This is a genomic window from Pantoea sp. CFCC18177 (assembly GCF_059412425.1).
Window position 1 is genome coordinate 57,178 of record NZ_JBNBPL010000008.1, and the last position, 57,671, is coordinate 114,848.

Annotated in this window: 52 protein-coding genes (2 of these 52 only partly in view); 35 read left to right on the plus strand and 17 right to left on the minus strand. The window is 52.7% G+C overall.

Annotation, left to right across the window (positions count from 1 at the left end; genetic code table 11):
* A protein-coding gene (locus ACPUC8_RS10315) for a Fic family protein (protein WP_494926164.1) crosses the window boundary here: on the plus strand, positions 1–809 show its 3' portion. Its footprint begins 715 nt before the window's first position; only the last 809 of its 1,524 coding nucleotides appear in the window; its start codon lies off the left edge, out of view; it ends in the stop codon at positions 807–809.
* 87 nt (positions 810–896) lie between these two features.
* Here the strand turns inward: ACPUC8_RS10315 and ACPUC8_RS10320 are convergent, their stop codons facing one another.
* Both ACPUC8_RS10320 and ACPUC8_RS10325 read right to left on the minus strand, forming a co-directional pair.
* The gene (locus ACPUC8_RS10320) at positions 897–1,997 is read right to left on the minus strand and encodes a GGDEF domain-containing protein (protein WP_494926165.1); all 1,101 of its coding nucleotides are present in this window, start codon (positions 1,995–1,997) and stop codon (positions 897–899) included.
* 311 nt (positions 1,998–2,308) lie between these two features.
* Complete coding sequence (locus ACPUC8_RS10325) at positions 2,309–2,575, minus strand: YdgH/BhsA/McbA-like domain containing protein (protein ID WP_494926166.1); 267 nt, start codon at positions 2,573–2,575, stop codon at positions 2,309–2,311.
* A gap of 520 nt (positions 2,576–3,095) precedes the next feature.
* On the opposite strand from ACPUC8_RS10325, the gene ACPUC8_RS10330 reads away from it, so the two are divergent.
* The 13 genes from ACPUC8_RS10330 to ACPUC8_RS10390 all read left to right on the plus strand — a co-directional run bounded on the left by ACPUC8_RS10330 (position 3,096) and on the right by ACPUC8_RS10390 (position 16,901).
* Positions 3,096–3,389 (plus strand): YicS family protein, encoded by a 294-nt coding sequence (locus ACPUC8_RS10330; RefSeq protein WP_494926167.1) that lies wholly within the window; start codon positions 3,096–3,098, stop codon positions 3,387–3,389.
* A gap of 14 nt (positions 3,390–3,403) precedes the next feature.
* The gene (locus tag ACPUC8_RS10335; RefSeq protein WP_494926168.1) at positions 3,404–4,597 is read left to right on the plus strand and encodes an OmpP1/FadL family transporter; all 1,194 of its coding nucleotides are present in this window, start codon (positions 3,404–3,406) and stop codon (positions 4,595–4,597) included.
* Between the two features lie 104 nt (positions 4,598–4,701).
* Complete coding sequence (locus ACPUC8_RS10340; RefSeq protein ID WP_494926169.1) at positions 4,702–6,279, plus strand: arylsulfatase; 1,578 nt, start codon at positions 4,702–4,704, stop codon at positions 6,277–6,279.
* A gap of 50 nt (positions 6,280–6,329) precedes the next feature.
* Entirely contained in the window at positions 6,330–7,619 is a 1,290-nt protein-coding gene (locus ACPUC8_RS10345; RefSeq protein ID WP_494926170.1) for an anaerobic sulfatase maturase, read from the plus strand.
* Positions 7,619–8,617 carry an AAA family ATPase gene (locus ACPUC8_RS10350; RefSeq protein ID WP_494926171.1) on the plus strand — a complete coding sequence of 333 codons (999 nt, stop codon included), beginning with the start codon at positions 7,619–7,621 and terminating at the stop codon, positions 8,615–8,617. The genes ACPUC8_RS10345 and ACPUC8_RS10350 overlap by 1 nt, the downstream gene beginning before the upstream one ends.
* A complete protein-coding gene (locus ACPUC8_RS10355) occupies positions 8,617–9,522 on the plus strand; it encodes a DUF58 domain-containing protein (protein ID WP_494926172.1) in 906 nt (301 codons plus the stop codon). The genes ACPUC8_RS10350 and ACPUC8_RS10355 overlap by 1 nt, the downstream gene beginning before the upstream one ends.
* Complete coding sequence (locus tag ACPUC8_RS10360; RefSeq protein ID WP_494926173.1) at positions 9,522–9,962, plus strand: DUF4381 domain-containing protein; 441 nt, start codon at positions 9,522–9,524, stop codon at positions 9,960–9,962. The genes ACPUC8_RS10355 and ACPUC8_RS10360 overlap by 1 nt, the downstream gene beginning before the upstream one ends.
* Entirely contained in the window at positions 9,955–10,932 is a 978-nt protein-coding gene (locus ACPUC8_RS10365) for a VWA domain-containing protein (protein ID WP_494926174.1), read from the plus strand. The genes ACPUC8_RS10360 and ACPUC8_RS10365 overlap by 8 nt, the downstream gene beginning before the upstream one ends.
* Positions 10,929–12,455, plus strand: coding sequence for a VWA domain-containing protein (locus ACPUC8_RS10370; protein ID WP_494926175.1), 1,527 nt, complete (start codon positions 10,929–10,931; stop codon positions 12,453–12,455). The genes ACPUC8_RS10365 and ACPUC8_RS10370 overlap by 4 nt, the downstream gene beginning before the upstream one ends.
* Positions 12,452–13,468: an oxygen tolerance domain protein gene (locus ACPUC8_RS10375; protein ID WP_494926176.1), complete on the plus strand. Its 1,017-nt coding sequence runs from the start codon at positions 12,452–12,454 to the stop codon at positions 13,466–13,468. The genes ACPUC8_RS10370 and ACPUC8_RS10375 overlap by 4 nt, the downstream gene beginning before the upstream one ends.
* Positions 13,465–14,463 carry an HAD family hydrolase gene (locus ACPUC8_RS10380; RefSeq protein WP_494926177.1) on the plus strand — a complete coding sequence of 333 codons (999 nt, stop codon included), beginning with the start codon at positions 13,465–13,467 and terminating at the stop codon, positions 14,461–14,463. The genes ACPUC8_RS10375 and ACPUC8_RS10380 overlap by 4 nt, the downstream gene beginning before the upstream one ends.
* A gap of 20 nt (positions 14,464–14,483) precedes the next feature.
* Complete coding sequence (locus ACPUC8_RS10385) at positions 14,484–16,091, plus strand: mechanosensitive ion channel family protein (RefSeq protein WP_494926178.1); 1,608 nt, start codon at positions 14,484–14,486, stop codon at positions 16,089–16,091.
* A gap of 411 nt (positions 16,092–16,502) precedes the next feature.
* Entirely contained in the window at positions 16,503–16,901 is a 399-nt protein-coding gene (locus tag ACPUC8_RS10390; protein ID WP_494926179.1) for an H-NS family histone-like protein, read from the plus strand.
* A 200-nt stretch (positions 16,902–17,101) separates the two neighbouring features.
* On the opposite strand, the gene ACPUC8_RS10395 is transcribed toward ACPUC8_RS10390, so the two are convergent.
* Positions 17,102–18,559: a sugar porter family MFS transporter gene (locus ACPUC8_RS10395; RefSeq protein ID WP_494926180.1), complete on the minus strand. Its 1,458-nt coding sequence runs from the start codon at positions 18,557–18,559 to the stop codon at positions 17,102–17,104.
* A gap of 384 nt (positions 18,560–18,943) precedes the next feature.
* Entirely contained in the window at positions 18,944–19,654 is a 711-nt protein-coding gene (locus ACPUC8_RS10400; RefSeq protein WP_494926181.1) for an AEC family transporter, read from the minus strand.
* 625 nt (positions 19,655–20,279) lie between these two features.
* On the opposite strand from ACPUC8_RS10400, the gene ACPUC8_RS10405 reads away from it, so the two are divergent.
* Positions 20,280–20,483, plus strand: a complete 204-nt coding sequence (locus ACPUC8_RS10405; protein ID WP_039337017.1) for a hypothetical protein — start codon at positions 20,280–20,282, stop codon at positions 20,481–20,483.
* A gap of 96 nt (positions 20,484–20,579) precedes the next feature.
* Here ACPUC8_RS10405 and ACPUC8_RS10410 read toward each other — a convergent pair whose 3' ends face one another.
* Complete coding sequence (locus ACPUC8_RS10410) at positions 20,580–20,963, minus strand: VOC family protein (protein WP_494926182.1); 384 nt, start codon at positions 20,961–20,963, stop codon at positions 20,580–20,582.
* Positions 20,960–22,123: an MFS transporter gene (locus ACPUC8_RS10415; protein WP_494926183.1), complete on the minus strand. Its 1,164-nt coding sequence runs from the start codon at positions 22,121–22,123 to the stop codon at positions 20,960–20,962. The genes ACPUC8_RS10410 and ACPUC8_RS10415 overlap by 4 nt, the downstream gene beginning before the upstream one ends.
* Positions 22,124–22,259: 136 nt before the next feature.
* Here ACPUC8_RS10415 and ACPUC8_RS10420 point away from each other — a divergent pair, with 136 nt between their 5' ends.
* Positions 22,260–23,030, plus strand: a complete 771-nt coding sequence (locus ACPUC8_RS10420) for a DeoR/GlpR family DNA-binding transcription regulator (RefSeq protein ID WP_494926312.1) — start codon at positions 22,260–22,262, stop codon at positions 23,028–23,030.
* Positions 23,031–23,073: 43 nt separating this feature from the next.
* Here the strand turns inward: ACPUC8_RS10420 and ACPUC8_RS10425 are convergent, their stop codons facing one another.
* Positions 23,074–23,964: a DMT family transporter gene (locus tag ACPUC8_RS10425; RefSeq protein WP_494926184.1), complete on the minus strand. Its 891-nt coding sequence runs from the start codon at positions 23,962–23,964 to the stop codon at positions 23,074–23,076.
* A gap of 102 nt (positions 23,965–24,066) precedes the next feature.
* Here ACPUC8_RS10425 and ACPUC8_RS10430 point away from each other — a divergent pair, with 102 nt between their 5' ends.
* From ACPUC8_RS10430 to ACPUC8_RS10440, 3 genes are all read left to right on the plus strand, one after another.
* Positions 24,067–25,401 (plus strand): aminotransferase-like domain-containing protein, encoded by a 1,335-nt coding sequence (locus ACPUC8_RS10430; protein ID WP_494926185.1) that lies wholly within the window; start codon positions 24,067–24,069, stop codon positions 25,399–25,401.
* 266 nt (positions 25,402–25,667) lie between these two features.
* On the plus strand, positions 25,668–25,856 hold the full coding sequence (locus ACPUC8_RS10435; protein ID WP_039337008.1) for a hypothetical protein: 189 nt from the start codon (positions 25,668–25,670) through the stop codon (positions 25,854–25,856).
* Positions 25,857–25,964: 108 nt separating this feature from the next.
* Positions 25,965–26,576, plus strand: coding sequence for a TetR/AcrR family transcriptional regulator (locus ACPUC8_RS10440; protein ID WP_494926186.1), 612 nt, complete (start codon positions 25,965–25,967; stop codon positions 26,574–26,576).
* Positions 26,577–26,584: 8 nt separating this feature from the next.
* Here ACPUC8_RS10440 and ACPUC8_RS10445 read toward each other — a convergent pair whose 3' ends face one another.
* Positions 26,585–26,872: a hypothetical protein gene (locus ACPUC8_RS10445; protein ID WP_494926187.1), complete on the minus strand. Its 288-nt coding sequence runs from the start codon at positions 26,870–26,872 to the stop codon at positions 26,585–26,587.
* A gap of 154 nt (positions 26,873–27,026) precedes the next feature.
* Between ACPUC8_RS10445 and ACPUC8_RS10450 the strand changes: the two genes are divergently transcribed.
* Complete coding sequence (locus tag ACPUC8_RS10450) at positions 27,027–27,692, plus strand: DUF3313 domain-containing protein (RefSeq protein WP_494926188.1); 666 nt, start codon at positions 27,027–27,029, stop codon at positions 27,690–27,692.
* A 210-nt stretch (positions 27,693–27,902) separates the two neighbouring features.
* Positions 27,903–28,358, plus strand: coding sequence for an NUDIX hydrolase (locus ACPUC8_RS10455; RefSeq protein ID WP_494926189.1), 456 nt, complete (start codon positions 27,903–27,905; stop codon positions 28,356–28,358).
* A 1,133-nt stretch (positions 28,359–29,491) separates the two neighbouring features.
* On the opposite strand, the gene ACPUC8_RS10460 is transcribed toward ACPUC8_RS10455, so the two are convergent.
* The 3 genes from ACPUC8_RS10460 to ACPUC8_RS10470 form a co-directional block, all read right to left on the minus strand.
* Positions 29,492–30,544, minus strand: coding sequence for a RepB family plasmid replication initiator protein (locus tag ACPUC8_RS10460; RefSeq protein WP_039337002.1), 1,053 nt, complete (start codon positions 30,542–30,544; stop codon positions 29,492–29,494).
* 941 nt (positions 30,545–31,485) lie between these two features.
* Positions 31,486–32,424, minus strand: a complete 939-nt coding sequence (locus tag ACPUC8_RS10465) for a ParB family protein (RefSeq protein ID WP_494926313.1) — start codon at positions 32,422–32,424, stop codon at positions 31,486–31,488.
* 35 nt (positions 32,425–32,459) lie between these two features.
* The gene (locus tag ACPUC8_RS10470; RefSeq protein WP_494926190.1) at positions 32,460–33,662 is read right to left on the minus strand and encodes an AAA family ATPase; all 1,203 of its coding nucleotides are present in this window, start codon (positions 33,660–33,662) and stop codon (positions 32,460–32,462) included.
* A gap of 2,189 nt (positions 33,663–35,851) precedes the next feature.
* Here ACPUC8_RS10470 and ACPUC8_RS10475 point away from each other — a divergent pair.
* The 10 genes from ACPUC8_RS10475 to ACPUC8_RS10520 all read left to right on the plus strand — a co-directional run bounded on the left by ACPUC8_RS10475 (position 35,852) and on the right by ACPUC8_RS10520 (position 47,266).
* Complete coding sequence (locus ACPUC8_RS10475) at positions 35,852–37,279, plus strand: M24 family metallopeptidase (RefSeq protein WP_494926191.1); 1,428 nt, start codon at positions 35,852–35,854, stop codon at positions 37,277–37,279.
* 80 nt (positions 37,280–37,359) lie between these two features.
* Positions 37,360–38,211, plus strand: a complete 852-nt coding sequence (locus ACPUC8_RS10480) for an aldo/keto reductase (protein ID WP_494926192.1) — start codon at positions 37,360–37,362, stop codon at positions 38,209–38,211.
* 26 nt (positions 38,212–38,237) lie between these two features.
* Positions 38,238–39,227 carry an aldo/keto reductase gene (locus ACPUC8_RS10485; RefSeq protein ID WP_494926193.1) on the plus strand — a complete coding sequence of 330 codons (990 nt, stop codon included), beginning with the start codon at positions 38,238–38,240 and terminating at the stop codon, positions 39,225–39,227.
* A gap of 227 nt (positions 39,228–39,454) precedes the next feature.
* A complete protein-coding gene (locus ACPUC8_RS10490) occupies positions 39,455–39,913 on the plus strand; it encodes a (2Fe-2S)-binding protein (protein ID WP_494926194.1) in 459 nt (152 codons plus the stop codon).
* Positions 39,910–42,147 (plus strand): xanthine dehydrogenase family protein molybdopterin-binding subunit, encoded by a 2,238-nt coding sequence (locus tag ACPUC8_RS10495; RefSeq protein WP_494926195.1) that lies wholly within the window; start codon positions 39,910–39,912, stop codon positions 42,145–42,147. Before ACPUC8_RS10490 ends, ACPUC8_RS10495 begins: the two co-directional genes overlap by 4 nt.
* Positions 42,148–42,172: 25 nt before the next feature.
* The gene (locus ACPUC8_RS10500; RefSeq protein ID WP_494926196.1) at positions 42,173–43,489 is read left to right on the plus strand and encodes a c-type cytochrome; all 1,317 of its coding nucleotides are present in this window, start codon (positions 42,173–42,175) and stop codon (positions 43,487–43,489) included.
* 13 nt (positions 43,490–43,502) lie between these two features.
* A complete protein-coding gene (locus ACPUC8_RS10505; RefSeq protein ID WP_494926197.1) occupies positions 43,503–44,510 on the plus strand; it encodes an XdhC family protein in 1,008 nt (335 codons plus the stop codon).
* Positions 44,507–45,076, plus strand: a complete 570-nt coding sequence (locus tag ACPUC8_RS10510; protein WP_494926198.1) for a nucleotidyltransferase family protein — start codon at positions 44,507–44,509, stop codon at positions 45,074–45,076. The genes ACPUC8_RS10505 and ACPUC8_RS10510 overlap by 4 nt, the downstream gene beginning before the upstream one ends.
* A gap of 321 nt (positions 45,077–45,397) precedes the next feature.
* Positions 45,398–46,324: a substrate-binding domain-containing protein gene (locus tag ACPUC8_RS10515; protein ID WP_494926199.1), complete on the plus strand. Its 927-nt coding sequence runs from the start codon at positions 45,398–45,400 to the stop codon at positions 46,322–46,324.
* Positions 46,325–46,393: 69 nt separating this feature from the next.
* Positions 46,394–47,266 (plus strand): AraC family transcriptional regulator, encoded by an 873-nt coding sequence (locus ACPUC8_RS10520; RefSeq protein WP_494926200.1) that lies wholly within the window; start codon positions 46,394–46,396, stop codon positions 47,264–47,266.
* 45 nt (positions 47,267–47,311) lie between these two features.
* Here the strand turns inward: ACPUC8_RS10520 and ACPUC8_RS10525 are convergent, their stop codons facing one another.
* On the minus strand, positions 47,312–48,271 hold the full coding sequence (locus tag ACPUC8_RS10525; protein ID WP_494926201.1) for a sugar phosphate isomerase/epimerase family protein: 960 nt from the start codon (positions 48,269–48,271) through the stop codon (positions 47,312–47,314).
* A 10-nt stretch (positions 48,272–48,281) separates the two neighbouring features.
* Positions 48,282–49,277 carry an inositol 2-dehydrogenase gene (gene iolG / locus ACPUC8_RS10530; protein ID WP_494926202.1) on the minus strand — a complete coding sequence of 332 codons (996 nt, stop codon included), beginning with the start codon at positions 49,275–49,277 and terminating at the stop codon, positions 48,282–48,284.
* Between the two features lie 644 nt (positions 49,278–49,921).
* On the opposite strand from iolG, the gene ACPUC8_RS10535 reads away from it, so the two are divergent.
* Both ACPUC8_RS10535 and ACPUC8_RS10540 read left to right on the plus strand, forming a co-directional pair.
* A complete protein-coding gene (locus ACPUC8_RS10535; RefSeq protein WP_494926203.1) occupies positions 49,922–51,355 on the plus strand; it encodes a sugar porter family MFS transporter in 1,434 nt (477 codons plus the stop codon).
* Positions 51,356–51,398: 43 nt separating this feature from the next.
* Positions 51,399–51,821, plus strand: a complete 423-nt coding sequence (locus ACPUC8_RS10540) for a PTS mannitol transporter subunit IIA (RefSeq protein ID WP_494926204.1) — start codon at positions 51,399–51,401, stop codon at positions 51,819–51,821.
* A gap of 357 nt (positions 51,822–52,178) precedes the next feature.
* On the opposite strand, the gene ACPUC8_RS10545 is transcribed toward ACPUC8_RS10540, so the two are convergent.
* Genes ACPUC8_RS10545 through ACPUC8_RS10555 form a run of 3 tightly spaced genes read right to left on the minus strand, consistent with a single transcriptional unit; the run spans position 52,179 to position 54,890 of the window.
* Positions 52,179–53,090, minus strand: coding sequence for a MurR/RpiR family transcriptional regulator (locus tag ACPUC8_RS10545; RefSeq protein WP_494926205.1), 912 nt, complete (start codon positions 53,088–53,090; stop codon positions 52,179–52,181).
* Between the two features lie 28 nt (positions 53,091–53,118).
* Entirely contained in the window at positions 53,119–54,033 is a 915-nt protein-coding gene (locus ACPUC8_RS10550; protein WP_494926206.1) for a PstS family phosphate ABC transporter substrate-binding protein, read from the minus strand.
* Complete coding sequence (locus ACPUC8_RS10555; RefSeq protein WP_494926207.1) at positions 54,033–54,890, minus strand: PstS family phosphate ABC transporter substrate-binding protein; 858 nt, start codon at positions 54,888–54,890, stop codon at positions 54,033–54,035. The genes ACPUC8_RS10550 and ACPUC8_RS10555 overlap by 1 nt, the downstream gene beginning before the upstream one ends.
* Positions 54,891–55,114: 224 nt before the next feature.
* Here ACPUC8_RS10555 and ACPUC8_RS10560 point away from each other — a divergent pair, with 224 nt between their 5' ends.
* Positions 55,115–55,345 carry a hypothetical protein gene (locus ACPUC8_RS10560; RefSeq protein WP_494926208.1) on the plus strand — a complete coding sequence of 77 codons (231 nt, stop codon included), beginning with the start codon at positions 55,115–55,117 and terminating at the stop codon, positions 55,343–55,345.
* Positions 55,346–55,395: 50 nt separating this feature from the next.
* On the plus strand, positions 55,396–57,588 hold the full coding sequence (locus tag ACPUC8_RS10565) for a TonB-dependent siderophore receptor (RefSeq protein ID WP_494926209.1): 2,193 nt from the start codon (positions 55,396–55,398) through the stop codon (positions 57,586–57,588).
* A gap of 40 nt (positions 57,589–57,628) precedes the next feature.
* Here the strand turns inward: ACPUC8_RS10565 and ACPUC8_RS10570 are convergent, their stop codons facing one another.
* A protein-coding gene (locus tag ACPUC8_RS10570) for a methyl-accepting chemotaxis protein (protein WP_494926210.1) crosses the window boundary here: on the minus strand, positions 57,629–57,671 show its final stretch. It continues 1,565 nt past the right edge of the window; the window shows 43 of its 1,608 coding nt (coding positions 1,566–1,608); its start codon lies beyond the right edge, outside the window; it ends in the stop codon at positions 57,629–57,631.

Here is a 57,671-nt window from a genome sequence, read left to right on the forward strand (position 1 = left end):
TGCATATCTTGCAGAAAGGGATACTCGGACATGATGCGCTGGGACTGGGGTTACGCCGCTCGCCGGTGTTTGTTGGCCAGGCAACCATGCGCGAGGATATTGTGCACTATGTCGCACCTCAGTTTGAGGACTTGCCTGCTTTCATGCAGGGGCTGCGTAACTTTGAGCAGGCTACACGCGGCGCAGAACCGCTGGCACGTGCCGGGGTGATTGCGTTTGGCTTTGTCTATATTCACCCGATGCGCGATGGCAATGGCCGTATTCATCGCTTCTTGATTAATGACGCTTTAATCCGCGATGGCGCACTACCCGAAGGGGTGATATTGCCGGTTTCGGCCACCATCACCAGCTCTCTGGATTTCCGCGTTGGCTACGATCGCACGCTGGAAGTGTTCTCTAAACGGCTGATGCGACGCTACGCCACCTCCTGCCGTTTTGGTGAGATCGTGACCTATGACGACGGCACGCCAAGTAACTTCCACTTCGCTGATTATGTCGACGCCCGCTTTGCCTGGCGCTATCCAGATTTAACCGCACACGTGCTCTATACCGCTAAGGTGATTGAGCACACCGTTAAAGTCGAAATGGCGGATGAGGCTCGGGTGTTAGTGATATTCCAGCGGTCGCAAGAGCAGCTGAAAGAAGTGCTGGAGATGCCGGACCAGGACGCGAACCGCATTATCCGCTCGCTGAAAGAGAACGGTTGGCAGATATCCGGCAAGCTAAAGAAAGCCTATCCGCAGCTTGAAGATAGCCAGCGGGCAGAAAGAATTGTGGAGGCGGTGCGGTCGGCTTTTGAAGAAATCTAGAAATGCATGCAAATTCTTTGTAGGGGCGCCATTGATGGCGCCCAAAAAAGCGTTTAAATGGTACGTCATATATTAAGGCTAACTCGGTTAAGCCATGGATATCCGGTCCCGGCCCTGATTTTTCGACTGGTAAAGCTGTTGATCGGCCAGCGTAATCAGGTTCTCCAGTGCCATCCCCTCTTGCCAACAGGCTGCGCCCTGGCTAACCGTCACCCAAGGTGCAGTGTCTGACGCTTCATGCGGAATAGAACTGGCCGCAAGGCTTTCCCGGATACGTCCTGCCACCGAAATAACCGCTTCGCGACTGGCACTGAATAACAGTACCGCGAACTCTTCCCCACCAAAACGCACCGCCAAATCACTCTCATTTCTCACGGAACGCGCAATGCAGCGTGCAACGTTAACCAGACACTCATCGCCTTTGATATGACCATAATGGTCATTGAAGCGTTTGAAGTGGTCAACATCAATCATGATCAAATAGACCTCTGAATGGTCAGCTTTTTTGGCAATGCGCGCGTAAAAATATTCTCGCAGATAACGTTTGTTAGCCAGTCCGGTTAAGGGGTCCTGATCGGCCAGTTTGGTCAGTTTTTTGATCAGGTAGACATTCTGTTGTTCACTGGCTTCCGCTTTGCGGAACCACTCCATCATCACGTTACGGCATGAGATCACCACGCCAACCGCCAGCGTATAGGAAAACAGTGGAAAGAGAGTGTGAACATCAGGGGAGCGCAGAATGTCAATATAGACAGCGATCACCACCGGCACGATAAAGGTAGCGATTAATGTTTTGGAGAGATGGAAGGCCACCACCGCAGGGAAAAGTATCACCAGAGAGATCAACATCGTGAACTCAAGACTGGCGTAGACATTGAACAAATTGTGCAGAACCAGACCCCAAACCACACTGTAGGCAAAGGTAAATATACATAGAACAGTACGCGAGAGGTAAAACTGATGTCGGATAAGTTGACTGGTTAGTAAGAGATTCCAACCTGAAAACAACAGGATAACCAGGCTAAAAAATAGCGACTGGAAAGAAAGGGGGGGATCAGGCAGATCACGGACGTAATAACGCACGACAAGGTAGAGTGAATAAATAATGTTCAGCCATAGAAACCAGATGCAGCCTGTCCGTGTCAGTATCACCTCTTTATTGGCGTTTTCTGCATCAATGACCAGCATTTCAATATCCTTACTCAAAAAAAGTCAAGAGAGTGATTGATTCATAGTACTTAATTATCCGCTAGCCCAGAGTTGAAGTGATGCTATAAGATTAATCCTAATGGTTTATATTTGCTTGCGCCAGATAATAAAATTAATCTCCACCAATTCGCTACATATTAAGGTTAATAACGATGTGAACATTGTTAAATGACAAAAAAATCCATATCTCTATTTTTTGATATGATGAAATCATGCCGCAAGAACAAATTTAAGATGTGATTATTTTACGAGACTGGAAAGTGGCACCCTTGCATCAGGGTGCCCGTACTTTATTTGTAAACTGTTGCAGTACCGCGAATTTTTTTACCTTCATTACCGGATGTTATCACGAAATACTTGCCTCCCATCTCATCTGCTTTTTGTGAAATTTCTTTCAGAGCATCAGAAGGTGCGGAGTACTCATTGGTCGTGCTGACCTCGCCAACTTTTTGATACTGCTTAGCTTCTTGCTTGGTAATCTCTTTTGCAGCAAAAGCGGATACACAAGTCAAAGAGGTCACTATTACGGCTATCATACCCATCGTCAATTTTTTCATTATCGTTACCCTATGAATTTTGGAGATGTTTCAGATAATTTCCGACTGCATTAGAAGAATTAGCAGGATGACAAGAAAAAGCAAATAAGTTTTGCGGTTATATTTTTGCCCCCTCCTAAAGGCTAGCCTCATACGAAGTGGAATGAGGAAAATCCTAAAGCAGCTAAATAATCAGTTCCAAAAATTTTTTTAAAATTTCATCAAAAGTATCATCCAGGATGCGTGTTTTTAAGTTTTTATATTCCCCATGTCAATTCTGATCAACCACTTAGCGATGGAATACGACCTGGAAACGTGATATTGCAAAAATTTGACTGCAATCAAAATTTTGCAATATCGCGAAAATAACCCAAGCGATATCTTGTTAAGTGTAAGGTTTTTACTAAGGTATTAATCGAAATGTTTTTTAAGAATCGACACCATTTCACCATTCTGGCTTTACCGATTTGAGTTGTGAGCGAATGCCGTTTACATACGGTCAATGACACAGGTATATCTGTTGCCACAAGAGGATGGTGTTATGCGCATTAAATGGGCGTTGTTAGCCACACTAATTCTATTTGCCGATAAGACTTTAGCTGCTTCCGCCTTTGATAATCTGTCATTTGCGCTTAAGCAACAGCAAATCATCACCAGCTTGCGTGAACACTGCAATATCGATGAAAACGTCTCTGACGACAAAATCCGCACGGTGTTTCTCAACAGCCAAACCAATAATGAATTGATCCTCGCTGCGGCCAAAGCCTTTGACCAAAAGGATACGCAGGGTTATGCACGCGCCATTGATAGCGTGCGCTGTCCTGACATCAAATAGCGTCTGGAGAAGATATGAGGCATCACTTTGTTCTGTTGTCTCTGGTTTGCTGCGCCACATCGGTACAGGCAAGCGGATTGTATTTATATGAAATTGGCACAGATGATGTGGCACTGGCTGGCGCGGGGCAAGCGGCGCGTGCGCAGGATGCTTCGACCGTGTTGACTAACCCGGCGGGGATGTCGCTGCTCTCTGGCAAGAATCTGAACCTCGGTGGTCAGATGCTTTACGGCAACGCAAAGTATCAGCTGAGTGATGATGCCGCCCTAAAAGGTAACAGTCCGGGTAACGTGATTGGCTGGTTTCCCGGTGGCAGTGCCTTCTATAGCCAGAAAGTGACAGACCAATTAAGTGCGGGTATTGGCCTCTACGGTAACTACGGCCTCGGCTTACACTTTGGCAACTGGGCCGGGGATAGCCTGATTAAGGACAGTACGCTACTGGCGATGACGTTGATGCCTTCGCTGGCGTGGCAATACAACGAACGGCTCTCTTTTGGTGCGGGACTCGGCATCAACTACGGTTTCCTCAAGCTCAAGCGGCAAACCTCTGATGGCGAGCAGTCTCAATCCGATCATGATTGGGCGTTGAACGGCAAATTCGGCATGATTTACCAGTTCACCCCGCAAACCCGTGCCGGACTGACCTACACCAGCGAAACCAAATATCACTTCAATATCAACGGCACCGTCCAGTTTGATCGCCTGAATAACAGCCCCTCTTATACCCTGCCGATTGCGGCCAGCGTGAATACCCCGCAGCAGGTGATGTTCAGCCTCTATCACGATCTCAACAGTCAGTGGGCGGTGATGGGCGATGTGGGTTGGCAGGACTGGAGCGCCTACAGCAACAGCCAGATTGTGGTCGGTGACAGCCGTGTCGCGGATTACCAACGTCTCCGTGATACCTGGCATCTGGCACTCGGTACCCAGTTCCGTCCCAACGCCGACTGGACTTTCAACACCGGGATTGCTTACGACAGTAGCTTCTACCGTAGCCAGCAAGATACCTCTCTCACCATGCCATCGGGCGACACCTGGCGCTGGGGCGTAGGTGCACGCTATCAGCTGGATAGCGCCAGTAGCATTGGCGGCGCATTTGAGTATGCGCGTATCGAAAGTTCACAGGTCGCGTCACCGCTGCTGCAAGGTGAATACAACCACCCTTCGCTCTATTTCTTCGCCATTAACTACAACCGAACGTTTTAACCCACCACTCAGGAGGAACCGTTTTACCCGCACCTCACCGTCATTAACTGGCAGACGCCTTTTCGTTATGCCGTTCAAGGGCCTACATCTATCTGGAGTGCAAAATGTCACGAATGCCTTTTTGCAAAACACTGCTTGCCTCAGTGTTGTCTGTCGCCTGTGTCGGCGCACAGGCTGCGCCCGCAAGCAATCAGCCCACGACTGCCCCCGAGCAGAACAAGGGCAAGCCCAACATCGTGGTGATCTTTGGTGATGATATTGGTTACTGGAATATCAGCAGCTACAACCAAGGCATGATGGGTTACAAAACCCCGAATATCGACAGCATCGCTGCCGAGGGTGCCAAGTTCACCTCCTACTATGCCGAACAGAGCTCGACGGCGGGACGATCTTCTTTCATCACCGGACAGATGCCGTTCCGTACCGGCATGAGTAAGGTCGGCATGCCGGGCGCACCGCAAGGCTTGCAGAAAGAAGACCCCACCATCGCCACCATTCTCAAGCAACTGGGTTATGCCACTGGGCAGTTTGGTAAAAACCACCTGGGGGATCGCAACGAATTTCTGCCGACTGCGCACGGCTTCGACGAGTTTATGGGCAACCTCTACCATCTGAATGCCGAGGAGGAACCAGAAAATCCCGACTATCCAAAAGATCCTGAATTCCGTAAGGAGTTTGGTCCGCGCGGCGTCATTAAATCCACTGCAGACGGCAAAATCGAGGACACCGGCCCTCTCAACACCAAGCGTATGGAAACGATCGATGAGGAGACGCTGGCAGCCAACAATGACTTTATGGAGCGTCAGGTTAAAGCCGGTAAGCCCTTCTTCACCTGGTACAACACCACTCGCATGCACAACAAAACCCATATCAAGCCCGCTGACAAAGGGGTGACGGGCTTGGGGGATTATGCCGATGGCATGGTTGAGCATGACAAGATCGTCGGTGAAGTCCTGCAAAAAATTAAAGATCTCGGCATCGAAGATAACACCATTGTGGTGTACACCACCGATAACGGTCCGATGATCGCCACCTGGCCGGACTCGGGTATGACGCCGTTCCGTGGCGAGAAGAACACCGGTTGGGAAGGCGGCTTCCGTGTGCCGGCGATGATCAGATGGCCTGGGCATATCAAGCCCGGCACCTTGATCAACGACATGTTCGGCAGTAACGACTGGTTCCCAACGCTGGTGGCGGCAGCGGGTGTGCCGGACATCAAGCAGCAGTTGCTGAAGGGCTACAAAACCAGCGCCATGACCTACAAGGTGCATCTTGATGGCTACAACCAGCTCGACTTCTTACAGGGCAAGGGGCCGGATCAGCGCCAGGAATTCTTCTACTGGAGCGATGACGGTGACTTGCTGGCGATGCGCTACGGCCGCTGGAAAATGCACTTTATGATTCAGGAACATACCGGTCTGGATCTGTGGAAGTATCCGTTCACCAAGCTGCGCACGCCGCTGCTGTTCGATCTGGAAATCGATCCACTAGAGAAAGGCACGGACGGCATGGATTACAACCACTGGTTCTATGATCGTCTGTTCCTGCTCGGCGGCGCGCAGAAGTACGCCAAAGAGATGATTGAAAGTTTCAAAGAGTTCCCGCCACGGCAGAAACCGGGCTCCTTCACCGTGTCGGATGTCTCGGCACTGATTGAGCAAGGTAATCCGTCAACCAACTAACCTGATGTTCCAGGCCGGGTGGCCAGCTCACCCGGCGAGCGGAGGCGATGATGAAATACAGCACCACGCTGCCCATCAAGGCACTGCCTACGGCGGAGAAGTACAGTGGCAAAGGGCCAGCCTATACCCGTCGCTTTCACGTGATGGCCAAGCCCACGGGCTCACGCTGCAACATTGACTGCACTTACTGTTTTTATCTGCACAAAGAGAATTTGTTACATCAGGACAAGCCCGGCATGTCCGATGAGGTCTTGGAGGCGTTTGTTCGCCAGTACATCGACAGCCAGGATGGTGAGCAAGTGGTGTTCTCCTGGCAAGGCGGCGAACCCACGTTGATGGGTCTGGAATATTTCGAAAAAGTGGTCGCCCTGCAGAAGAAATACCAAAAGCCGGGTCAGCGCATCGAAAACGATCTGCAGACCAACGGTATTCTGATCAATGACAACTGGGCGAAATTCCTCAAACAGCATCGATTTCTGGTGGGCTTATCGATTGATGGCCCGGCAGAACTGCACGACCGGTACCGTCTGACGCGCAGCGGTAAACCGACTTTTGACAAAGTCATGGAAGGGGTGGCTGCGTTGAAACGCCATCAGGTGCCGTTTAATGCGCTGGTGACAGTCAACCGCACCAATGCAAGGTTCCCGCTGGAGGTCTATCGTTTTTTAACCCGAGAACTCGGCGCGACTTACATCCAGTTCAACCCTTGCGTGGAAGCGGTGGATTTCAAACAGACTGCGCCGCAATTCTGGCGTGATGACAGCATCCCGATTACCGGTACGCGTCGGGCTAAACCGGGCGATCTCGATTCGATTGTCACGGACTGGTCGGTGGACCCGGAAGACTGGGGCCGCTTTTTAATCGCGGTATTCGAGGAGTGGGTGAACAACGATTTGGGGCGCGTGCAGGTCAATCTGTTTGAGACCGCGGTAGCGCAAACCATGGGCATGCCGGCACAGATTTGCGTCACCTCTGAATTCTGCGGCAAGGGATTGGCTATCGAGAAGAATGGCGACATCTTCTCCTGCGATCACTACGTTTACCCCGAATACCAGCTCGGCAATATCCATAACACCAAGCTGGCCCACCTCGCCTTCTCTGAGCGTCAAAAAGCCTTCGGTATGGGCAAACGCAACACGCTGCCAGGTGCCTGCAAACGCTGCCCGTATCTCAAATTATGTTACGGCGAATGCCCGAAAAATCGTCTGGTGCGCAGTGAGGAAGGTGAGTTAGGCCTGAACTATCTCTGCCCCGGCATCAAAGCGTTTTTTGATTATGCACAACCGATTCTGGTCGGCATCGCCACGCTGCTGCAACAACAACCGGTGGAGCATGCCTGATGGAGATTCGGCAAAAAATCCTCGCGCTTGAAGCGCAGATGAACCTGCAAGTGCTGGGACAGCAGGAACTGGTGCGGATGTTGATCATCGCGTTGCTGTGCGATGGCCATGTGCTGCTGGAGGGGTTGCCCGGTCTGGCAAAAACCCGCGCGGTACGCGAGCTGGCGCGGCACATAGAGGGCGACTACAAGCGCATTCAGTTCACTCCGGATTTACTGCCCTCGGATATTACCGGCAGTGAAATCTATCAACAAAACGCCACCCGTGAAGAGGGTCAGTTCCACTTCCGGCCGGGCCCGGTGTTTGGCAATCTGATCCTCGCAGATGAGATTAACCGTGCGTCCGCGCGCGTGCAGTCGGCTCTGCTTGAGGCGATGGAGGAGCGCCACGTGACGGTGGCGGGGAAAACCTGGCCGCTGCAAGGGGTGTTTATGGTGCTGGCGACGCAGAACCCGGTTGACCAGGAAGGAACCTGGCCGTTGCCAGAAGCGCAGCTGGATCGCTTCCTGATGAAAGTGCTGGTGCACTACCCCTCAAAAGCCGATGAGCAACAGGTGATGCAACTGGTTCGCGCCGAGCAGCAGGCAAAATATCAGCCATCATCCGCCACGGCATCCATGGAAAAGGGTAATGAACTGCTGCTGACGCAAGCGGAGATTGCTCAGTGCTGGCAGGGTATTTCCACCCTGTATGTCGCTGAAACCATTGAGCACTACATCGTCAACCTGGTGGAGATGACCCGCTATCCCGATCGGCTCAACGAGACCTTTGCCAGCTACATTTCGTTGGGCGTCAGCCCCCGTGGCACGCTGGCGCTCGATCGCTGTGCGCGCGCACAGGCGTGGCTGGAAGGTCGTGATGCGGTGCTGCCGGAAGATGTGCAGCGCATTGCCCCGGCGGTGATGCGCCATCGCTTGATGCTGAGCTATCAGGCGCACGGGGATAACTGCCAGGCCGACGATGTGGTGAACATGCTGCTTGATGCGGTGGTGGCGTAATGTCCAATGCCTTAACCATCGACCGGGCTGCCCTGATGGCGCTGGCTGCGGAGTCGCATGCGCTGAGTAATCCGCCGGGACAGATACCGCCAGGCGCACTGGCCGGAGAACGGACCTCGAAGCAACAGGGACGCGGCCTCAATTTTGACAGTTTGCGTCGCTATCAACCGGGCGATGATGTGCGCTTGATCGACTGGCAGGCCACCGCGAGGTTGCGTTCGCCCTGGATCCGTATGTACAACGAAGAGCGCGAAAGGCCGGTATTTATCGTCATCGATCAGCGTCTGGATATGTACTTTGCCACCCGCGGGCAAACCAAATCGGTTGCCGCTGCGCGTATCGCCGCCCTGATTGCCTGGCGCTGCTGGCATGATGGCGATCGGCTGGGGAGTCTGATCTTTACCAATGATGATTTCACGTTGCTGCCCTGCCGCTCACCCAAGAACAGCTTAGCGCCCTTGGTGGAGCAGTTAGCCCGCTTTAATCAGGACCTGCCGCGTCGTTATCGCGAAGATCTGCCCGGTGAACTGTCACTGACGGAGATGCTGCAACGCATGGTGCAACGCGTACCGTCTGGCAGTTGGCTGGCGATCATCAGTGACTTTCACGACCTCGATAAGCGAGCGATCGCGCTGCTGGCGGACTTAAAGCGGCGCTGCGAAATCAGCGCCTTTGTCACGCTGGATGATCTGCATCTGCGTTTACCTGCCCATGGCCAACTTTCCGCTCACTATCAGGCACAGCAAACCACCCTCAATTTACATGCCGGTCTGCGTGATCGTATCAGCCAGAGCGTGATTGCACGGTTAGCCGATCAGAAACAGCGCCTGTCACGTATCGGCGTACGGGTGAATCAGATTGTGGTGAGCGAAGACCTGCTGTCGCAGCTGCAAAGGGGGATGTGATGCTGGCAAAAGGATTTAACGTGCCGGACTTACAGCACCCCGCGTTACCTGGCGCGGTTTCCTGGCTACCGCTGCCCGTGGGCTGGTATGGACTGGCACTTGTCGTGGTGCTGGCTGGCCTGGCGTATGCCCTGTTGCGTCTGGCGCGCTGGCAGCGTAATCGCTGGCGTCGCGAAGCCAGAGCGTTACTGGCTGACACGCAGCGCGCCGATGACTGGATAGCGCTCATTAAGCGTATTCAGCTGGTGCATCAGCCGCGATCGCACATCAGCGCGGTCCTCCGTCCTGCAACCTTGCTGGCCGGTATGCCGCTGGATGAAGAGCTGAGTCAGATCCTATGCCAGCGTTATTGCCAGCCTGACAATCTGTTAGAGGTTGCGCTGAATCAGCGGCTATCGCGGCAGTTGACCGCCTGGCTGGAGGGATTGCCAGATGTCTGAATGGATGAGTCGCATCGATTTTGCCTGGCCCTGGGCCTGGTTTCTGTTACTGGTGCCGCTGGCGATGCGATTTTTGCTGCCTCACGAGCAGCAGGTGCATGAGCAGGTACGTGTCCCTTTTCTGCCTGAGTTGATGCAAGGCCTGCAACTGGAGCAGACGGTGCCGCGCCCTTCTGTCTGGCAATCGCTCGGTTTCGGGTGTGTGTGGCTGTTATTGGTGTGTGCCATGGCCCGCCCGGAGTATCTCATGCCACCCCAGCAAATTATCAAGCCGATGCGCAATATGGTGCTGGTGCTGGATGTGTCAGGTTCGATGGAGACCAACGATGCGCAGCAAGGGCTCAGCCGCCTGCAGGCGGTACAGCGATCCGTGCGTGAGTTTATTGCCCAGCGTAAAACCGACCGTATTGGGCTGGTGATCTTTGCCAGTAACGCCTGGCCGTTTGCTCCATTGAGTGAGGATAAACAGGCGCTGCAGGCGCGCATTAACCAGCTTGCGCCGGGGATGATCGGCCAGCAAACGGCGATTGGCGATGCGCTGGGCGTGGCGGTGAAACTGCTGGACAGCAGCGGCGACAACGAAGCCAGCAAGATGGCGATTTTGCTGACCGATGGCAACGATACTGCTTCACAGCTCTCCCCCAAACTGGCCACGCAACTGGCAGCCGCCCATCACGTTGAGGTTCACACCATCGCCTTTGGCAATCTGAACAGCACCGGTGATGACAAAGTAGATGTTGCCTTGCTGAAAGACATCGCCCGGCAAACCGGTGGCAAGGCGTGGACGGCATCCTCTGGCGGTGACGCGTTGCAAAGTGTCTGGCAGCAAATTGATGCCATGACGCCCGCGCAGGTGAAAAGCACCGGATTCTCCTGGCATCGTCCCCTTTATGCCTGGCCGTTGACGTTGGCATTACTGGTGTTGCTGGCCATCAGCGTGATACGACATGTGCGGGGCTTGCATCGATGAGCGACTTCCATTTCCTCTATCCCTGGCGTCTGTTGGCACTGGTGTTAACACCGCTGCTGTTCCTGCTGAACCGTGGGACACGCAGTGCCTGGACGCAGATCATGGATCGCGCTTTTGCGCAGGCGCTGATCAAACAGCAACGCTCACCATGGCGAACCATGCTGCCGTGGATGTTCGCCCTGGGCGTGATTGCGCTGGCTGCCCCCAGTTGGCAGAAGGAACAGCCCGCCGCGCTGACACCGCAAACCAACGTGATGTTTATTTTGCAGCAGGATCTCAGCATGCTGGCCAGCGATCTGCCGCCCAGCCGTCATCAGCGCATGCAACACAAAATCACGTCTTTGCTGGCGCAGTTGCCGGGCACGCGGGCCGGGCTGGTGGTGTACCGTGGCGCGGCATTTCTCACTACGCCCCTCACCGACGATCAGGATTTCTTCTCGCTATTTCTTAACGCACAACAACCGACTCAGTTACCCGACGATGCCGGTTCGGGCCTGCAGGCCGCCATCAGACTGGCGCAGCAGAATTTGCCGTCGGCGGCGGATCAGCCCCGGAGTCTGATTCTGGTGGCGGATAACCTCAGCGCCGCGGATGCCGCCTGGCTGGCAAAGCAGACGCTGCCAATTCAGGTCTGGGTACCGGGCACCGCACATGGCGGCAGACTGCCCGATGAGCTGGCGGCAAGTGGCATCGATACCCGATTGAATGTCGCACGGTTCAGCCAGCTGCGGGATAACGGCGTGCCGGTCACCCTGGCTGGCAACGACGATCGGGATCTCAAGACCCTCGTTTCTCATATTCAGCAGGACGTCACAGCGCAACAGCAGGCGCGCCAGGATTTGCACTGGAAAGACAGCGGCTATCTGCTGGTGGCCCCGCTGCTCCTGATGCTGCTGTTATGGCGACAGCAACTGTTGTGTCTGGCATTGCTGCTTCTCCCTCTGACGTTCTACGCCCCGGTAAGCCATGCCGCCTGGCTGGATGCCTGGATCAGTCCGGATAAACAGGGACAGCTGGCATTTGATCGCGGTGACTACTCTCAGGCCGCTGAACATTTTGACGATCCCGTACGCCGGGGTATCGCACTCTACTATGCGCGGGACTTTGTTGCAGCGACGGCGGCTTTTCGTGACGCGCCCGCCACTGCGGAATCGCTGTTGTGGCTGGGCAACTGTTATGCCCAGCAGAAGCAGTGGCAGCAGGCACTCAATAGGTATGACGAAGCGCTGAGCCTGCGTCCTGACTGGGCGATGGCGCAGCAAAACCGCGCCAAAGTGGCGGATATTGTGATGCAACTGCAGCAAAAAGAGCGTGAACGGCAGGATGAACAGAGAAAAGAGGCCGACGAAAGTCCCGATGAGATCAAACAGGATCTGAAAAAGAATCAGGGCGTGAATCAGAAGGATATGCAGCCGCTGGATAAAGCGGCACCGCAAGTCAACCAGTGGTATGACAATCTCAGTTTGTCGCCCGGTGGGCTATTGGAAAATCTCTACCACTCACCGCCTGCGGAGGCACCATGAGGCGCTGGCTGCTGTTGCTGAGTCTGTTTGCGTTCTGTTGTCGTGCAGAGATCACCCTGACACGTGACCTTGTCACGCCAGAGCAGATGGTGCCGGGACAACCAGCGCGGATTGTCGTGACCTTCTGGACTGACAGTTGGTTCAACCCACCGCCAGAATGGCCGGATATGCCGATCGAACAGGGCATGCTGCTGACCCGGGAAGTGCCGAATGAGCTGGTCTCGCGCAATCAGGAGGGTGTGAACTGGAGTGGGATACGCATGCAGCGTGAAGTGATGGCATGGGGGGATGGCACGCTGCGTTTTCCCGCCATGGATATCACCTTACAGGCTGCGGGACAGCCCCCGCATACCGTTCATTTGCCTGAGTTAGTTAAAGCGGTGGCATGGCCAGCAGGCGTGCAGCAGCCGGACCGTTTTCTGCCTGCCAGCGCGCTGCAGTTGGATCAAAAATGGACGATCTATCGTGCCGCAGAGGATAACCAGTTGCATGTCGGGGATGTGATTGAACGTGAAGTCAGGTTACAGGCGAAGGATGTGATTGCGGCGCAAATCCCTCCTCTGCTGTTCGCGATTGCCGGGCGCAGCGAACAAAAACTGCCGCCTGTCACGCAACCCTTAACTGCCAGACGTGATGAGGTGGTGGGTGTGATGCGAGTGGAGCGGTTGCGCTATATCACCGATCATGCGGGCGCACTGACGCTGCCGCCGGTGCGGTTACGTTGGTGGGATACCTCCCATCATCAGTGGCAGCAACAGGAATTGCCCGGTGCGAGCTATCAAATTGCTCAGCCCCGTGCCGGTGGCGATGAGAATACCCTGCGAGGTTCAACCGGTGGCAACGGCTGGCATCTCGTATACGGGCTGGTGGGTATTTTACTTTTGCTGCTGATGCTGTGGCTGTTACGCCATCCGCTGTGGCGGGGTTTACGCTTTTTTGGCCATCAGGTATCAGGGAGGTGGCGCGCGACACCGCTTCCCGATCTCATTCCTCATGAAAGGACAAAACCATGAAACTCAGGCTGCTTGTAGCATTAACGCTATTGGGTTGTGTGCGTCTGGCGCAGGCCGACGATCTCCCAGCATGGAATGACACGCCGGCAAAACGCGCGATAGAGCAGTGGGTCACTCAGGCCACGCAGAGTGGCAGTCAAACCTTTATCCCTGAGAACCAGCGCTATGTGGTGTTTGATAATGACGGAACCTTATGGCCTGAAGCTCCGCTGACATTCCAGCTGCAGTTTGCGCTGGATGAGATCAAGCGACTGGCACCGACACATCCCGAATGGCACTACAACCCGTTGATCAAAGCGGTGCTGAATAATGACCTCGCTGCTATCAAACAGGAAGGGAAAAAAGGGCTGTACGAGATTTTGACGCTGACGCACAGCAACATGACCACCGATGAATTCAGCCAACGCGTCAGCGATTGGGTTGAAACACAACGCCATGCGCGTTTTGGCTGCCGTTACGATCAATTGGGTTATCTACCGATGCGAGAGCTATTGGATTATCTGCGTAAGAACGGTTTCAAAACCTGGATTGTCTCTGGCGGTGGCGTTGATTTTATGCGGGTGCTGGCAGAGAAAATGTACGGCATTCCAGCGGAGCAGGTAGTCGGGTCGTTTTCGTTTTCCGAATTTGCCCTCAGTGACGATGGCTCGCAGTTGCGTAAAACCATGAACGGCGCGTTTCTGGATGATGAAACCGCCAAACCTGTCGCGATCCATCTCTTTATGGGGCATCGCCCGGTGGCGGCCTTTGGTAACAGCGACGGGGATGTCCCGATGCTGCAATACACCACCACTAACCCGAAAGCCAAAACTTTTGGTTTGCTGGTGCACCATACCGATGCCGCGCGCGAATATGCTTATGACAGCCATCCCCCGGCCAGCGGAAAACTGGTCAACGGCCTGATATTGGCTAAGCAAAATGGCTGGGCGGTGGTGGATATGAAGCAGGACTGGAAGCAGGTATTTGATCCTCATTTGTGTCCCTCTGCACCCTAATTTTTCAACAGGAGAGATTTATGTGCAGCCTATTTCGATGCTGTCGGTTTCTGCTGCTGGTGCTGTTTTTACCTTTGCCGGGCTACAGTGCGGAGCCACGGCAGGCTCCCACCGAACAGGAACAGGCCCGTACTCTGGTGCTCCTCAACCAACCGGTTGTGATGCTGCAAGCCACATTCGGTCTGACGACTCCTGAAGAGCGCGTGCAACGTATTGTCAGCACGTTGCGTGATCTGTCGGTAGAGGATCTGCAACATCCTGTGATCACGGTTCCTCTGACGCGTTATCAGCAACAAGGCGTGCTGTTTACCATCAACAATAAGCCATTTATGTTGTTGAGCCAGGCGGATTTGGACGAGGGAGACGATCTGTCGTTAAGCCAGGCCGCGCAACGCGTACAGCAACGTTTTGAAGTTTTGCGGCACGATTTAATCGAGCAATACTCTCCTCACTATTTACTCCTTTCACTGGTTAAAAGTCTGGTGGCCACCCTTTTATTGGTCTTGGCAGCCTGGGTTTTATGGCGATCGTTGAGAAGTGTTCGCCGCTTTTACGCTATGCGTAGCCAGCAAGCAAAACACCTCATCCCTGCTCGGTTACGATCTCTGCTCGGCCCCTTTGAAGTTCGCCTCTATGTGCTGTTCATCACCTGCGTTTTTCTGATTGGCTGCTATTGGTGGCTGAGTTGGATCTTACGTCTTTTCCCCTGGACGCGTATCTGGGGCATGGATTTGGGTAATTACGCCACCAACTTCTTCCAACAGCTGGGCAGTATCATTATCTCCGCACTGCCCGGTTTGGCCGTGGTGCTGGTTATTTTTGCCATCACGGGTTTTATTATTCGGCTATTGAATCTGCTGTTACATCAGGTGGAAAACGGCACCCTGAGTCTGCCGGGACTGCATCCTGAAACGGTGGGTGTAACACGTAAACTTATCGCGGTGGCGATTTGGTTATTCGCACTCTCTGCTGCCTACCCTTTCCTGCCGGGCGCGGACTCACTGGCTTTCAAAGGCATTAGCGTTTTCTTCGGGCTGATGTTGACGCTCGGATCGGCGGGAGTGATGAATCATGCAATGAGCGGCCTGGTGCTAACCTATTCACGCGCACTGCGTAAAGGGGACGTGATCCGGCTGGCCGAGCACGAAGGGGTGGTGAGTGAAATCGGCATGTTAGCGACCAAAATTTTGACGCGGGAAGACTATGAAGTCACCGTGCCAAATGCGGTGGTGGTGAGTGGCAAAATCGTCAACCTCAGTAGTGGTTCGCGTGGCGCAGGGGTGAATCTGACGACTTCGGTCACCATTGGTTATGACACCCCCTGGCGTCAGGTACATGCGATGCTGGAACTGGCCGCCAGCCGCACTGATGGCGTCATGCAGGATGCCGAATTTAAGGTGCGGCAGTTGAGTTTAATGGACTGGTATATTGCTTACGAGTTGCAGGTCAGAATTGGGGAGAATGCCTCATTGGCGGGCGTCAGAAGCAAGCTGCATGAGAATATTCAGGACGTATTCAACCAGTTTGATGTGCAGATTATGTCGCCGAACTTTATCAGTCAGCCCGATAATCCTGTGGTGGTGAGTCGTGATAAGTGGCATATGCCGCCGGCACGTAAAGAAGAGTGAGTTGATTTATGTAAATACACTTCAGGATAGCCGGCCTTATAACGGATAACTTGACAACACTCCCCCTGCACCAATGTGGCATGATAAAAGCATAAGAATTTGAGCTAAGGAAGCATTTTCCTTATGCGCTCTCATAATTTAAAATATCCCGCCACAGAATAGTGAGAACATACCCAGACTGTAAGCTGTTTGGATTTTTAATGGACATCATTGATAAACGCGAATATCAGAACCTTCTCGAAATTTGATAGCTATCCGAAATTAACACTTTTCAGACTTTATTATTCGTGTGCGTTGTGGTGTACTCCTCGCAAGAGAACGCAATATAAATAGTCTCTCTGGCAAACGTATTTTATTTCAACATTTGTTAACCTTTATTCGTTCAGCGACAAAAATTTTCAGGAGATGTTCATGAGTGATTCACTTAAGGCGTTAAACAATATTCGCACTCTGCGTGCACAGGCGCGCGAAATCCCGCTTTCTGATTTGGAAGAAATGCTGGAAAAGTTCTCTGTGGTTGTTGCTGAACGCCGCGAAGAAAGCAGTGCCAGCGAAGCAGCCATTCGTGAAAAAGAAGAGAAACTGGCTAAATATCGTGAGCTGTTGCTGCAAGACGGCATCGATCCTAACGAGTTACTGAGCGCACTAACGCCAACCGGCAAAACACGTGCGAAACGCGCACCTCGCCCGGCGAAGTATAAGTATGTTGAGGATGGTCAGGAAAAGCACTGGACCGGACAAGGGCGTACGCCGGCAGTGATCAAATCTGCCATTGATGGTGGTAAATCACTGGAAGATTTCCTGATTTAAATATCATTACCCGCCATGATTAATCCAAAGAGTGGGCATAACGCCCACTTTTTATTCCTGCTGCAAAAATCCACTCTCCCTCATGTCACGCCAAAGATATCAAGATTAATACGATCCCCGCTATAGAGGACCGTGATAGTCAATAGATGAAATATCACCCTTGTTGATAATGATGTGTTGTATTAGTCAAAAATGAGCTTTTAGGGGTTCGCCGTTTGAACAGACTCATTATTCTCCTCGCCAAAATGTTGGCGCATATCACTTTCAATCTGTTCAAGTGATTTTCCACGCGTCTCCGGTAACATGGTGAAGACAAATACTAAAGAAGCAACATTGATTGCGGCAAAGATAAAGAAAGCACTGTTACCAACTACCGAGAGCAAGGGGGGAAATGCGAATGCCACGATTGCATTGCAAATCCACTGAAATGAAACTGCGGAACCCGTGAGCACACCTCGCACTTTCATCGGGAACAGTTCCGACATTAATAGCCAGTAGACCGGTGAGATGCACATCTGCATAAAGAACAGAAACACCAGAATACAGGCGAGAGCCAGCAAGCTTTGCGTCATGCTTTGCGGCATAAATAATAATGTTGCGCCTAAAGCCAGCTGCATCGCAATAACCACCGATAAACCCGTCATCAACATTGGGCGACGCCCGAAATGGCTGATGGCTTTAATGCCGGCGAAAGTGGCCACTACCGAAACCACGCCGTTGCCGATGGTGGCAGCGATAGCTGCACTTGTACCCAATCCGGTACTTTTCAGGATTATGGGCGTGTAATACATAAAGGCATTCACGCCGGTAAACTGAATCACCAGCCCCATTGCGGAACCGACCATCAATAAACGCATCACCCATTTCTGCTGCAGCAGCTCACGAGCTGGCGGTCCTTTGCGCGCTTCACGAGCGGCCTGCCGCATCTCTGTCATCTCTTTCTTCACTTCACGGGGATGTTCGCGCAGAGTTCGCAAAATGCGTAATGCTTCATCAAATCGCCCTTCCGCCACCATCCAGTGTGGTGATGCAGGAACAAAGAAGGTGCCGACAAATAACAGCGCGCCAGGGATCATTGCCAGAGCCAGCATATAGCGCCACATCTGCGGATCATGCAAAAGTAAACTCATCGAAGCACTGACGATATAGGCGAGCAGTTGGCCTGAGACGATCATTAACTCATTGCGACTCACCAAAGGTGCACGCTGTTTAGGCCCGGCTATTTCAGCGATAAACACTGGTACCGTTGATGAACCGCCGCCAACCGCTATACCCAGAATGAAACGCATCACCACCATCACTTCAATATTGGGTGCAATGGTGGTACCCAAGGCACCGGCGACAAATATCAGCGCCAGACTTCGCAGCGTAATCCGACGACCAAAGCGATCGGAAACATAGCCACTAATAAATGCTCCGATGGCAGAGCCGAAAGTGAGCGAGGAGGTGATAAGACCTTCGGTGAAAGGTGTGAGGTCCAACCCCCCTTGATCGCGTGGGAGGGTCATATACGGCAATGAGCCTGAGATAATGCCGGTATCATAACCAAAGGCCAGCGCTCCCATGGTGGCCACCAGCACGACAAAGAACAGACGTTGTTTTACCGTGAGATTGAGCGAATCACTACGATCCGGTGTGTCTTGTGAAGTGTCTTGCATTACATATTCCCTGATTTGCCAAATAAACACGACATCTGCCGTGAAAACAAAGAAATAAGTATAGGCGTGAATTTGAAAGTGTGATCGGAGTCACTGGATGTGTATGCGTAGTCACCGCTTCCAGTGAGCCAATAAGAATCCTGCGGGGGCACCATTTAGTTACATCATACATTGGCTTTATATTAACTTCATACCGGCCTACGGCCGGTAAAGAACGCTAATCAAGAAAAATTAGCTGTCTTTAAGCCCGATTGATTATGAAAGGTTCCACAAAACGCTCGGGATCTGGCAAGAATGTTGGAGAACAAATTAGTGTGTTGTAACTAAATGCAAGCGTGAGGTTTTAATATAGAGCAGTAACAGCCTTTAAAGCGCCCCACTCCACTACTTGTTCAACATAAACAGACCCGCATACAGACATAACGCGATGATGCTGATACACGTTCCGCAGCTAATCGTTCTCGCCGATTCGCCGGTGCCGAGATAGTGCGTCTCCAGCACAATAATATTCGCCGCAGGCGGCAGCAGGCAAAACAGATACATTGTCGCCGGATTGTCCGTGATTAACCTGAAATGCACCAGGTTTGCGAGACCGAGTAATAGCGTCATCAGAATGGCCATCACGGTGGATTTGATCAGAAACGGTTTAATCTCCAGCCACAGGTCATTCAGTGATAATTTTATCTTCGACAACCAAATACCCATCACGGCCATGCCCAGAAAACTCATCAAAAATTTCGCGATATCATACAAACCGGTAAACCAGCGGGTGACTTCCTGACTAAAAGGGATAAGTGCAGCACCGGCAATCAGCGCCAGTACAGGCGGGGTTTGTATCAATTTGACCAGATTAAACCTCTCCCCAGACAACATGCCTGCCCCGACTGAATTCCCTACGATCGAACTACCGACATAAGCAGCAATGATGATGGTCGCAGCATCATCACCAAATAGCGCGCTGGCAACAGGCAGCCCTAGCCATCCAATGTTGAGATAACTGAAACACAGACTTTTGACAGGATCGAATCTGATCAAACGACATACTGTCAGCATCGCAAGCATACAAACTGCCGTAGCGATAATGATGGTACTCATGCTGCTGAAGCGCGTGGATATATTGAACATGATGACAATGGGGATAACCACTCGCGTTAAAACCCATGATGCTGACGACTTAAAGTCCAGAATGGTTTTGCCGACAAACCAACCGACAAAGAGGTAAATCAGAGGGAGAAAAAGTGTCACCGTGCTTCCTTTACGGTTGCTGAGCAGCGTTCAACCGCTACAGAGACGCTTCCTTGCAACAGAGCAGGCAACGACTGCACTACTCGCAACGACGGCAAAATCCCCTTCGCTTAGAACATACTGGTAATGATACGAGATATTTATATAACAACATTTTTTCTCAAGTGTAAATCACTCTCATTTAATGTAAATTAAATTCAACACACTTCACAAGTTAATGATATAAAATTCTATTTTTACCAATCTTAACTATACTTCGAGATGTAGATGCATTCTAAAATCAAGCACTACAGCGAATAAACATAAGTCATTCTTTTTTATTTGACGTTCTCCAGGGGTTCTGATGTCAGGCATGTGCCCACCATCAGATCGGTACACCTCATTGAACTGAGGTGCCCATAATCCGCTGTGATCGATTTGCACGCGTAAGCAGCAGGCAATCCAGTATCCCGGCTTAATTTCACGGAGAGTCGTCATGAATAAATCTTTTTACTGCTATCTGATTCGATACAGCTCAGGTTCATTAACCCTGCATCTGCAAGGTTGTTCACACCTTAATGAGGGCGAGAACCGCATTTTCTTGGGTTCCGTGTATAAAGACTTTCAGGCGATGAATCTGGCAAAGCGCCACAGTTACGATGTTTCCACGTGCCCAGATTGCATGGGTAAGTATCACTGAGCCTTAAAAGTTGGTTCCGCAAATCATTCTCCCACTAATGGGGAGACCTCATCGATCTCCTATTAGTGTGTACAAATATCTATTTTTCTCTGACATTCAACTGACGATCTCAATCAGATTCCCATCCGGATCACGCATCACCGCCTCATAATAGCCATCTCCGGTGACACGAGGCGGGCTGACTAAAATATGCTGCTCAGCAGCCAAGTTGGCCAAATCATCAACCTGCTGCCGAGACCCGACAGTGATGGCGATATGCGCCCATCCCGTCAGTTCTTTCCCGTTTGGCCCCTTCTCTAACCCGTCCAGACTCATTAACTCAATCGTTGGACCTTCATGCAAACGGATAAAGTAAGAACGAAAGCCTGGCCGGTTTTTGCTGATATACAGGTCGTTAGCCATGCCACCAAAATAGTCACGCCAGAACTGTTTTTGTGCCTCGAGCTGAGTTGTCCATAAAGCCACATGTGCGATTTTCATACGTTTTCCCTCGCCGAACGATTCTGGCCAAGATTCAGGGTGAATGAGATGGCACCGACAAACAGCATCAGCGCCATGATGAGTGAAAAAGCGATAGCAAGTGAGCTGAAATGGGCGACATAGCCGATCATCGCCGGACCGCTTAATACGCCCAGATACCCCATGGTGGTCATCGCTGGCACCGCCACAGCCTGCGGCATAACACGCTGTTGGCCCACTGCCGAAAACATCACCGGAACAATGTTGGCACAGCCTGCACCGACTAAAATGTATCCCAGCAGTGACAGGTGCCAGGAAGGCACGAACGTCACCAACGCAAGTCCGGCAGCAGCCGTGACGGCGCCGCTGAAGACCACCGTTAAGCGCCCCATATTTCTAATCAGCCGGTCACCTGTCAGCCTGGCCACAGTCATTGCCACGGCAAAACAGGTGTATCCAAGGCCACCCAGCGTCTCTGGCATGTTTCTGACCTGAGTAAGATAGACAGCGCTCCAGTCCAGTACCGTGCCTTCCGTAAGAAAGACCAGAAAACAGACCAGCCCGAGTAGTAAAACGATGCCACGGGGCACGGCAAAAGCAGGCCCCTCCTTCGGGTTGGCGTAGGTAAGAAGTCCCGGATAGCTCAGAATGGATAAGACGATAACGGTTAACGTGATCAGCAGCGTCGCGACAACCACGTTGATACCCAGCGCCAAAAGCAGGGTCATCAGGCCCGCACCAGCGATTCCACCGGAGCTGTACATGCCGTGGAAACCGGACATCAGCGGCACCGGGGAGGCTTTTTCAACCAGGATGGCCTGAATGTTCATGGCGCAGTCTGTGACACCCACGCCAATGCCAAACACCAGCAACGTGATCCCAAGCAGAATCGGATCGGTCATTAGCGCCAAAAGAGGGGTGCTCACGATGACTAACGCGATGGCAGCGACGATGACACGACGGCATCCGAAGCGGCTTGTCAGCGAGCCCGTAACCGGCATGGCGATCAGTGCGCCAAGGCCGAGGCACAACAACAAGGTACCCAGTGTTGCCTCGTTGACGCCGGTATTCACCCGGGCGTAGGGCACGATGACCGCCCAGGTCGCCGTGACAAATCCGGCGATAAAGAAGGTCAGCCGAGTGGCACGGCTGGAAGAGATCATTTGTGGCGGGTGAATCATTTCAATCCTCGTCAAGAAAGCTGAAACATCGAATTTTTTGGCGCGCGTTTCAAACACCCCAGGAGTGATTGACAGGCTGCCCGCCATGCGCGATTATGCTCACTTAAGCTCAATCATGATATCCAAGAGGCGTTTAGTGCTCGATTATGCAGCTTTCCCCAATCAACGACAAGATCTGATCCGACAAATATTACGCGACCAGGGCCGCGTGGTTTGCGTCGAACTCGCTCAGCAAATGGGGGTTTCTGAGCATACAGTCAGGCGCGATCTTCACGAATTGAGTAGGGAAGGTGTCTGTAAAAAGGTGTATGGCGGCGCGGTGCTGCAACTACCCGATGCCGGGAATTTCGCTACCCGAAAAGAGCACAACACTTCAACAAAGGACATGATCGCGCAGAAGTGCGCAAGTCTGGTCAAGAACGGCAGCATCATCTTTATTGATTCAGGCAGCACCAACCTTGCCATGGCGCAGGCGCTGCCTGAAACACTGGCCCTCACCGTGGTCACCAATGCGCCAGATATCGCCGCTGCAATGCTGAAATTTCCCCATATCGACGTGATTATGCTTGGCGGTCGCATTCATAAAAGCAGTGGCGGTTGCGTTGGGAACACGGCGATTGAGCAACTGAAGGGTATACTGTTTGACCAGGTGTTTGTCGGGGGATGCGCCATGAGCCCTGAAGCCGGACTGACAGGCTTTGATTTTGATGACTGCGCGTTTAAGAGAGCCGCCATCGCACAGAGCAGCCAGACCATTGTCGGTCTGACTGCTGAAAAAATTCCCGGCATTGCCCGGTTTGCTGTCGCCAGCTGTGAAGAGATAGACATTCTGGTGGTCGAAGAGAAGCTGAATAAGGACTTCTACAACGCGTTTGAGGCAGAGAACATCGCTATCCTGACGGTTTAAAATTGAGTAAGCGTCGGTGTGAAATACCCGCACGAACATTTGTTTAACGTGCAAACTTCCTCGACCCCATCACACAGAGAATGACGCCCAGCGTAATCACCAGCATCAACGGACTGACGGTTTCATGCAGCAAAGTGGCAGACAGGCCTAGCCCGAAAAAGGGCTGAAGCAGCTGCAGTTGCCCGACTGCCGCAATACCGCCGATGGCCAATCCTTTGTACCAGAAGATAAACCCGATCATCATGCTAAAAAGCGAGACATAGGCCAGTGCGATCCAAGCCGAGAGACTGACATGGCTGAAGCTGGTGGGCAGCGTGTAGAAAGAAGCGGCTACCATGAATGGAAGTGAAATAATCAACGCCCAACTGATCACCTGCCAGCCGCCCAGCGTACGTGAAAGCTTCGCCCCCTCAGCATAACCCAGACCGCAAACCACCACGGCGGCCAGCATCAGGAGATCGCCAGTCAGGGAGACGGCCAGGTTATTTGAAAGCGCGAAACCCACCACCAGCAGGCTGCCAAGAGTAGAAAAAATCCAGAATGCCCGATGCGGCCGTTCACCGCCGCGAATCACACCGAACATGGCCGTGGAGAGCGGCAGAAGCCCGAGGAAAACAATGGAGTGCACCGAAGTGAGGTGCCGCAGCGCCATCGCGGTCAGCAGCGGAAAACCGATCACCACGCCGAGAGAGACGACAATCAGTGAAACGATTTGTCTGGCATTAGGCCGCTTTTCCCTGAAGCTGAAGATCAGTAGCAGAGCCAACACGCCAGCGATTGACGCCCGGCTAAACGTCAGGAAATAGGGATCGAGATCCCTAACCGCAACCCGTGTAGCCGGCAGCGAGCCGCTGAAGATGATCACGCCAAGCAGGCCGTTCAGCCAGCCGGACAGCGCATTGGGATCGGTTTTATGTACCACTGTATTTACCACGCGGAAACCTCATAGCGATTGAATCCCTGGACCAGGATTGACGTCATACAGAGTACACACCACAATTTAAGACAATCAAAAAATTGTCATGGATACATTTCGTTGAAAGCCCGCTATAAAGCCATTGTCGATGAATACGCTGCGGCCATTCGTGACGGCAACATTGCCGCTGGTACGCGCCTGCCGACGCATCGCGCGTTATCAGCAGCCAGACAGGTGTCACTGGCTACCGCCACGCGCGTCTATGCTGAACTCGAAGCAATGGGCCTCGTCAGCGGTGAAACCGGTCGTGGCATGTTTGTCAGGGAGATCACGCTGCCCCAGGGGCTGGGACTTGATCAGCAGGTGGTGGCAAGCGACGTGGTTGATCTCAACTTCAACTATCCCGCCCTGCCAGGTCAGGCCGAAATACTGCGCGATGCCCTGCGCGGGTTGACGACTTCGGGTGACCTCGAATCCCTGCTGCGTTATCAGCCTCATGCTGGCAAGCTGAACGATCGTGAAGCGATTGCTGCCTGGCTCGGCGGAGCCGGCTTCACCCCTGCGGCTGACAATCTCCTTATCGTGAATGGTGCTCAACACGGACTGACCGTTACCGTCATGGGGCTTCTGCGCCCTGGCGATGTGGTGGCCGTGGATGCGCTGACCTATCCAGGTTTCAAGGCGCTGGCAGGGCTCTATCAGCTGGAGCTGGAACCCATTCCGGCCAACGCCGCTGGACCGGACCTTCACGCACTCAGGCAGCTGTGCAAACGCCGTCGCGTGCGCGCACTGTACGCCATGCCAACGCTACACAACCCGCTTGGATGGGTGTTGAACCCGGATCAGCGTCTGGAAATGGTCGCGATCGCTCGCGAGCAGGATTTACTCATCATTGAGGATGGGGCTTATGCGTATCTGGCTCCCGATGCGCCTCCTCCGCTGGTCTGGTTTGCGCCCGAGCGCACCGTTTACGTCACCGGCTTTGCCAAAAATATTGCTGCCGGACTCCGGGTCGGCGCAGTGGTATCTCCTCCCGCCTTGCGCTCTGCGCTTGAAAGAGCCATTCGCGCCACGACCTGGAATACCCCTGCCCTGATGACCACCCTTGTTTCCAGCTGGCTTCAGGACGGCACCATCGGCCGGCTTGAGGCGCTGAAACGTCAGGATGCGAGCCGCCGTCAGGCGATGGCGCGGACTCACCTTGCACCACTCAATGTGATTAGCCATCCCTGCTCTTATTTTGCCTGGTTGCCGCTGCCTGAAGAGGTTCGGGCCGAACCTGTGGTGCGGCGCCTGATGAATGAACACATCTCTGTTTCAACCGCTGAGCCTTTCAGCACCACGCCTAATGTGCCCCATGCTCTGCGTCTTGCACTGGGATCTGTCAGCCTGGATAACTTGAGTCACGCATTAGAAAAAGTGAGAAACGCCGTTGAATATCATCAATTTCTATAACTATCACGGAGAAAAGTTGCCATCAGATGCCCCTTTCTTATGCATGGAATTTCTGTCTTTTAAGTCTGCATTTCTCCGTTTTAACCATTGGTTGGATTTTATAAATAGGGGCAGACTTAAAACATCTTCCCCCTCCCGGTAGTTGTCAGGCTTGGCCTATTTTGTGGCTCGATTTAGGACTTTTGCCGCAAGCTTTACGCACGACTAAGCAGGACCTAAAGCGTATTCTGTGTAAAACGTGACCTAACCCAACCGGAAAAAATGACATGAAAAATGCGAGTGCTAAATCATTGAAAAAGGCCAATGAACTGCTGCGTAGTGGTGAATATCGGGAAGTGGTTCTGGACTTTAATATCAGTGCCGATGAGTTTTTTGAGCTTGCCGATCGGTGGGCTGATAAAGGAGCCAAAATTAAGAAGGAGGATGGCAAATTTGTCGTTCGTCTCGCTAAGTAGTTGGGCGTTGCCATCAATTTTGCCATAACGCAGCACTTCCCCACCCGCAGCCTTTAATGAACCGTTCGGTTTTGTTAAGGTAACCCGCTAATGAGGGGGAGATGAGATATGCGCACGCTAACAGAGCAAAAGAGAGCGGACATTCTGAATGCTGCTTCTGCGGTTTTTCTGGAACATGGCTATGAGCGGGCCTCAATGAATGAGGTCGCCAGACGTGCTGGTGGTTCGAAGGCCACGCTCTACAACTATTACGATTCTAAAGAGAATCTGTTTGATGCGGTGGTCAGAGCATTTGGCACCAACTTTCTCACCCACGCGGCAAGTGATTTAAACAGCGACGAGAATCAACAGCTCACGCTGGCCGAAAAGCTGCAGCGATTTGGCGAAGGTATGCTCGGCGCCATGACGTCAGACTGGAAGGGATTGCAGCTTTACCGCATGGTCCTGGGTGAAGCGGGTCACTCCAATATTGGTGAGCTGTTCTATGAATCGGGTGTGCGTGAAAGCATGAACGCGCTGGCTGGCGTTATGGAGCACCATATGGAGAACGGCGATTTAAGCCGCAACAACCCGGCCCTGAGAGCGAAACAGTTTTCTTCACTGGTTAAAGCTGAGGCCGATGAGCTGTTTCTCAAACGCGATATGCCGGTGTATTCAGATAAGCAAGTCGCCGCCATGGTGAAGGATGCCGTTGAGGTGTTTTTAAAGGGCGTCAGCTAGCGTTGCCCTCAATTTATCGCGACGTCAATGAGCCTTAGCGTAACAACAAGACCGGTCGCCACCACCACCAGGCAGTCTACCAGCAGCAAAATGACCAGGGATGAAACCCGGGCTCCCCACACTTTCGCTGCATAGTACTGCCTTTGCTGCACACCTTGCTTTCGGATATGAAGCAGTGTGCAGACATTGCTCCCTACCCGCCAAAGCAACATGCTTGCTGCGATGATCAGCACGCATATGAGTGGCCAATCTCTCAATGCCAGTTCTCCGACCTTGTCCAGGTATCGGTCACTCATCAGCACCCTGCTCTTGCCGCACAAGATTCGTCCACACGCATCCCCCCACTGACATCAGCTTCATAAAAAATCGCGTATCCCCCGTTGACAGAAAGAGCATAATCGATATTAACTATACCGTACAGTTTAATTATGAATGGCTAATTTTTGGAGAATGATGGATATGAATTCTGTGTACCGCACCCTCGTGCTTGCGGCGGTCGTTGCTGTTGCTGGCTGCTCTTCAACCGCACCCGTGAAGTATTCTGGCATTGCATCGTCTTCCCGCATGAGCGCTAATACAGCAGATGACAGCGATCGGATCCCGTTCCGGTATGCCGCGCCGGTGGACTGGAGTAAATACCGCAGCGTCATGCTGGATCCCGTTGAAATTTATAGTGGCAGCGACGCACAGTTTAATGACATGGCAATGGATGACCGCCGTCAATTAGCCAATTACATGCACAAAAAATTCACTGAGGTGTTGGCCGAGAAATTTGCCATGACGCCGCCTGCCGACACACCGCATGCGCTCCGGATCAAGCTCACCCTGACCGGTGCGGACACCACACCACAGGTTATTGGCACCGTGACGAAATTCGATCTGGCGGGTGGCCCTTACAACATTGTGCAGTCTGTGCGAGGCGGTCGCGGCATGATGAGCGGCTACGTCAATTACGCGGTTGAAATTAAAGACGCCACCACTAACGAACTGCTGCTCGCTTATGTCACTGAGCAATATCCCAATGCGATGAACGTGGGCGCCACATTCGGCTCAATGAGTGCAGCAGAAACCGGCATTGATAAAGGTGCAGAACAGCTGCTTGATAAGATTCGTTGAGTCACTGCGGTGGGCCGGTGCGCGGGCACCGGCTTGTTCGTAGTCGCTAAAGCCCCACTCCTCGATAGTTCCTGAGACTCCACATCCACGATTGCGTTTGACCTGAGCTTAAACGTTATTAATAATCGTTCTCAGTTGAAGTCAGCTTGCGCACCTACCCCCGCAGCCAAAAACTTGGTGTAACCTCAAGCGCAAAAGAGAGAGATAAAAGTGAACCCAGCCAAAACCATACGTATCGCGGCAGCAATCATCATGGATGAACAAGATCGAATGTTGCTGGTGCGTAAACGTGGCACACCATTCTTCATGCAGCCTGGTGGGAAAATTGAAAGCACAGAATCCCCGGTCACTGCGCTGATGCGTGAACTCAGTGAAGAACTGCAAATTCAGATAGCGGAACAGGATACCCATTTCGTCGGGCAGTTCATGGACGTAGCAGCCAATGAACCGGGATGCACGCTTATCGCAGAGATATTTTTAGTCCGTGCGTATGCAGGCACCCTTGCACCTGCTGCGGAGATTGAAGAAATCGTGTGGTATCACCCCGCCAAAGATGCCCCCTTGATGCTCGCTCCTCTCACCGGTGAACAAATTATTCCGTTGATGCTGGAGGGGCTGACAAGGCCCGCTCGACAGGTACTGCATCAAAAACCGTTCATCCTTTGATCCTTTTCAACTCAAGATCTGTGATCGAGATTCCAACCAGTAACCACTATAGAGAGTAACGCAGTTAGCTAAGGCCGGGATGCGCCACTGGCGGCCGCAATGTGACTCCCGCAGACTAAATGCTAATAATTAAAGTTAGTAACCACTAACACCCTGCACTACAAGGCTTCGCAGGTTAGTGCTTACCAGGGTGGTCGTCCCAATCTAACCACTATAGTGAGTAAGTACTCTCTATAGTGGTTAGATTTACTGTTTATAGTGGTTGTTTGATCCTTAGAGCCAGCACGCAAGATCCGCGGATCTTGATCAGATCCCCATAACGCTTGCTTGAACGTCACAGATTTACTCTCTATAGCGGTTAGTCGGTGTCATCACTTCAGCTGTCCATGATAACGAAGCTCACCACAACAATATGATTAATATTAAATTATTGGTCATACCATCAATTTAACTAACCGCTATAGAGAGTAAATCTGCTCTCTATAGCGGTTAGTCCATTCGTAAGACAGGAACCCTTGGCTCAGCGGGCATCTCAATGGAAGAGAGTCAGAATTCAACGTGTTAGAAGCTGGCAATCGCTATCCACTATAGAGAGTAAACCCCTGATGTTATGCCCCCGGCATACTTGAAGGAAAATCATTTAAGACCATGTTTTAATTATAAAAAAACCACTTTAATTACTCAAAAAATCCGAGCATTTGCCATTCCATATTGCACAAAATCCGTTCAAGAAAATCCTTACAACTCAATAAAATAAAAGTGATGCCGTCACTTTTGCCAAATAACCACTATAGAGAGCATGCATCCACTCTCTATAGTGGTTATAGGGTAAGATCATCGCGAACAAACCGATCTTCAGCGTGATGCACTAACTTATGCCCTTCTGCCAAAATAATGGCAACACTTCAATGAGTTAGGATGAAAATACTGGAATCTGGCGCGCATCTTGATGCATAACCACTATAGTGAGTAGCCTTTTACTCTCTATAGTGGTTACCGGGTAACAAATGCGCGTGTTGCGGGCAATTTCAAGGATCGAGGACGGGATCTCCATCACGTAGATAACCACTATAGAGAGCACTGCTCACTATAGTGGTTATTCGATCAATCTAGATGGGGCGAAGAGTGGAAAGCTATTTCGCCTTCCCTTTGCGGAGTTTTTCGAGGATCTTCAATTCTGCTTTAGACAGCATCACCATCTCACCTTGTGGCTCGCTAACTTCAACCACGTCCTCAATATCGATGGCGTCATCCAGCTCCAGTTCATCCTCCAGGATCTCTGGCAGCTTGAGAGGCAGTTCGGCAGGTTTGAGTTTGGGCCGGCGATAATGGATGTGGAAATAGACGACGTTACCGCGTTTTACCTCGGTAAAATCAAGGTATCCAATATCCTTCAGCTGCTCCATTGCCCGGCGAACCGTTGCGTTCTGAGTGATGGGGCGCGACGTCAAATTTAAGCGCTGTCGCAGGCGCGCCATGGAGATCGGCGCTGGATTAGGGGGCAGACTCTCAATGAAGGTGTAAAGGGCCTGTGCAGACTCCTTACGCGCCAATGCGTTAATGGCGCGCAGCTGCAGCAGCACTTTTCTGTCGAACTGATAGAGTTCAAACAGTTTTGGGTCGGCCTGAAGCTCGACGGTGTCTTTTTTCACGCTGTACTTGGCTGATTGCACCAGGTGAGTCACATAAAGCTCGTCCTTATCCGCTGTGCCAAACTGAATGGTGTTTGAGGCAATACGAATCAGGGAGGCTTCCAGGCGCTCTCTGAGCTTGGCTGAAGAGCGTGAGGAAGGGATGCCGCACAGCTTAACGAATTCGACAAAGGGCAAAATAACCTTGTCATTGGTCACTTTGTATTTGGCAAACGCATGGATGATCCCTACCCACGTCTTAAAATCGTTATCCATATCCAGACGCTGGCCAATGATCCTGATCCTTTCATAGCCCTCAGATTTGACGATCGACAGCAATTTCAGCTCGTTAGTCACGTCAGTGACCGCCGTCGTATCGTTCTTGCGGTTATTCGTGGACTTTAACGTGGGAACAAACAGGCCCAGTCTCATTAAAGCGACCGGTTGGACGGTATTGTCTCTGTTAGGAGTCAGTACAACAAGTTCACCCGTTCGCTTGTCAGTTTCCGAAAAGGCTTCAACTATGTTGCTGTTTTCTAGCTCATTTTCCGACATTTTGAGGATCCGATTTATCTACAGTGACGTATCGCGTTTACTCTCTATAGCGGATACTAGCACTCACTTCATCGGTTAGACTACTCTCTATAAAGGTTAATTTACTCTCCATAGCGGTTACTTTACTCTCTATAGCGGTTAGCAATACCCTGCCAGGCCCTGTGCTGTAAGGCTTTAGCCGCTGTCGGGATCTCTATGGAACTTATTGGATCTTAGATTGATCTGTTATTTGATCTAGCCAGTGAATAACGGGGATAAAAAACACGTCCTACCGATTGGCAATTAAACAAAACGCCTAAAGAGACAACGTTATGCGGCGAAGAGTTATACACAGGCAGATCCTTTATACACAGCCCGCGCTCAGATCTACTCACTACAGCGGTTATTGCCCACTCTCTTCATCGGTTGTTCTACTCTTTTCATCGGTTATTCTGCTCTGTATAGCGGTTGATTTACTCTTTATAGCGGTTAGTAAGGGTCTCTCAGCCCAGTGATACCAAGGCCTGCAGCGATCCGGGATCTCTTATGATCTCAATGGGATCTCATTATGATCGAATAATTGGATCTGGCCTGTGGATAAAGGGGATAAAAATCAATGGAAAAGGGGTTTAAGCCCGACACCGAGAAGCTCAAACCAATGAGATCAACGATCCGGGAAGATGATGCAATAACGATCCCGCATTTTTTGATAACGGGATAAGTGAGTTTTAAGATGGGTATTCAATTCTGGATTGAGACAGTTAAAGTTGGTCTATCCATTAACGCTTCAATGCGCCTCTAAAGCGTCGAGTTGCCTAAACCTGATGTGTCACGGCTTTGCAGATATATATCGGCATAGCGCGTCTGGTGACGTTTTATCGCTTATTGAACAGCAGAGGATGATTTGCGGTGAATAAATCGGGACGTGGTCACCACGCCCCTTTTAGATCGTATCGAGGAAGTTAACGAGCTTTGTCGAGAATGGTTTTGATCGCGGCGTCGATCTCATCCAGCGTTGCTGCTGGCAGCCGATGGAATTCATACTGCACATGACGCTTTTCCGCATTGGTTTTACGTTTCGCGTAAGCGGTACGGTCAGTAAATTGGCCAAACTTTTCAGTGGTTACACTTTTGTTTTTAACCGGTTTGATCAGCTGTTTTTTAGTGGTGGTGAAGAATGACAAAATCCGGGTTTTTTGATCGTCAGAATTCAGCTTCTGCAACGCAGCATCTTCGTCCATCCGCTCTTTGACCTGTTCAACAACATCATGAACTGCGACACCCTCTGCTTTTGCTTCTTCAGCCACGTCCAGAAGCAGTTTGTAATCAGGGATACTCAGATCGGAAACCACAGGGATCAACTCAATAAATTCTGCTGGCACCCATGCAGCCTGGAAGGCGCGAGTGACCTTGGCGTTTGAAATCCCTTCTGCTTTGGCGATCTCAGTTTTGTTCATCCCCTGCGCTTCCATCATCAGGAAACGCTGACCCAGTTCACGCAGGTTATGCTCTTTCGCTGTCTGAATATCAGCGGCTAACTGACGCGCATCACTGATATCAATTTCATCCTCGGTCACCAGAACTTCCAAACCGGTGCCCGCAAACAGACAAGCAGCACGACGGCGAGAACCATCCATGATTTCGATTCGGCCATCGACCATACGCCCTATCGCGGGGAAGAACTGCTGTAGTTCAATGGTGCGAGTGATGTCCTTAACTGACTCCTCAGTCAGCGCAGACTGATCGCGACCATTCACTTTGGCGTCAACAAAGGTTTTCGACGCCACTTCGCCACTGGGGATCAGCTGACGCACGAAAGTCGCAGTATTGCCGGATTTCAAAGTGAAAACGCGTGACTGATTGCCGCTGTTGATGAAGCTGGACATCTGGGATTGCCCCATGGTGCGGCCAATGCGTTTCAGTGATTTTTGTTCGGTCACTTTGTACTCCTGATATATTCAATACGGTCAAAAACAGCGCGAGAAAAATTCTCAGCTTCCTGCTTCGCCTTTCTCAGTGCGTCGGCACTGCCGGGATAAGAACTCGGGTTGGCGCTGATCACCGTGTCAAAAGATTCGCCACAGCGCTCAAAGCCATCTAAACGCGGTAACACCGCATCCAGCATCGATTTGGTGAAGACTTCGCGCGCAAAACTGTGTGAAGTGACGTGATCGTGCTTTGTCGTCATTTTGGACATAAAACCGATATTTGCTTTGAGCCTTGGCTCAATGCCTTCATTCTCAATGCGTTCCAGCATTTCTGGCAGGCGCGTCAGGTATTTCATCGTCGAATGAAAATCGACCTGAGCCGGCGGTGTCGGCGTTAACAGGAGGTCGCTGGCGGCGATTGCATTGAGCATGAATGCATCCAGATGAGGTCCGGTATCGATGAAGATGAAGTCGTAGTCATCCGCCAGACGATCAATCACGTTGCGGCGCAGGACTTCAGACGGTGCGACACCCGGTAAATTCTCGGCCACGAGCGCGTCCCAGTCACTGGCAACGAATCCATCATCAATCGAGGCAGGCATCACGTCCACGCCTGGCATGACCGTTGGCTTAATAAATTGTGCACGTAATTGCTCGGTGCTGACGTCATTCAGCATCGCCTGGGCAGCGGTTTCCAGTACTGAACCCACACTGTTTGTATGGCTTAAAAACATGGTGCTGGAGGCTTGAGGATCGAGATCGATAACAAGGATGCGCAGATCGTTGTACAGTAAGCCTGGATGGGCGCGTAATCCGTGTGCCAGCGTGACGGTGGTGACCGTTTTCGATACCCCACCCTTGAGGTTGACCACAAAGATGACAAACGGGTCTTTGTGCTTATCGCGATACTTGGGCACTTTACGATGCTGATAGATATCAACGACATTTTGGATGCTCATGGCATATTGCGACGTGCTGCCGGTTTGTTTTCTGCCGAATTCATATCCTGATGCTTCCATTTCACTGATGGCTGCAGCGACCGCATGCTTGCTCAGTAAGGGAAGGTTGGCCACCGAGTTGCGGGTGAAGGTGTGGTAGTAGCCCTGCTGGTTAAATTCCTGACGCTGCTGTTCGATGTGGCTGCTCAGGCCGTGCAGCATTCCATTCGCACGGTTGGCGATGTCAAACACGTCACCGTAATCTCGCTTCATAAGCACCTCAATAGTCGAATTTTTCGTTATTTTACTAAAAAAAGAGTCACAAGCCAGTTTTTTGGTAAAAAGCGATAAAACTGGAATTTTTATGGAAGTGTTGGATTTGCGTGGTTGTAGTATAATTTAATTAAATCAATATGTTACGATCTTTTTGCTAATGCTGGCATTATATTTGTAAAATTTACCGGATATGCGAATTTTGAAGACTCCCCTACCCTACCAATATTTTTGAGCCTGGCAAGTAACGATTTCTGTCTGATCAATATTCATGGGTATTTTCAGTCTGAAAATGAGGATTTAATCCTTCAGGAACAATTAGTTAATTGAAATTATTCGTGGTGTATTTTTTTCATTTCAATGAAAGTCTTCTTCCCTTCCCTTCCCTTCCCTTCCCTTCCCTCTCCTGCTGGTTTTAAAATAGCTGATCATTTATGAGTGATGTCTTTACTGATTGGCCAGGGAAATGTCACTTGTTTAATTAACGCATTTAAGAACGACATGAGTTATATGATCAACTTCTTCATGCATCCCTCAATACAGGGGCGTTTAAAAACCGTCTCACAGAAATGTCACGCAACGAAATACAAATGTCAGTTTAGCAACTGGCGCAAACGCCGTCTGGGACCACATCGGGGCTGGCGGTCCTCGCGCCGCTACGCGGTGCCTTCACTTCACTCGTCTGCCTTAACGGACCGGTGCCGATGGAACATCCATGTTCCAGCGCCACCTTTCGCCCGCGTCCTGCGGGCTCTCCTGGCAGACTCACTCCGTTCAGCGCTGCGGATGCCTGCCCCGGTGCGGCCCCAGCCTGCTCATCAGCTTAAGTGCGGGTTGTCAAAAGAGCACGTTGTCTGAGGCTATGACGCTTCTGCTATTCCGTCCCAGCCTGCTATCAGCTTCAATGCGTGTTGTCAGAACAGCACGTTGTTTGAGGGAGTGACGCCTCTCCTGCCCGTCCCGGCTTGCTCATCAGCTTCAGTGGGGGTGTCAATAAAGGCACATTTCCTGAAGTTTTGACGCCTCTCATGCCCCGTTCCAGCCAGCTCATGAGCTTCAGTGCGGGTTGTCAAAAAGGGCACATTGTTTGAGGCTATGACGCCTCTGCTGCCCCCTCTGGGTTATCCGCAGCGCTGAGACTTTTACGTTGGGCCAGGAGCCCCACGCGGGGAGGCGTGGGGCAGTTCGCGGCCGACCATGGATGGTCATCCGCGAACGGTCCGTCCGGCATGACGTGGAAGTCGAAGGTACCGCGTCAGCGGCGCGAGGACGGCCCAGAGGGGGCAGTAGTGGCGGCAGAGCCCGCACAGAATATAAAGGCTGCAATCAAACGATTACTCTGAATACCTAACCTAACCTAACCTAACCTAACCTAACTAACGAGCATTTTCTCAATGATGGCCTTTTTGTATTCAGCTACAGTTAGCCTACCCACGATAGATACACACTCTCTCAAACCAGGGTTAAAGCTCAAGAATTAGTTTTCGACACCATTTTTGCTGTAAGATCAAGGTCATTTTCAGCCTGAAAATCCCAATATTTATCATATATTTCAATTGGATAGGTGTGATTTTTAATGGTGGTTTTTTTATTTTTCATGCTGGATATACATCGATTTCAGCTTCCATGCCTGACACATGGACAAATTAACGTCTTACAGACGAGTAAGCACAACTTCATAACTGTACTCCCTAACTTTTCGCGGCTGAAGACTTCAGGTTTAGCCTGACGCTGCCCACTTAAGAAAAAAAGTGAATCTTCATGTCGTTACACCTTAATGCGTCCCTAAAGGCAAACGCGAACAATCGTCGTAGGTTGCCATTTATGGCGGTCGGAAAAAGTTAAACGGACAAGCGCTAAACTGACGCCTGCATGTTTGATCCCTGACAGAGAGGCATCACCTCTGAAGATTGTATGATGTCCATTAGCAGCACCTGAGAGGCTTAACCGATCGGCGTTTTTAAGGTGCCAATAGCCCAGACTTGAGTCCTTCAATGCGCTGTCCTGAAAATAGCGGCATTTATCCATCATTACTGGTGATTTTCAGCCTGAAAATCCTAAAAAAAACGATACGGTTCATTAAGTTACTGAAGTAATCGCAAGGTGACTTTTCAGCGTCATTCCTTTGAAACCCGCTATGCTATGGTATCCGCGATTACGGCCAACAACCCAACATGAGGTGTAACACCATGGTGTCCAAAAGCATCAAGTACGGGCCAACCCAGGCGCCTGTTCAATTCAATCAGGTTGAACCTGTCTTCCTGTCGGATGAAACCATCGAAGAGCGCAAAGCCAAAGTGCTTCAAGGCATGAAGCATGAGGGCTTTGATGCTCTGGTGATTTATGCGGATAAAGAACATGGCGGCAACTTTGAATACCTGACGGGGTTTATTCCGCGTTTTGAAGAAGGCGTGTTGATTGTTGAGGCCAGTGGTGAATGCACTGTGATACTGGGTAATGAAAACCTCAAACTTGCCCAATACTCGCGTGTCCCTGTCAGGCTAATGCACTGCCCGTTCTTCTCACTGCCGAACCAGCCGATGGATAATGAAGTACCACTCGAACAGTTATTCTCCAACGCCGGGCTCAACCATAAAAACAAAGTTGGGCTGGTCGGCTGGAAGATGTTTACCCCGGCAGCAGGGAATGGCAACGCCTATTTTGACCTGCCGTACTTTATTGTTCAGGCGGTAAAGCAAACGCTCAAGGCTGACGCAATATTAGAGAATGCTGCGCATCTGTTTATCGGCGGCCGCAGCGGGGCCAGAACCACCAGCAACGCCAATGAAATCGCCCACTATGAATACGGTGCCAACCTGGCATCGAACTGCATTTTGAATGCGCTTAATGCTATTGAGGTGGGAGTGCGGGAGGTCGAACTGGCTGCGTATCTGGCCGCCGAAGGACAGTACAACACGGTGGTTTCCATCGCGGCGACCGGCAGCCGATTTGAAAAAGCCAACCTCTATCCAACCTACAAGGCAGTGAAAAAGGGTGATCCGCTCTCGCTGACAACCGGCTTCAAAGGAGGGCTATCCAGTCGAACAGGATTTGTGATAGCAGATGAAAGCGAGCTGCCTGCCGCGCAAGAAGACTGGCTCGATCGCATGGCCAAACCCTACTTCTCCGCCGTGGTTGCCTGGCTGGAGAGCATCCAAATCGGTAAGACCGGTGCTGCACTGTATCAGCTTGTCGAGGATGTTTTACCAAAAGCCGTGTATGGCTGGCATCTCAATCCGGGCCATCTGGTCTCAGACGAAGAGTGGATGTCTTCTCCGGTTTATCCCGATTCAGATGAAGTGCTGAAGATCGGCATGGTCATGCAGATTGATATCATCCCTTCGGTGCCGGGCTACACCGGCGTGAGTGCGGAAGAGTGTGTGGTGCTGGCGGATGCAGGACTGCAAGCAGAGATCAGCGCGTCCTATCCAGCGTTGTGGCAGCGTATCGAAACGCGTCGCCGCTATTTGCGCGAGGAGATCGGTATTCTGCTCAGCGATGACGTCTTGCCCCTGTCCAATTCTGTGGCCTATCTGCGACCTTTCTTTCTGGATAAGACGAGGGCATTGCGGGTGGAACATACGCAGGCGGATGTGATTCATGAGCCAAATCGATAAACCCTAGCGGATTTCCCCCTCTAATCGAATGGCTGTCACCGCGTTATGCTTCTTCCACACTGGAATAGAAGGACAGCCACATGCAATCAGTAAAACTCAACAACGGTCTTGATATGCCCTTACTGGGCTTTGGTGTTTTCCAGATGACGGATGCCGCAGAGTGCGAGCGAGCCGTGATTGACGCCATTGAGACCGGATATCGCCTGATCGACACTGCCGCGTCATACCAGAATGAAACCCAGGTCGGCAATGCCATCAAACAGAGTGGCATTGCCCGCGATGCGCTGTTTGTGACGACCAAGCTGTGGTTGCAGGACACCCACTATGAAGGGGCGAAAGCCCAGTTTGAGCGCTCGTTGAATCGCTTGCAGATGGATTACGTCGATCTCTATCTGATCCACCAGCCGTATGGTGACGTGCATGGGGCATGGCGTGCCATGGAGGAGTTGCAGCAAGCGGGTAATATCCGCGCGATAGGTGTCAGCAACTTCCACCCCGACCGTCTGGCCGATCTGATGGCGTTTAATAAGGTGGTGCCCGCCGTTAACCAGGTTGAGGTCAACCCGTTCAACCAACAACTGCATGCAGCCCCGTGGATGAAAAGCCACGGCATTCAACCTGAAGCCTGGGCACCTTTCGCCGAAGGACGGAATGGATTATTCGAACATCCATTGCTGACCTCCATCGGGGAAAAATACGGTAAAAGCGTGGGACAGGTGGTGCTGCGCTGGATCTTCCAACGCGGCATCGTCTCTCTGGCGAAAACCGTGCGTAAAGCGCGTATGGCAGAGAATATCGACGTGCTGGACTTCTCGCTCGATGACGACGAGATGATGAAAATCGCCGCGATCGACACCGCCACCAGCGCCTTCTTCTCACATCGTGACCCCGCCAGAATTGAGTGGCTCACCAGCCGCAAACTCGATGTGTAATCTGCTTATCCACGAGGAGTGAAGTGATGCAAAAACGTCAACTGGGTACCTCCGGTCTTGAAGTCTCCGCATTAGGACTAGGATGCATGGGATTGAGCCATGGCTATGGCCCGGCGACCGACACCGACCAGGCGGTAAAATTGATCCGTGCAGCCGTCGAGCGCGGAGTCACATTCTTCGATACCGCTGAAGTCTATGGCCCTTATCTCAACGAGGAAGTGGTCGGGGAAGCGCTTAAACCTTTCCGCGACCAGGTGGTGATTGCCACTAAATTTGGTTTCACCTTTGGCGACGATAATAAACAACAGATTCTGAACAGCCGACCTGAGCATATTCGGCTGGCGGTGGAAGGCTCACTGCGTCGACTCAAAACGGATGTCATCGACCTGCTTTACCAGCATCGCGTGGATCCCGAGGTGCCGATTGAAGATGTCGCGGGCACAGTCCAGGCGCTGATTCAGGAAGGGAAGGTCAAACATTTTGGCCTGTCTGAAGCGGGGGCGAACACCATCCGGCGTGCGCACGCGGTGCAACCGGTCACCGCACTGCAAAGTGAATACTCAATGTGGTGGCGCGAGCCCGAGCAGGAAATCCTGCCGCTGTTGGAAGAACTGGGTATTGGCTTTGTCCCCTTCAGCCCGTTGGGCAAAGGATTCCTCACAGGATCGATCAAGACCGGTTCGACCTTCGGCGCAGATGATTTTCGCAGTCAGGTGCCGCGTTTTGCCGCCGACGCCATGGCCGCCAATGAACAACTCGTCACCCTGTTAGCTCAGCTCGCCGCAGAGAAAGCGGTCACCTCGGCACAAATCGCTTTGGCGTGGTTGTTAGCACAAAAGCCATGGATTGTGCCGATTCCGGGCACCACCAAGTTGCATCGTCTGGAGGAGAATCTCGGTGCGGCTGAGGTCAACCTCAGCGCCAGTGAGATGCAGAAAATCACTCAGGCACTGGAAACGGTAAAAGTGGTGGGGGAACGCTATCCGGCCTCCTTGCAAGCCCGGGTAGGGCGTTAATTCGTAGTAGAGCTGGCTTTCTAAGCCAGCTCTTTCATCTTCGGACTCCGCTCAGATAGCACCTGGACCTCTCACACGACTTCTGAATTTTGCTCATAACCCTATTGAGCGCCAGACTATTCATTAATCATCTATTCTTTGTAAGGATTAACAGTCCTCCCTTTTTTCGTGACTTTCAGAACTGAGCACTGAACGTCAGCGAGTCAATTCCTGCTGGAGCGCAAACGATGCAACTGCACATCAATAACAAGACCTATGAAACGGACGCTGAAGCCGACACGCCGCTGTTATGGGTGATCCGCGATGACCTCGAAATGACCGGCACCAAATATGGCTGTGGACTGGCGCAGTGCGGCGCCTGTTCGGTGATGATTGATGGGCAGGTCGTCCGCTCCTGCGTCACGCCGGTGAAGACAGCCGTAGGCAAAAACATCACCACCATCGAGGCGATAGAAAGCGATGAACTGGGCAAGCGCGTGGTGGCGGCATGGGTGAAGCATCAGGTGCCGCAATGTGGTTACTGTCAGTCCGGTCAGGTGATGGCCGCTACGGCGTTACTCAAACACAATGCGCATCCATCAGAGGAAGATATTGCCGCCGCGATGGTGAATCTTTGTCGCTGTGGCACTTATAACGCGATCAATGCTGCAATCCGTGACATCGCCGGGGCGGGGGATAAAGTATGAGCCTTCCTCAACAGACGTTAGAGGCTTTGGGCGAACAGCCGGCCAATCTCTCACGCCGCCGCTTTTTACTCGCCACCAGCAGCCTGGCGGGTGCCTTCGTGCTGGGGGTGGGCTTACCTGTTGGACAGGTCCGCGCCCAGTCGGCCGATGCGGCATTAGCGCCTGGCACGCGCGTTCCGGCGTTTCTGGAAATTCGACCCGACAGCTCCATTAAGTTCCTGTCGCCCTTTGTCGAAGGCGGGCAGGGCATCTTCACCGCCATGGCACAGATTGTCGGGGAAGAGCTGGACGCTGACCCCGCCACTTTCGTGGTCGAGAATGCGCCAGCGGGATCGCAATATAAAGTGATGGACAGCGGCATGCGCATCACCGGCGGCAGCCAGTCCGTTCGCAGCAGCTACACCACCATGCGCCGCCTTGGTGCGCTGGCGCGGCAGATGTTGCTGCAGGCCGCTGCGGCTGAACTCGCGGTATCCATTGACGAACTGCATACTGAGCCGGGACGCGTTGTCCACGCCGCATCAGGACGCGCCTTCAGCTATGGTGAGCTGGCTGCGCGGGCGCGTGATTTACCCGTGCCATCACCCGAGAGCGTCAAACTCAAAGACCCGGCCCAGTTTCGCTGGATCGGTAAGCCGGTGCAGCGTCTGGATATGCAGGAAAAATCCACCGGACAGGCGATATATACCATCGACTGCCGGGTGGATAACATGCTGCACGCCGCCGTTCAGCACGCGCCGCGGCTTGGACTGATCCCCGGCGAGATACGCAATCAAGATCAAGTGCAAGGCATGAAGGGGGTGCATTCCGTTCACGTGCTGCCCGGCGCTGTCGCGGTGGTGGCCGAACGCTGGTGGCAGGCAAAACGCGCCGCCGAAACCCTACAAGTCGCCTGGCAGGAACCGGCTACCCCTGACGCCAACTACATGCCCGCCGATTTCTCCACCGATGCCTTCGCGGCGGAATTAGCCAAAGAGCCGGGGCAGGGCGAAGAGGCGGAAGTGAAAGGCGATATTGCTCAAGGTTTTGCTGCAGCCAAAAGCACCCTGAGCGCGACCTATCACAGCCAGTATCTCAATCATGCTCAGTTAGAACCGCCTTCGGCACTGGCGCGTTTTAACAGCGATGGCACGCTGGAGCTGTGGATCCCCAATCAGGCCCCCGAAATGTTCCAGGCAGACATTGCAAAGCGTACCGGCCTGGCACCTGAACAGATCACCATCCACTCGCCGCTGCTAGGCGGCTTCTTTGGCCGCCATTTTGTCTACGATACGGCGATGGTGTATCCCCAGGCGATTGCGCTGGCCAAAGCCGTTGGGCGACCGGTCAAGCTTATCTGGAGCCGTGAAGAGGAGTTCCTGCGCGATACGCATCGCCCGATGGCCGCCGTACGCTTCCGTGCAGGGCTGGATGCAGAAGGCTATCCCGTGGCACTGGAGGCGATCAGTGTTTGCGAAGGGCCAACGGAGGGCATCGCGGGCAAGCACGGCGCCAAACTGGACCCGAGCGCCGTTGAGGGGCTGGCGGGGAAATCCTATGCCATTCCCCACGTGCGCATCGCTCAGATCTATAAAAAGGGACCGGTCAAACTGGGCTACTGGCGCTCGGTGGGCAACTCGATGAATGACTTCCTCTATGAGTGCTTCCTCGATGAAATCGCCGATCAAAACAAACTCGATCCCTTTGCCTTACGGCTGCATCTGCTGGCAGGCAATGCGCGCTTAACCACGCTACTAAAGGCGGTCGCCGATCTTTCGGGCGGCTGGCAGGCTGGCCCTTACACCGCGGCTGATGGCAGCCGCCGTGCACGTGGAGTCGCAATGGCTTCACCTTTTGGAACCGAGGCGGCCGCTATCGCTGAGGTCTCTATCGAGAACGGGGAAGTCAAAGTGCATCACATCTGGGAGGCAATTGACCCCGGTAGCATCGTGAATCCCGCTATCGTCGAAGCCCAGGTCAACGGTGCGATCGCCCTGGGTTTGTCTCAGGTGCTGCTGGAAGAGAGTGTGTATGAGAAAGGGCAGCCGGTGGCCCGCAACTACGATATGTATCCCATTCTGCCGCCGTCACGCATGGCGCAGGTGCACGTTCGTATTGTTGAGAGCGGGGCGAAAATGGGGGGGATCGGTGAACCGCCATTGCCTGCCGTGCCACCCGCCGTGGCCAATGCGGTCTCACGCTTGACCGGTGAACGCATTCGCTCAATGCCGCTCTCACGTCTGAAGTTCAGCTGAGCCATCATCGCTAAGGGAATAAACCATGAAACTGAAAAGAGTTGGCCTGGTGCTGGTGGCGTTGTTGTGCATCGTCGTTGTGGCAACGCTGTGGCTGATGCGCACGCCGGTCTCGGCTTTTGATCATCAACCGTCAGCGCTATCCACGGATATGATCCGCAAAGGGGAGTACGTCGCGCGGCTCAGTGACTGTGTCGCCTGCCACAGCACGCCCGATGCCGCGCCCTTTAGCGGTGGGTTAGCGATGGCCACCCCGGTCGGTAAAATATTCACCACCAATATTACGCCGGATAAAGACACCGGCATTGGCAGCTATACGCTGGCCGATTTTGACCGTGCCGTGCGGCACGGCGTGGCGCGCGATGGGCATCATCTCTATCCTGCCATGCCGTATCCTTCATACCAGAAACTGTCGGATGAGGACATTGCCGCGCTCTACGCTTTTATGATGCAGGACGTTAAGCCGGTATCGCGCCAGAACACGCCTTCTGAAATCCCCTGGCCGCTCAATATGCGCTGGCCGCTGGCATGGTGGAGTGCCGCATTTTCGCGGGGTGGCAGCTACCAGGCTCAGCCGAGTCAGGACGCCGCCTGGAATCGCGGGGCCTATCTGGTGGAGGGACCGGGGCACTGCGGCAGTTGCCATACCCCGCGCGGGCTGGCTTTCAACGAGAAAGCGCTGGATGCCAGCAGCCCGGATTATCTGGCCGGTGCGCTGCTGGATGGCTGGTATGCGCCCAGTCTGCGTCATGATGCCAATACCGGTATCAGCCGCTGGAGTGAAGCGGATGTGGTGACGTTCCTGAAAAGCGGACGCAATCAGCATGCGGTGGTGTTTGGCTCAATGGCGGATGCCTTCAACAACTCGACGCAGTTTATGAATGATGAAGATCTGCGCGCCATTGCGCACTATCTCAAAGCGCTGCCCGCAGGGAGCAATAACAGCGGAGGGGAATGGCAATACCAGGCCGCGTCGGCATCATCACCCGGATCGCAAACCTATATGGCGCGCTGCAGCAGTTGCCATGGTGCCGATGGTCGCGGTCAGGCGCCCTGGATCCCACCGCTGGCGGGAGCAACCTCAATGCAGGTGGATGCGACATCGTCGACCAATGTGCTGCTCAATGGCTCTGCCCGTATCGTGGCACAGGGCATCCCAGATGCCTATCGCATGCCGCCTTACCGCAAACAGTTGAGTGATCAACAGGCGGCAGACGTACTGAACTTCATCCGCAGTTCATGGGGCAATCAGGGCGCTCAGGTGGATGCCAAAACGGTAGGCGAGTTACGTGGCAAAACCGATCCTGCCAGCAGTAACGTCATTATCCTGCAGATGCGCTAGCGCAGGGGGCTTTATGCACAGTATGGACAGGCAGGTCATCTCCATCGCCTTGGCGTGGGCGGTGGAACAGCCCATATGGTTATGTACCGTCCTCAGCACCTATGGCTCGTCACCCCGACCACCAGGCGCGATGATGGTGATCCGCGCGGACGGTCGCTATTGCGGTTCACTGTCGGGGGGATGCGTGGAGGAGAGTTTCGTGGCAAGAATTGGCGACGATCTGTTTCCCCAAGCCAGTCAAATTGTCCGTTACGGTGATGGCGGCTATGAACCCGACCGCGCACTGCCGTGCGGGGGCGTGCTGGATATTCTGGTGGAAAAGCTACCTGCGGGCGGCACCACGCTGGCGTATTTGCAGCAGATGCATCACGCGCTGATCAGTGCTGTTGCACTGGAAAAGAGAGTGACATTGCCCCACGCGGGTCGGCTGCGGGAAGTGGGCCGTGACGGCGGGCATACCCGCACACAGGTCAGCGGTTCAGAAGTGTCTCTGACGCTCTCTGCGCCGCCCAGAGTGGTGATTGCCGGGTTGTCCAGCGTGGCACAGTTTTGCGCCAACTTTGCGCTGGCGCTCGGGTTTGAAACCATTGTGTGTGAACATCGCGAAGAGGTACTGCGCAATCTGGCAGGAGGTCTGGAGAGCGGTGTTCAGCTGATCGAGCAATTTCCAGCGATGTACCTTGAACGGCAAGGGTGTCATGCCGCAACGGCGATCTTGTCCCTGACGCACGATCCGCGTATCGACGATCTCACGATGATGGAAGCGGTCAATCTGCCGGCGTTTTACATTGGCGCAATGGGCTCGGTGAAGAACAGTCTACGGCGCAAAGAGCGGCTGGCGCGCATCGGTGAACTTGCGCCACATCAGCTCAGCAGAATTCATGCCCCAGTCGGGATGGCTATCGGCAGTAAGACGCCCGCAGAGATTGCACTGGCAATCATGGCGGATATTGTGCGCCATAAAAATGGCCTGCACCAATCCGACGTCACCGCTGCCGACACCGCGAGCGCATTGACATGAAGGTGGCCATTATCATTGCGGCGGCAGGCTTGAGCCGTCGATTTCAACCAGGGCATAAGCTGCTGGCGATGCTGGATAACAAGCCGGTATTGCAGCACACCCTGGAGCAGGCGGTGGCGACTGGCATGGACGTTTTTGTCGTTGCCCGCCCCGATGACAGGGATATTCATGCTTTAGTGCAACAGGCCTCGCTGGTGCCCTGTGCCAGTGAGGGGCTGGGTGATTCGATTGCGGCGGGCGTCACCGCCGCCGCGCACTACGATGGATGGTTAATTGCGCTGGGTGATATGCCTTTGCTGAAGACCGCCAGCTATCAGGCGGTGGGGCAGGCGATGCTGACCTCACCCCTGGTGCGCAGCGAGGTTGCTGGAACACCGGGGCATCCGGTGGGGTTTCACAACGGGTTTTATCCAGCGCTGGTGGCGCTGACGGGGGATGAAGGCGCGCGTGCGCTGTTAGGTTCACAAGCGGTCACCCTGGTCCGGCTGAACGATCCCGGTTGCTTGTTGGATGTGGATACTCAAACGGCGTTACAGCGGATGTCTCAATGTAGCGAGGGTGAGTGAAAATCCTGAACCGTATTGAATGAAAACGTATCTCCATTCACTGCTTAAAAATAGAATGTCATAGTCAAATCTATCTGTTCATATTTTCAACTGTGACGGCAGTCACCCAATGGCAACTTTTGATAGTCGCCCCTGTGCTCATATTTATCATTCCCTGTTTTTCAATGCGTTAGATTCTTCTGCTGAGCAAGTTAGAGCCTTGTTACTTTTAGGTTATTTGCAAAAATAAAGGTGCTGCATGTGATGGAAATGAGTGGAATCTCACCCTCGACATGTTGTTTTTTTATAAAAAAACAGATGCCTCAACCTACAGGTGACAATATGAAAACCAGCAAAATAATCATTGCAGGATTAACAGCAGCAGCGATATTTTCGGCGCAAGCCAAAGAGATGAAAGTCGGTGTGGCACTGGCAAATTTTGATCTGAATTTCATCTCCATTCTTAAAGGCCAGATGGAAACCGAACTCAAAAATGAGCAATTAGACGGTCAGTTTGTGGATGCCAAAGGCGATGTCGCCCTTCAGGTCCAGCAGGTGGATGACTTTATCAACCAGGGCGTCGACGCCATTATTCTCAATCCGGTGGATACCCAAGGCGTATTGCCGATGATGGCGGCGGCGAAAAAAGCCGATATTCCGCTTATTTTTGTTAACCGTAAGCCTGAAGTCAAACTGCCAGAGAATGTGGCTTATGTCGGTTCGGACTCCGCGCTGGGTGGCAAAATGGAGATGGAAGCGCTGGCTAAAAGAATGAACTACAAAGGCAACGTCGCCATTTTGATGGGGGCACTCTCCAATGAAGAGGCACGCGAACGTACCCGTGCAACTGAAGAGGTGATTGCGAAATATAAAGGGATGAAGGTGGTCGAAAAGCAATCGGCAAAATGGCAGCGCAATGAAGCGGTGGACGTGGTGTCCAGCTGGCTGCTGAACGGCACACCGATTGACGCGATTGCGGCGAATAACGATGAGATGGCTATCGGTGCAGTCATGGCTTTGAATCAGGCGAACAACAAGAAAGTGCTGGTGGCGGGCATTGACGGCACGCCAGACGGGGTGAAGTTTGTGCAAAATGGCGGCATGGCGCTGACCATCTTCCAGGATGCGCGGGGTCAGGCCACCGGCTCGGTGAACGTGGCGCGCGCCTTGCTCGACAAGCAAAAAATCGATGCCTACACCTGGGTGCCTTATAAGACCATCACACCTGATAACGTGAAAGATTTTGTCAGTGCTGAACAGAAGAAATAAGATCTGCAGCCCGCCCTCTGGCGGGCTTTTGCTTTACATTGTGGTTAAATAAATCCCCCTGAGGTTGTTATGCTCCATCACTGCCATGACGATGTGGTTGTCTATCCCGATTACGTAAAAAACGCCTGTCCCAAACTGCTGTTTGTCTGCCGCACCGAAGGGGAGGAGTCGGCCATTCCGCGCGTTATGCATAAGCACGATGATCGCCTTGAAATGATGTTTATTGCGCGCGGTACGGGCCAATATTCGATTGGAGGGCGTCAGTATCTGGCTCAGGAGGGCGACATTCTGGTGTTTAACCAGGGTGTTGTACATGATGAGCGCCCACACATGAGCGCAGATTCGTTAATCTACAGCTGTGGTATCAGCGACCTGCATCTTGACGGCTTACATGAAAATCATCTGATCGGTCGTGATAAAAGCGCGGTGATGGCGAGTGGCGAACATCAAGCCACCTTGCAGGGGCTGTTTGATGCCCTGTGTTCACAAATCTTCAGTAAAGCGGCTCATCACGGTGTCGTGACCCATCATCTGCTCAACGTCATTGTTATCCTGTGCCGCAACATCGCGCTAGCACGCCACGATGAATTGACGAAAACCGAATCCTCATTGGGGCTGTCGATTAAAGAGTTTATTGATGAGCACTACAAAGAGCCGATCAAACTGGACTCGATGACGCAGGAGCTGGGGATCACCCGGTTCTATCTGATCCATGTGTTCAAACGTTTCTCTGGCTACTCACCAAAGCAATACATCATCCGTCGTCGGGTGGGCGAAGCGCAGTCGTTACTGCTCAACACCGATATGGATGTTACCACCATTGCCGGCGTGGTGGGGTATGAGAGCGTCAATAATTTCCATCGTGTATTCAAAATGGTGGTGGGCATCCCCCCCACGCAATACAAAAATCGCTGGATGGAAGGGATTCGGGCAACGGCTTGATACAGCGATAAAGCAACCTTGGCCTGAGCGGCCAGGGTGAGAACATCAAATGGCAGGCAGGACGTAATCTGACTTTTCAAAGGTCGCCGTGCGTTTAAGCAGGTTAACCGACTTAATCACCCCCTCCATACGCGACAGGTTCATGTCTTCGTGCTCAATACTCAGCGTCAGGTCTGGGCTGGCGAAATGGGCCAGCGTGTAGCAGAAGGCATTCCACCAAGGTTCGGTCTGACCATAGCCTAAAGTGACATAGGACCAGCTGCGTTCACGGCTCTGCGTCATGGGGCGATTATCCAGCGCCGTGGCGGTGGTGCGGTTCACCGTGTCGATAAAGGTATCTTTGGCATGCACATGGTAAATCATGCTGCCCGCCTGGCGGATAAAGGCCAACGGATCGCCACCCATCCACATAATGTGGCTAGGGTCAAAGTTCAGGCCCACCACATCACCGGTGATCTCCCGTAACTGCAGAAACGTTGGCAAGTTATAGGCCAGCTGTTGACCGTGTAACTCGATGCAGATACGTACGCCATTATCACGTGCCGCCTGTGCGGTCTGGGTCCAGTAACCCTGCGCGACTTCCCACTGATGTTTGAGAATCACCTGCGTTTCCGGTGGCCAGGAGGTCACAATCCAGTTAGGGAAGCTATCACCCGGCGCGCCAGGCAGGCCGGACATGGTGATCACGTTCTCCACTTCAAGCAGGTTGGCCAGCTCCAGCGTCTTATAAAGGCAGTCGGAGTGTACTTTGCCCGTCGGGCCCGGATGCAGGGGGTTGCCGTTGGCATTCAGCGCTGACAACGTCAGGCCATGATCGCGCAGTTTGCTTTTAAACTCAGCGCGTGCGCTGGGGTTTGACAACAATTTATCGAGATCAAGGTGCGGTGCGGTAGACCAGTTCCCGGTAGCGAATTCAATACAGTTCAGTTCTAAATCTGATGCGGTTTTTAGCACCTCATCAACTGAGAGGTGAGCAAGACTGTCAGAGACTAATCCAATTTTCATCATGCACTCCTTACAGGCTAATTGAGACGACTTTGCGGGTTTTAAACGACTCGACGGCGGCTTCCGCCAGCAGCAGCGCTTTTAAACCATCATCGGCACTGGTCGGTACGGGGCGGTTATCTTTCAGCGCCGCCACAAAGGCTTTCCACTGCTCACTGAAGGCTTCCTGATAGCGCTCAAGGAAGAAGTGCAGCGGCTTTTGTGCCTGTGCACCAAACTCTTCGGTAATTTTAACCAGCGTGGTGGTCGGGACATTGTGCACCGAGAGGCAACCTTTCTGACCGTGCGCCTCAATGCGCTGGTCATAGCCGTAGCCTGAACGACGACTGTTATTGATCACCGCGATTTTTCCTGAGGCGGTTTGCAGCGTGATCACGGCGGTATCTACGTCACCGGCTTCTTTAACCGTTGGGCTTACCAGCGCCGCCGCGGTGACGGAGACCGAAACCGGCTCCTCTCCCAGTTGGAAGCGCGCCATATCAAAGTCGTGGATAGTCATGTCACGGAACATGCCGCCAGACACCAGCAGGTAGTCATCCGGTAAAGGAGAAGGATCACGCGAGGAGATTTGCAGATGTTCCAGTTCTCCGATCTCACCGGCACGCAGCGCGCGGTTCAGATGGGCATGATTAGGGTCAAAGCGACGGTTGAAGCCAATCATAAAGGGCACGCCCAGCTTCTTGATTTCTGCGACACAAGATTTCACGCGCTCGATATTCAAATCGATGGGTTTCTCACAAAAAATGGCTTTACCCGCACGGGCAGCCTGCAGTGAGAAATTGGCATGCGTATCCGTAGAGGTGGCCACCAATACCACATCCACTTCGGGATCGGCGATCGCCTCATCGGCACTCAACACGCGCGCTGAGTATTTTTCTGCCAGCGTGTTCGCTGCATCTGAATAGATATCAGAAACGGAATAAAGGGTCGTGTCCGGGTGATCATGAATATGACGCGCATGCACCTGAGCAATACGACCAGCACCTAACAACGCAACTTTTAGCATTTTAAACCTCAACGAGTTTGAATGAGTGCGAATAGCAACGCTTTTCACAGCAACTTTTAATAGTGGGGGGAAATAAACCGCATAAATTCCGTTTTAATCTCCTCACGCTTGAGAATGAAAATATAGAGTTAGCAATAACGTTTCAATAATTAATGTGGTGAAATTTTTATTTTGTCGTACAGCTAACACTTTTGTGACTGCTAAAAGTTGCTCTTGATTATCTATATGTTTTTAAATGGTTTTAATTTTTATTTTGCATAATTTAAAGCAAATACCCACGACATGTTGGGGGGTTTTAGGGTGTTTACTGACAGTGTCTTTCAAACGGCGGCCATATTTTTTTGCCCATACTGATGGCGCTGAAAATGATTTTTTTCACGACTTTCAATTAAATATGGATATTTAACAGGAAATGACGTGTTATCAGTATGCGAATTATTTGTGAATGACTTCACAGCAATTACCGCGAGGGTCCGCAATGACAACTTTTGTCATTGGAATATAAATTTCATTAGTGGTTAATAATAAAACAAATCATGCATCGTCCAACCGTGACATTTGCCGTATTTGATAACCCTGTGCAGGCAGTTGAGTGCTTTTAATAGCTGCCTGATAAATTTGACCACCAGGATGAGATAATCACGATGGAAGAAAAACTGACTCGACAGGCAACTGCCGTGCAGAGTATTGCGGCCAGCCCGAATATTAAGCGTATTACACTGGTCTCAACTATCGGAGGCCTGTGCTTTGGCTATGACACTGGCGTCATTTCCGGGGCATTACTGTTTATGACGCGGGATTTAGGTCTCAGCCCCACAGCCGAGGGGATTATCACTTCGTCTCTGCTATTCGGCGCGGCATTTGGCTCGCTGTTCGGCGGGATGCTGTCGGATCGCCAGGGGCGGCGGAAAAACCTGTTATGGGTGGCGGTGATCTTTATTTTTGGTGCATTAGCCACGGCTGTGGCCTGGGATGTGACCTCCATGCTGGCGGCGAGGTTTATTCTGGGTCTGGCGGTGGGATGTGCTTCGGTCACCGTACCGGTGTATATCGCCGAACTGGCTCCGGCGAATCAGCGTGAACGGCTGGTGACGGTGAATGAACTGATGATAGTGACCGGCCAGTTCCTCGCCTATTCCGTCAATGCAGGGATCGTGAATGCCTATCCTGAATTGAGCCACAACTGGCGCATTATGTTAGCCATCCCGGCGATTCCCGGCGTGCTGCTGTGGCTGGGCATGATGATGATGCCCGAATCACCTCGCTTCTTCCTGCAGCGGGGCAAAGAAGCGGAAGCGCGTCATGTTTTAGCCGGCGTGCGTGAACCCGAGGAGATCGATAAGGAGATTCAGGAGATCCGCAGCATTATTGCGCTGGATAAACACCACCCTTCGCTGCGCCAGGAGCTCAGTAAGAAGTGGGTGATTCAACTCATTCTTATCGGACTGATGATCGTGCTCGCCACACGCGTGACGGGCGTGAATACCATCATGTATTACGCGCCGACGGTGCTTAAATCCACCGGCCTGGGCGATGCCGCGGCCGTCACCGCCGCCGTTGCTAATGGGCTTATTTCGATTATTGCCACCATTCTGGGCATGGCGATTATCGGTAAGTTGCCACGACGAAAAATGTTCCTGAGCGGGCAGATCGGCGTGACGGTGGTGCTGGTGATGATTGGTCTGGCCTTTAAGCTCTGTTTCCACACCGAAGATCACAACGGCGTCAGTGTCCTGCAGGGTAATTTTGACGGGGCGAGTTACATTATTCTGGGCCTGATGTCGCTGTTCCTGGTCTTCATGCAGGGTTGGATCGCCCCGGTGTTCTGGCTGATGCTGTCTGAAATCTACCCGCTGCGTATTCGTGGTTTGGGGATGGGGATCGCGGTGTTTGGTCTGTTTGGCTTTGATTTTGTTATTCAGTCTCTCTTCCCGATTATGCTGAATGCCTGGGGTGGCGGCGCGACCTTTGGCATCTTCGCCATGTGCAACGTCATCATGCTGGTATTGCTGTTTAAATTCTTACCTGAGACGCGCGGGCTCTCGCTTGAAGAGATCGAGCGCAAGTTCAGACAGTAAGCGTCCAGGTGAGCGTGGCTGACCCCAAAGGAGAGAGTAAACAATGAACATTACCGAATCAGATATCACGCTGAACTGCACGGCTAAAAATCGGGATGAAGCCCTGACGCTGGCCGATTATGAACTGGCTAAAAAACGCTGTGTTGACGCGGATTTCCTCGATGCCTTAATTCGGCGCGAGAAAGAGTTTTCAACCTGGATTGGTGCGGGCGTGGCGATGCCCCACATTAATCGACGCGACAGTGCGCTGGTGGCGCGCAACGGTTTCCATATTTTGCAGTTCCCGAATGGTGTGAAGTGGGATAACGGGCATATCGCTTTTTTAGTGGTGGTGGTGGCCGCTAAAGATAATGCGCATCTGGAGATACTCTCTGGACTGGCATCGTTGCTGGATGATGAGCGGCGGGTGGAACGCTTGTCTGTCAGCGCTTCGGTGACAGAGTTTAGGGATATTATGCAGTCTTAAGCTTCGGGGATGACGTTAAGCTACAGGTGATGACGCAAGCTGGAGTCGCACAGGGGTCGGCGGTCCTCACGCCGCTCGCGCGGTACCTTCACTGCATTCGTCTGCCTGACGGAAAGGTGGCGATGGAACCTCCCTGTTCCAGCGCCACCTTTCGCCCGCGTCCTGCGGGCTCTCCTGGCATACTCACTTCGTTCAGCGCTGCGGAATGCCTGCCCCTGTGCGACTCCAGCCTGCTGCTGTACTTCGGTGCGTTTGGTTAAACAGGGCGAAATCTCTGGAGCAATGACGCAGTGCTGGCGAATGGGTCCGTACCCAAAATAAATGCGGGTAGGTTTGAATGTTTCCTGAGTTTCAAAATCACTCGTTCTCGTGGCGTTTCTTTCTTGGCCGATTTATCGCATGGGCCAGTTCATGTAAGCGATTGACGGTTTTGATCGGGATGGCCGGATCGGCTGCCGCCAAGGCGAGGACCAGCACTTCCAGGCAGATCATCGGGGTGCCGTGGACCGGGATCCTCTCCTCCGCGGCGCTGCGTGGAACAAAAATGGTGCAGTCCGCATGATGTGAAAACAGCGAGTGGCGTGAACCGGTGATCAGAATCACCGAGATGCCAAACCGTCGCGCCTCTTCCAGCACGGTGGTGCCTTCCCGGTGCGGGCTATGTTGCGCCATCATGATCAGCACATCCCCTGGCCGCAGATGAATCAGCTGTTCACTGAGTGCTGAACCGGTGAGGTTCAGGACATAGGCTGGCTTACCATAACGATTGAACAGGCGGCTGACGTAATCGGCCAGCAGAGCCGACGCCCCAATGCCAAAAATCGCAATGCGATCGGCGCTGCGCAACATACCGGTGGCGTGAGCAATTGCCGCCTGGTTTTCTGCATCGCACAACATATCGCAGGTCATGCGGTAGCTATCTACGACAAAACCAATGCTGGCATTGATATCAGGGGCCAACTCTTGCACGGTCGAGGCAATACGAGCTGAGGTGCTCAATGTCTTGCCAAAGGTCAGACTCAACACACTTTTGAGGTCGCGCAGGCCGCTGAAGCCCAGCGCCTGAAGCGTACGGATCACGGTGGCATCGGAGGTGTTAGTGAGCTGCGCGATCTCCATCGCGGTTTTATCCAGCATGGCAGCGCGGTGGTAACAGATGTATTGCGCCACTGCAAGCTGTTGCGGTGTCAGGTACGCCCGCCGGGCGTCAAAGCGTTCAGTAAAAATATCCTGGTGTTTGCGTTTAGCCGCTGGGCGGGCATTTTTCACGGTCTGTCTGTTCCTGATGATGATGCGGCTACCACTGCGCGAGGCGCGCGCGTTGCGATTGCAGCTGAGTGGCTTCCAGCGGCACATAACCTTCGGCGCTGTGAGTCTGCGCACCGATGATGGCTTGCCCCTCTGGCGAGAGCGTGAAGGCCAGCCAGGCTTTCAGTGTTGGGTCGAGCTTGTGGGCAGGCGGCAAGTCAAAATAGAGCGAGATATAGCTAGATAACGGATAGTGCCCCTGTGCCACGCGAGTCAGTTCGGGCAGCACGTAGTCTGAATGCCCCTCGGCAGCCAGCGCAACGATTCTCGCCTCTTTTTCATAAGCCGAAGCGTTAAACCAACCCACATTGCCGATGCCAAAAGGATCATTGGCGACGGCTGCCAGCACCGCCTGACGGTCTGGCAGTGGCTCATAGTGTGGTGGGTAAGGGTGGTTATTCAGATGCAGATGGCGAAACGCGGTAGCGTATTTACCATCGTCACGCAGGCCGTAAAGATGGATACGGCGATGTTGATACTCATCACCCAAGCCCAGCTGTGACCACATGCTGATCTCACCCTGCGGGTTGCCGCGCGCAAAAATCGCCTGGACCTGATGCATCGAGAGTCCGGGCAAAGGGTTGCTTTGGTTAACGTAGATCGCTGGCGGGCTTTTGGCATCCGGGCGCGGCCCATGTCCGGTGTAGCCAACATGGATGCAGCTGGGGGCATACCCTTTGACATCGATAAAGGCATCCAACTCATATTTCCAGGGGGAGCGTGAAATGGGCGCGACCCAACTGGCGTTGGCCGCCAGTGCCATAATAGCGGTGGATGATCCCTCCAGCGTGCAGGCAAAACGCAGATGTTGATGAACACGCTGAAAATGTTCACACCATGGCATGACCAGCGAATCCATCCCATCGTTACCAATAATTGGCAGTGTAGTTATTGGTGTATTCATCAGCCGTTCACCATCAGGTTAGCTTGAGCGGTGGCCATCTCTGCAGAGAGTGGGCCGTAATGGGGGTGGGTCGCGATGATCTGTTGCCCTGATGGAGAGAGCACAAACTTGACGAACTCAACAAAGCGCGGCGCTAAGTGACCGTTCTTATCTTTGGGCAGGTAGAGATGCAGATAGCGGGTTAACGGAGAGCGCCCGGTTGCCCCATCTGAAACCGGCAGTTCGCGAACTTGTTGATTCTCACGTCCCGTCTCGGCAATCCCGATACCGGCAGGCATGTTGCCCAACGCATCCATTAGTGCATCGGTGTGGCTCACGTATTCGCCGTTCCAACCCGTTTGATGCTGCGCAAAATGGTGCTGGTGGAGATAGACGCTTAACGGCGCGATCTCCGGCAAGCGCAGAGGTTGAATGCTGGCTGAGGCAAGCGGTGACAGCGGATCGACCTGTGACCAGCATGAATAATCTCCCTGCAGATTGCCTCGGGTAAAAATCTGGCTGAGTTGCTGCATGCTAATGGCAGGCAGCGGGTTGGAGCGGTGAACATAGACGGAAGCCGACCCCCCAACGGCCACCTTAACGGCGAACGGCGGGCTGTTAAGCAGCTTGCGATAGGGCACGCTTTCGAAGGGTGTCATCTCGCGTTCAATCAAAGCCATAGCGGCTTGCCCGGTCATCAGGAAGGCAAACACCGAGCGCTCTCCCAGCGTGGCTGCACGATAAGTCACGCCATCAGCTTCAGGGCGAAATGCCTTGATCAGTTGCTCTGCAAGCGCACCGCTTTTCGCACAGCACCCTAGTTTTACTTCGGCGGGGTCAGGTAGAGCCAGACAGGGCGTATAAATGTCTGAATTCATTTGGTTAAGGTATCTCCTGGCATGAAAAAAGAGCCTCCCAACTGTCGTCAACATAGGGTCACGGCGGCCGAAGAGGAGCGCATCCAGCGCTATGCGTAATGATTGCTATTCGCATATTGTTGTTGAAAATCATCATGTAGTAGAACGCTGTAGTAGTCAATTTCACGAGGCACTACAGCAAGCTGTTTTGGCCCGATCGTGGATGACCATAATGTTAATAAGTGATGATTAAATCATTAATTATCAACAGGATAAAAAATCAAAAAATCGGTGAAAACCGCCCCTCGGGGAATATCAACCGCTGCATTTCAGCCGTGATGTTTACTACTACAGCGCTTCATGGTGGAATGATAATCATTCCTGTTTACCTTCTGTGCATCAGCCTCTACAGCAGGCTCGACTGCGCCGCTTCACCACGTCAGGAAGATAACCAGGCCGATTTTGAAAATCGGTGAATTTCTTTATTAAAACAATTTGCATTGGCATCACGCTCTCTGGGGAATAAATGAATTATTACCACACCAATAAGAAACGCCTCGCCGTGGCGCTGACGGGTTTACCTTTTGTGATCTTTACCGCCAGCGGGCAGGCTGAAAATAAGACGGACACGCCCTCAACGGGTATTAGCGCGAAAACCTCATCGTCATCGGGCGTGAATAAGCACGATACCCTTGAAGTCACTGCGGACGTGGCGGGAAAGCCTGCGCCAAGCGGTTATGCCCCGACCTATGCAGATGTAGGGATATTTCAGGGGCGCGATATGCTGGATGTGCCGAACTCCGTCAGCGTTGTGCCGAGTGAAATTATTAAAGAGCAGCAGGGGCAGGGGCTCTACGATGCGCTGCGCAACGTCGCCGGTGTGGTTCGCCAGCAGCAGAGCGGCGTGGCCTATGATCAGCTTTCGATTCGCGGTATTAACCTCGATAACCGCGCCAGTTATATGTTTAACGGCGTATTGCCATTCGATAATAACCTGCCCATTCCAATGGAAAACAAAGAGCGCTTTGAAGTTCTGAAAGGGGCTTCCGCACTCTATTATGGCTTCGTGTCACCCGGTGGGGTGGTGAATATGGTGACGAAACGCGCCGGAAATACCCCGGTGCGGGCGGTGACGTTTTCTACCGACGATAGCGGTTCATCGCTGGCACATGTGGATCTTGCCGACCGGTTTGGCGATGAAAAGAATTTCGGAGTGCGCATTAACGCCATGTCGAACAATATTCATCTGCCGATTGAGGGCGACCACGGCAACAAACGTTTCTTCAGCGCGGCGCTCGACTGGCGGGTCAATGACAAACTGCTGCTGAAATATGATTATGAAAAGGTTAAAGCACGTATTACTGAGCAGGCGGCTATTGCGACACCGACGGCGGTCAAAGGGATTGTCACCATGCCGAGTATTCCCGATCCCAAAAAATTGCTCTCTATGAACGGTAAAGCCACCAAATCTGAGGCAGAAACGCATCTGCTGCAGGCTGAATACGCGTTTAACTATGACTGGTCGAGTAAGGTGACGCTGGGGCAGTCGCGCACCAAACGAGATCGCTGGTTGTGGGTGTTTGATAGCTACAATGCGGCAACGGGCGCCGGAACGGTTTACGGTGCCGACCAACCTGGCCAGGATTACCTGAACCAGAACGTGCGGGCAGAGGTGAAGGGCAACTTCACTACCGGTTCAATCGAACACCAGTTGCTGATGGGGGGCAGTCAAAACCGCCTGTACCAGCCAAGTTTTTACACCACCATGTACTCTGCCTCGCAGAATATGTACGACCCGGTCACGGTCTCCTCGCTGGTGCGTTCGCCAAACGGTTCGAAAAACACCCTGCGCGATCGTAGCTTCAATGAGCAAACGGTGCGGGATGGCGGTTTGTTCCTGCAGGACTGGGTGACTCTAAATGAAAACTGGCAGCTGACCGGTGCTCTGCGCTGGGGGCGTTATACCAGTAAACAACTCAATGCGGACAGTGAGAAAGTCAAAGCGCTGACGCCCGCTGTGAGTGTGGTGTACAAGGTCACGCCGGATATCAGTCTTTATGCCAGCTATGTAGAAGGGTTGGAATCTGCCGGTACTGCGCCCTCTACCGCCGCCAATGCCGGTGAATCGCTTAAAGCCGTGGTGAGTAAACAGAAAGAGATCGGTGTGCGTACCCGGTTAACCAATAATCTCTACGCTTCGGCTGCCTATTTTGAACTGACTCAGCCCTCTGCCAGCACCGGAGATGACGATATCTACGCCGTTAACGGCGAGGCGCGTTATCGCGGTGGGGAGTTTTCACTGCAGGGCGATCTGACGCCGAACACCTCGATTATCACCTCGTTAATGCTGCTGGACGCCGAAGTGACCCGCTCGACCACGGCTACGCTGGTGGGCAAGGCACCAGAGAACACGCCTGAAAAAGCGGGCAATCTCTTTATCAACCACAAGCTCGATATGCTGCCGGGCGTTGCGGTTAACGCTGGAGCCTCTTATGTCGGGAAGCGTCCGGTGAACAGCCAAAACCAGGCGTATGTGGGCAGCTATACGGTTTACAACCTCGGAACCAGTTATAAAACCCGTATCGCCAATACCGATGCGACCTTCAGGTTCACGGTGAACAACGTCACCGATAAACGTTACTGGAGTGCCGCAGGCAGTGGCCAGTTAGCGGTCGGCATGCCTCGTACCTTCGTGCTCTCTTCTTCATTTGAATTCTGATGCAGATCGGGCAGAAGCCTAAGCTTCTGCCCCGCCTGATTTAATTCAGTTGCATCATCGGTACGTGATAGCCCTCGTTGTCA

Coding starts and splice junctions, on each gene's coding strand:
- ACPUC8_RS10320 (WP_494926165.1), bottom strand. CDS start 1,997: ATGCTGGTCATTGATGCAGAAAACGCCAATAAAGAGGTGATACTGACA.
- ACPUC8_RS10325 (WP_494926166.1), bottom strand. CDS start 2,575: ATGAAAAAATTGACGATGGGTATGATAGCCGTAATAGTGACCTCTTTG.
- ACPUC8_RS10330 (WP_494926167.1), top strand. CDS start 3,096: ATGCGCATTAAATGGGCGTTGTTAGCCACACTAATTCTATTTGCCGAT.
- ACPUC8_RS10335 (WP_494926168.1), top strand. CDS start 3,404: ATGAGGCATCACTTTGTTCTGTTGTCTCTGGTTTGCTGCGCCACATCG.
- ACPUC8_RS10340 (WP_494926169.1), top strand. CDS start 4,702: ATGTCACGAATGCCTTTTTGCAAAACACTGCTTGCCTCAGTGTTGTCT.
- ACPUC8_RS10345 (WP_494926170.1), top strand. CDS start 6,330: ATGAAATACAGCACCACGCTGCCCATCAAGGCACTGCCTACGGCGGAG.
- ACPUC8_RS10350 (WP_494926171.1), top strand. CDS start 7,619: ATGGAGATTCGGCAAAAAATCCTCGCGCTTGAAGCGCAGATGAACCTG.
- ACPUC8_RS10355 (WP_494926172.1), top strand. CDS start 8,617: ATGTCCAATGCCTTAACCATCGACCGGGCTGCCCTGATGGCGCTGGCT.
- ACPUC8_RS10360 (WP_494926173.1), top strand. CDS start 9,522: ATGCTGGCAAAAGGATTTAACGTGCCGGACTTACAGCACCCCGCGTTA.
- ACPUC8_RS10365 (WP_494926174.1), top strand. CDS start 9,955: ATGTCTGAATGGATGAGTCGCATCGATTTTGCCTGGCCCTGGGCCTGG.
- ACPUC8_RS10370 (WP_494926175.1), top strand. CDS start 10,929: ATGAGCGACTTCCATTTCCTCTATCCCTGGCGTCTGTTGGCACTGGTG.
- ACPUC8_RS10375 (WP_494926176.1), top strand. CDS start 12,452: ATGAGGCGCTGGCTGCTGTTGCTGAGTCTGTTTGCGTTCTGTTGTCGT.
- ACPUC8_RS10380 (WP_494926177.1), top strand. CDS start 13,465: ATGAAACTCAGGCTGCTTGTAGCATTAACGCTATTGGGTTGTGTGCGT.
- ACPUC8_RS10385 (WP_494926178.1), top strand. CDS start 14,484: ATGTGCAGCCTATTTCGATGCTGTCGGTTTCTGCTGCTGGTGCTGTTT.
- ACPUC8_RS10390 (WP_494926179.1), top strand. CDS start 16,503: ATGAGTGATTCACTTAAGGCGTTAAACAATATTCGCACTCTGCGTGCA.
- ACPUC8_RS10395 (WP_494926180.1), bottom strand. CDS start 18,559: ATGCAAGACACTTCACAAGACACACCGGATCGTAGTGATTCGCTCAAT.
- ACPUC8_RS10400 (WP_494926181.1), bottom strand. CDS start 19,654: ATGAGTACCATCATTATCGCTACGGCAGTTTGTATGCTTGCGATGCTG.
- ACPUC8_RS10405 (WP_039337017.1), top strand. CDS start 20,280: ATGAATAAATCTTTTTACTGCTATCTGATTCGATACAGCTCAGGTTCA.
- ACPUC8_RS10410 (WP_494926182.1), bottom strand. CDS start 20,963: ATGAAAATCGCACATGTGGCTTTATGGACAACTCAGCTCGAGGCACAA.
- ACPUC8_RS10415 (WP_494926183.1), bottom strand. CDS start 22,123: ATGATTCACCCGCCACAAATGATCTCTTCCAGCCGTGCCACTCGGCTG.
- ACPUC8_RS10435 (WP_039337008.1), top strand. CDS start 25,668: ATGAAAAATGCGAGTGCTAAATCATTGAAAAAGGCCAATGAACTGCTG.
- ACPUC8_RS10440 (WP_494926186.1), top strand. CDS start 25,965: ATGCGCACGCTAACAGAGCAAAAGAGAGCGGACATTCTGAATGCTGCT.
- ACPUC8_RS10445 (WP_494926187.1), bottom strand. CDS start 26,872: ATGAGTGACCGATACCTGGACAAGGTCGGAGAACTGGCATTGAGAGAT.
- ACPUC8_RS10450 (WP_494926188.1), top strand. CDS start 27,027: ATGATGGATATGAATTCTGTGTACCGCACCCTCGTGCTTGCGGCGGTC.
- ACPUC8_RS10460 (WP_039337002.1), bottom strand. CDS start 30,544: ATGTCGGAAAATGAGCTAGAAAACAGCAACATAGTTGAAGCCTTTTCG.
- ACPUC8_RS10465 (WP_494926313.1), bottom strand. CDS start 32,424: ATGGGGCAATCCCAGATGTCCAGCTTCATCAACAGCGGCAATCAGTCA.
- ACPUC8_RS10470 (WP_494926190.1), bottom strand. CDS start 33,662: ATGAAGCGAGATTACGGTGACGTGTTTGACATCGCCAACCGTGCGAAT.
- ACPUC8_RS10475 (WP_494926191.1), top strand. CDS start 35,852: ATGGTGTCCAAAAGCATCAAGTACGGGCCAACCCAGGCGCCTGTTCAA.
- ACPUC8_RS10480 (WP_494926192.1), top strand. CDS start 37,360: ATGCAATCAGTAAAACTCAACAACGGTCTTGATATGCCCTTACTGGGC.
- ACPUC8_RS10485 (WP_494926193.1), top strand. CDS start 38,238: ATGCAAAAACGTCAACTGGGTACCTCCGGTCTTGAAGTCTCCGCATTA.
- ACPUC8_RS10490 (WP_494926194.1), top strand. CDS start 39,455: ATGCAACTGCACATCAATAACAAGACCTATGAAACGGACGCTGAAGCC.
- ACPUC8_RS10495 (WP_494926195.1), top strand. CDS start 39,910: ATGAGCCTTCCTCAACAGACGTTAGAGGCTTTGGGCGAACAGCCGGCC.
- ACPUC8_RS10500 (WP_494926196.1), top strand. CDS start 42,173: ATGAAACTGAAAAGAGTTGGCCTGGTGCTGGTGGCGTTGTTGTGCATC.
- ACPUC8_RS10505 (WP_494926197.1), top strand. CDS start 43,503: ATGCACAGTATGGACAGGCAGGTCATCTCCATCGCCTTGGCGTGGGCG.
- ACPUC8_RS10510 (WP_494926198.1), top strand. CDS start 44,507: ATGAAGGTGGCCATTATCATTGCGGCGGCAGGCTTGAGCCGTCGATTT.
- ACPUC8_RS10515 (WP_494926199.1), top strand. CDS start 45,398: ATGAAAACCAGCAAAATAATCATTGCAGGATTAACAGCAGCAGCGATA.
- ACPUC8_RS10520 (WP_494926200.1), top strand. CDS start 46,394: ATGCTCCATCACTGCCATGACGATGTGGTTGTCTATCCCGATTACGTA.
- ACPUC8_RS10525 (WP_494926201.1), bottom strand. CDS start 48,271: ATGAAAATTGGATTAGTCTCTGACAGTCTTGCTCACCTCTCAGTTGAT.
- iolG (WP_494926202.1), bottom strand. CDS start 49,277: ATGCTAAAAGTTGCGTTGTTAGGTGCTGGTCGTATTGCTCAGGTGCAT.
- ACPUC8_RS10535 (WP_494926203.1), top strand. CDS start 49,922: ATGGAAGAAAAACTGACTCGACAGGCAACTGCCGTGCAGAGTATTGCG.
- ACPUC8_RS10540 (WP_494926204.1), top strand. CDS start 51,399: ATGAACATTACCGAATCAGATATCACGCTGAACTGCACGGCTAAAAAT.
- ACPUC8_RS10550 (WP_494926206.1), bottom strand. CDS start 54,033: ATGAATACACCAATAACTACACTGCCAATTATTGGTAACGATGGGATG.
- ACPUC8_RS10555 (WP_494926207.1), bottom strand. CDS start 54,890: ATGAATTCAGACATTTATACGCCCTGTCTGGCTCTACCTGACCCCGCC.
- ACPUC8_RS10560 (WP_494926208.1), top strand. CDS start 55,115: ATGATTAAATCATTAATTATCAACAGGATAAAAAATCAAAAAATCGGT.
- ACPUC8_RS10565 (WP_494926209.1), top strand. CDS start 55,396: ATGAATTATTACCACACCAATAAGAAACGCCTCGCCGTGGCGCTGACG.